The following is a 56,114-nucleotide window of genomic DNA, read 5'->3' as shown; positions in this document are numbered from 1 at the left end:
GGTTGACCCCCGAGGCCACCGCCGAGGTGGCCCGGCTGGTGCGGCTGACCGTCACCCACGCCCCCGAGGACGACGACGCCAACGGCGCCGTCCTGTGCGACGCCGACCTCGCGATCCTGGCCTCCGCGCCCGACGCCTACGCCGCCTACGCCGCGGCCGTGCGCGAGGAGTACTCCTTCGTCCCCTCCGACGCCTTCCGCGCGGGCCGCGCCGACGTCCTGCGCCAGCTGCTCGCCCTGCCGCGCCTCTTCCGCACGCCGTACGGGCGGTCGGAGTGGGAGGAGCAGGCCCGCGAGAACCTGTCGACGGAGTTGGGGCTGCTGACCCCGTAGGCCGTGGACGCAGACGGTCGGCGTGGTGGTCCTCTCACTTGCTGAGACGGTCCCCGACCCGGGAATGTAAGGGACGTGACAGCCGTTGACCACTGTCATGCCCGAATCCGCCTCCGCACCCCCGTCCCTACCCACGAGTACGCGCATGCCCCTGGCCGTCTACATCCTCGGCCTCTCCGTCTTCGCCCTCGGCACCAGCGAGTTCATGCTCTCCGGGCTGCTTCCGCCGATCGCCGAGGACATGCACGTCTCCATCCCGCAGGCGGGCCTGCTCAACTCCGCCTTCGCGATCGGCATGGTCGTCGGCGCGCCGCTGCTCGCCGTCGCCACCCTGCGGCTGCCCCGCAAGGCCACCCTCATCGCCCTGATCACCGTCTTCGGCCTCGGCCAGGTGGCCGGCGCGCTGGCCCCCACGTACTCCCTGCTCTTCGCCTCCCGGGTGATCAGCGCGCTCGCCTGCGCCGGGTTCTGGGCGCTCGGCGCGGCCGTCGCGATCTCCATGGTCAAGGTCAACCAGCGGGCCCGCGCGATGGCGGTGATGATCGGCGGCCTGTCCATCGCCAACGTCCTCGGCGTCCCCGCCGGAGCCTTCCTCGGCGAGCAGCTGGGCTGGCGCTCCGCCTTCTGGGCGGTCGGCGTGGCGGCGGCGGTCGCCCTGGTCGGCGTCCTCACCAAGATCCCGCACATCCCGCTCCCCGCCGAGCGGCCCGAACTCCGCCGCGAACTGCGGATCTACGGCGACCGCCAGGTCTGGCTCGCCGTGGTGATCACCGCCCTCGCGGCGGGCGGCGTGTTCTGCGCCTTCACCTACCTCTCCCCGCTCCTCACCGAGGTCTCCGGCCTCGACGCGGGCTGGGTGCCGTGGGTGCTCGCCCTGTTCGGCGTCGGCGCGCTGGTCGGTACGACGATCGGCGGCCGGGTCGCCGACGCGCACCTCTTCGGCGTGCTGCTCAGCGGCATCACGGGCTCGACGCTCTTCCTGGTCGCCCTCGCCCTGTTCGGCTCCAGCCCGGTGGCGGCGAGCGCGCTGGCGTTCCTGATGGGCGTCTCGGCCTTCTACACGGCCCCGGCGCTGAACGCCCGCATGTTCAACGTGGCCGGCGCGGCCCCGACCCTGGCCGGCGCCACCACCACGGCGGCCTTCAACCTGGGCAACACGGGAGGCCCCTGGCTGGGCGGCACCGTGGTGGACGCGGGCTTCTCGTACGAGTCCACCGCCTGGGCCGGAGCGGCGATGACGGTGGTGGCCCTGGGCGCCACGGCGGTGGCGCTGCGCGTCCACCGGTCGCGCTCCCGCGTGGTGACGGGCTCGGCGCACCTGGAGTCGCCGTCGTCCCTGGCCCCGGTGGAGTAGCGGAGCAGGCGGCCCGACACGCGAGGTGCCGGGGGGTGTGGGGGCGGAAGGCCTCTACACCCCCCGCTCTGCTTGGGGGGTGGGGGGCGGAGTCCCGTGGGGCCGGAGTCCCGTGGGGGGCGAAGTCCCGGGGAGCCGACGTCCCGGGGGGCGACGCACCGTGGGGGGGCCGAAGTCCCGGGGAGCCGACGCCCCGGGGGGGGCCGACGTCCCTACACTCCCCGTCGCTTGGGCCGCCGCAGGCCCGCCCCCGTCAGGCGCCGCAGCAGCTCCTTCGGGCCCACCTCCACGGCCCCCGCCGCCACCGCGTCCGCGTACCGCGCCTCCGGGACGTCGTAGTGGTCCCGCTCGAAGGCCCTCGGCGGGCAGCCGATCGTCGCGGCGAAGGCGTGCAGTTCCTCGTACGAGACGTCACTCACCAGGTGCGACCACATCCGCCCGTGCCCCGGCCACATCGGGGGGTCGATGTACACGGTCACGACCCGGACCCCGGGCCCGGCACCGTCTCCAGGCCCCCCACCGGCGCCACGACCACGCCGGCCTTCCCGCACACCCAGTGCGGGTCCGGGCCCAGCTCCGGTTCCACGTCCAGCGCGTGCGGGTCCCCGTCGCAGACCGGGCACAGCGGCCAGCGGCCGTACCGCTCCAGGAGCGCGTCCTGCACGTCCTGGGCGACCAGTCCGGCCACGTACTCCGCGCCCTGCGGCCACTGCTCGACCCACCAGCGGCGCCCGGTCACCGCGTCCTCGACGAGCGACACCACGTCCGCCCGCGCCACGTCCCGCGCCGCCAGGTCGGCGAGCACCAGGGCCCGCGCCGCGTGCAGGGCCTGCTCCAGGGGCTTCACGTCGTCCGTCGAGTCGTCGTCCATGCCGTCCATTGTCGCCCCGGACGCCGACACGCCTCCCGGGGACCACCAGGCCCCCGCGCCGGACACCACGGGACCTCGGCCCCGCCCGCCCCCGGGACCTCCGCCCCCTTGACGCCTCCGAGCGGCCGAAAATATCTTTCAGGCGTGACCAATGAAGTGAAGGAAATTTTCAGCGGCTCGGGCGCCGACGCCCCGCCCGCCCCCGCCGCCCTCGCGGCCAAGGTGCGCACGCTGGCACCCTCCATGACCCGCTCCATGCAGCGCGTCGCCGAAGCCGTCGCGGGCGACCCGGCCGGCTGCGCCGCCCTCACGGTCACCGGCCTGGCCGAGCTCACCGGCACCAGCGAGGCCACCGTGGTGCGCACCGCCCGGCTGCTCGGCTACCCCGGCTACCGCGACCTGCGCCTGGCGCTGGCCGGGCTCGCCGCCCAGCAGCAGTCCGGCCGCGCCCCCGCCGTCACCGCCGACATCGCGGTCGACGACCCGATCGCCGACGTGGTCGCCAAGCTCGCCTACGACGAGCAGCAGACCCTCGCCGACACCGCCGCGGGCCTCGACACCGTCCAGCTCGGCGCCGCCGTCGGCGCCCTCGCCGGGGCCCGCCGCGCCGACATCTACGGGGTGGGCGCCTCCGGCCTGGTCGCCCAGGACCTCGCCCAGAAGCTGCTGCGCATCGGCCTGGTCGCGCACGCCCACAGCGACCCGCACCTGGCCGTCACCAACGCCGTGCAGCTGCGCTCCGGCGACGTCGCCATCGCCATCACCCACTCCGGCTCCACCGGCGACGTCATAGAGCCGCTGCGGGTCGCCTTCGACCACGGCGCCACCACCGTGGCGATCACCGGCCGCCCCGACGGGCCGGTCAGCCAGTACGCCGACCACGTGCTGACCACCTCCACGGCCCGCGAGAGCGAGCTGCGCCCGGCCGCGATGTCCTCGCGCACCAGCCAACTGCTCGTCGTGGACTGCCTGTTCGTCGGTGTCGCGCAGCGCACGTACGAGACGGCCGCCCCCGCGCTGGCCGCCTCCTACGAGGCGCTCGCCCACCGCCACTCCCCCCGCACCCGCTGAACCCCGAAAGAGCCGCGCACCCATGACGACGTACTCCGACCTCCAGGCCCAGCTCGCCACCCTGACCACCGAGGCGTTCCGCCCCGAGCTCGCCGAGATCGACCGTCTCTCCACCCTCGACATCGCCCGCACCATGAACGGCGAGGACGCCACCGTGCCCGCGGCCGTGCGGGACCGGCTGCCGGCCATCGCCGCCGCGATCGACGCCACCGCCGAGCGGATGGCCCGCGGCGGCCGGCTCGTCTACGCGGGCGCGGGGACCGCCGGGCGGCTCGGCGTGCTGGACGCCAGCGAGTGCCCGCCCACCTTCAACACCGACCCCTCCCAGGTCGTCGGCCTGATCGCGGGCGGCCCGAGCGCCATGGTCACCGCGGTGGAGGGCGCCGAGGACTCCAAGGAGCTGGCCGCCGCCGACCTGGACGGCCTCGGACTGACGGCCGACGACACGGTCGTCGGGATCTCCGCCTCGGGCCGCACGCCGTACGCGATCGGGGCCGTCGAGCACGCCCGGCGCCTCGGCGCGCTCACCATCGGCCTGTCCTGCAACGCCGGTTCGGGCCTGGCGGCCGCGGCGGAGCACGGCATCGAGGTGGTCGTCGGACCCGAACTGCTCACCGGCTCCACCCGGTTGAAGGCCGGTACGGCGCAGAAGCTCGTCCTCAACATGATCTCGACGATCACCATGATCCGCCTGGGCAAGACGTACGGGAACCTGATGGTCGACGTGCGCGCCTCCAACGAGAAGCTCCAGGCCCGCTCGCGCCGCATCGTGGCCCTCGCCACCGGCGCCCCCGACCAGCGCATCGAGACGGCCCTCGCCGAGGCCGGCGGGGAGGTGAAGACGGCGATCCTGATGATCCTGGCCGGCGTGGACGCCCCGACGGCGAACGCCCGCCTCGGCCACGCGCGCGGCCACCTCCGCGCCGCCCTGTGACCGGCCCTCCTCCTCCGCACGCCCCTCTGCACAGCAAGGCCGCACCATGAGCACCGCAGAAGACAAGCACCGCGCCACGGCCGCCGCCCTCCTCCCCCTGGTGGGCGGCGCCGGGAACGTCACCTCCGTCGCCCACTGCATGACCCGCCTCCGCCTCGGCCTGCGCGACCGCTCGCTGGTGCGCGACGAGGAGCTGAAGGCCCTGCCCGCCGTCCTGGGCGTGGTCGAGGACGACACGTACCAGATCGTCCTGGGCCCGGGCACGGTCGCCCGGGTCACCCCCGCCTTCGAGGCGCTGGTGGCGGAGGAACGCCCGGCCGCCCCCGCGCACACCGCGGAGGAACTGGCGGCGCAGGGCGCGGCGTTGAGGGCCGCCCGCAAGGAGCGCAACGCCACCCCCGTCAAGCTCCTGCTGCGCAGGATCGCCAACATCTTCGTCCCGCTGATCCCGGCCCTGATCGGCTGCGGCATCATCGCCGGGCTCAACGGCCTGCTGGTGAACCTCGGCTGGCTGCCCGCCGTCACCCCGGCCCTCGCGGCGATCGCCAGCGGCTTCATGGCGCTGATCGCCGTCTTCGTCGGCTACAACACCGCCAAGGAGTTCGGCGGTACGGCGATCCTGGGCGGCGCGGTCGCCGCGATCATCGTCTTCCCTGGCGTCGCCAAGGTGGACGCCTTCGGCCAGACGCTCTCCCCCGGCCAGGGCGGCGTGCTCGGCGCGCTGGGCGCCGCGGTGCTCGCGGTGTACGTGGAGAAGTGGTGCCGCCGCTGGATGCCGGAGTCCCTGGACGTCCTGCTCACCCCGACCCTGACGGTGCTGGTCTCCGGCCTGGTCACGCTGTACGGCCTGATGTTCGTGGCGGGCGAGGTCTCCCGCGCCATCGGCGACTTCGCGAACTGGCTGCTGGCCAGCGGCGGCGCGGGCGCGGGCTTCGTACTCGGCGGCCTCTTCCTGCCGCTGGTGATGCTGGGCCTGCACCAGGCGCTCATCCCGATCCACACCACGCTGATCGAGCAGCAGGGCTTCACCGTGCTGCTGCCCATCCTGGCGATGGCGGGCGCCGGGCAGGTCGGCGCGGCCATGGCGGTCTACCTGCGGCTGCCGCGCAACGAGTCGGTCCGCCGCACCATCCGCTCGGCGCTCCCGGCCGGCTTCCTGGGCGTGGGCGAGCCGCTGATCTACGGCGTCTCGCTGCCGCTCGGCCGCCCGTTCGTCACCGCCTGCGTGGGCGGCGCGTTCGGCGGCGGGTTCGTGGGCCTGTTCAGCATGCTGGGCGACCAGGTGGGCTCGACCGCGATCGGCCCGTCCGGCTGGGCGCTCTTCCCGCTGCTCGACGGCAACGCGGGCCTGGGCACCACGATCGCGGTCTACGCGGGCGGGCTGCTCACGGGCTACCTGGTCGGGTTCGCGGCGACGTACTTCTTCGGCTTCAGCAAGCAGATGCTGGTCGACCTGAACGCCGTCCCCGCGCCCACCCCGGACCAGAACCGGACGAACCCGGCGCCCGAGCCGGTCGGCGCCTGACCCTCCCCGCAGCTCCCCACCACCCCCGGGGTTATCGTGCTGCCAGCGATCACGCGGGAACCAGCGACCACGCTGACGGAACCGCGCGGAGGATCGCCGCGGCAGCCCCGACCGGGCGCCGCCTCATGACCTGTGGGGGGTCCCTTGAAGCGCTCTGCGCGCCCGCTGCCGCACGCCCTGACGCGTGCGGCAGCGGTCTTCGTACTGTCCGCGGGTGCCGTCGCACCCGCCCTGGCCGTCGCACCCGCCGCGTACGCGGACGGGGTGACCGTCAGCCGTACCACCACCTCCGACGACGGACGCCTCGACATCGGCCTGCCGGCCGACGCCCTGTGGGTGAAGGTCAGCGTCCTCGCCTCCAAGGAGCCCGGTGCCGCCGTCCTGGCGTCCACCGACGAACTGACCTGGCGCGGCGGGGGCTGGACCACCGACGCGGCCCTGCGGCTGCCCGCGGGCACCGCCTACGGCGACTACCCGGTGGGCGTCGAGTACCGGATGCCGAACGGCACCGTCCAGCGCTGGACCGGCGGCAGCTACAGCCACAAGCTGCACACCGGGGTATCCGGTCTGGCCTTCGACCGCGCCAGCACCGACTACGACCACCGTGACGTGGTCCTGAGCGGCAAGGTCAACGCCTTCGACGCGGCCACCGGCACCCGGGAGCCCGCCCGGGCCGGCACCCGCGTGCAGATCGCGGTGCACCTGGCGAACCGGACCAGCACCTTCTACGCCCTCAGCGACGCGGACGGCTCCTTCGCCCTCCCGTTCACCCCGGGCGACGCGGTCCGCGGCGGCACCGCCACCGTGGTCACCCCGGCCGCCGACACCGACCCCGACGACCCGGCGCGGCTGCCGGACGTCGACCTGGAGCAGACGCAGTACCGGATCAGCGCCGAGACCGGCCGGTACCGGGTCCAGCAGGGCCAGCCCGTGACCGTCACCGGCCGGGCCGAGCGGCTGACCGACGACGGCTGGAAGCCGTTCACCGGGGCCGAGGTCGTCTCCTCCATGGAGCGGCCGAACGGCGCGTGGGCGGACGTGAAGGTGGGCAGCGGCACGGTCAAGGCCGACGGCACCTTCACGTACACCGGCAAGGCCCTGAGCACCGGCGACGTCAACACCTTCGTGAAGCCGTCCCCGTACTTCGAGTCGCAGCCCTTCGACCGCAGCGAGATCGCCGTCCCGAAGCCGTTCGTCTTCTCGAACGTCACGGTCGCGCTCGACGCCTACGGCACGCTCCGCGTCGGCGGGCGCGCCCTGCTCGGCGGTTCCTACTGCACGAACGAGCCGATCGTCCTGCAGTACTCCGTGGACGGCCGCACCTGGCGCAACCTCGACTCGGTGGACTCCGGCGACTCCGACTGCGGCTTCGCCTTCGAGGGCGGCGGCTTCATCGCCGCGTACTACCGCGTCTGGCACCCCGAGACGGACACCTACCGCGAGGCGGTCTCCAAGCCGGTCCACCAGACCCGCGTCCAGACCCGCTTCCTCGGCGCCGGCTACTCCACCACCAAGCCCAGGACGAACGCCGCGTTCACCGCGTCCGGCACGGTCCAGCGGTACGTGAACAAGAAGTGGCAGGCCTACCCCGGCGCCCGCGTCACCCTGGTCTTCAAGCCCAAGGGCGAGACCGACTGGTACTGGGTCACGAAGGGCAAGACCGCCTCCAACGGCAGGTACTCCCTCAAGGGCAAGGCCTACGGGGACGGCTCCTGGGCCGTGGTGACCGAGCCCGCCAACGGCTACTTCTACAGCGAGACGAAGGTGACCTACATCGATGCGCGCTGACCTGACCGGCCGGCCCGCCCGGCTCACCCTCGTCGCCGCGGTCGCGGCGCTCTCCCTGGCCGCCACCACCGCCCCGGCCCTCGCGGCCGACGAACCGGTCGCGGTCGGCATCGGCCGCGCCGTCACCGACCAGGCCGAGCGCGGCACCTTCGGCGTCACCGCCTGGACGGACGCGCCCGGCGCCACGCTCGTCTCGGTGTCGGCGAAGGTCCGGCGCGGCGACACGGTCGTCGCGGAGCTGCCCGCCCTGGCCGGGGCCCCGGGCGCCGAGGGCCGGTTCACCGTGCCCGCCGGCACCCCGCTGAAGCTGACCGAGGACGGCGGCGACATCCCCGCCCTCGGCGCGTACGCGATCGACGTCACCGCCACCGACAGCACCGGCGCCACCGTGACCCGGCGCGACGCGGGCACGCTGGACTTCACCCTGCGTCCCGTGCTCGTCCTGCCGGACCTGCCCAAGCCCACCTGGCAGGACCCCAACGCCCGCCCGCAGGGCACCCTGGTCGGCATCCAGCCCGGCTCGCGCGACGAGGTCCCGCTGGCCGGCCGCACGGTCTCCTTCGACCGGGTCCCGGCGGCGGGCGACACCAGGACCGCCGTGACCACGGACACCGGCGCCTTCGCGTCCGCGCCGTTCCCGCTGGCGACGCCCTCGGGCGAGTTCCGCGCCTCCTTCTCGGAGGACAGCGCGGAGGTCCACGGCAGCACCGCGGCCACCCGCTCGGTGTGGCAGTCCCAGCCCCGCCGCGTCACCGTGGCCGCGAGCGCCGACCGCACCCGGGTGCTGCCCGGCGAGGGCGTCACCGTCAGCGGCCGGGTCCTCGACGGCACGGACCCGCTCGCGGGCGTGGTCATCTCCGTCGGGCTGGGGCGCGACGGCCACCGCCAGGGCGCGGGCAGGAACGTCACCACGGACGCGGACGGGCGCTTCACGGCGACGCTGACGTCGGTGCCGGGCAACGGCCTGAACTCCTGGTCGGCCGTCCCGGTGGACGGCTGGCTCAGCGGCGACGCCTCCGGCCCCCTCGCCCTGCCCGCCGAGTCGAAGATGGTGGCGCACAGCGCGTCGCTGGGCGCCGACGGACGGGTCGTGGTGAGCGGCGCGTTCAGCCCGAAGCTCCAGAGCAACCGCGTCGACGGCCAGGACCAGCAGGTCCAGGTCGAGTACTCGGCCGACGGCCGCACCGGCTGGAAGGCGCTGGGCTCCGGCTGGTCCTCGGTGAGCACCCCGTACAACTCCTGGTACAACACGTTCCAGGTCGTCGGCACCGGCGGCGCCTCCGGCTCCTACCGGGTCCGCCACCTGACCAGCGACCAGTACGCGGAGAGCGTCAGCCAGGTCTTCTCCATGGGCCGCACCACCACCCGCCTGCCGGACGTGAACGCCACCCCGGAGCCGGTGAAGAAGGGCGCCGCCCTGGCCGTCACCGGCACGCTCCAGGAGTACGTGAACAAGTCCTGGCGGGCCATGCCCAAGCAGAAGGTCCAGCTGTGGTTCCGGGCCGCCAACAGCTCGTCGTTCAAGCTCCAGCTGTCGACGACGACGGACGCCAAGGGCAAGGCCGTCTTCCGTACCAAGGCGACGGTCGACGGCTCCTACCTGATCCGGTACTTCGGTGACGGCACGCACTTCAACTCGACGGCCACGGCCGACGCGGTCGACGTGCGCTGACGCCGGTCCCCGGCAACGACGAAGGGCGGCACCCCCCTGGGAGAGGGGGTGCCGCCCTTCGTCGTGTCAGGACGGGTGATCAGCCGGGGCCGATCAGAAGTCCATGTCACCGCCGGGCATGCCGCCCGGAGCGGCCGCGGCGGCCTTCTCCGGCTTGTCGGCGATGACGGCCTCGGTGGTGAGGAACAGCGCGGCGATCGACGCGGCGTTCTGCAGCGCGGAGCGCGTCACCTTGGCGGGGTCGATGATGCCCTCGGCGATCATGTCGACGTACTCACCGGTGGCGGCGTTCAGGCCGTGGCCGACGGGAAGGTTGCGCACCTTCTCGACGATAACGCCACCCTCCAGGCCACCGTTGACGGCGATCTGCTTGAGCGGGGCCTCCAGGGCGAGCTTCACGGCGTTGGCGCCGGTCGCCTCGTCACCCGACAGCTCCAGCTTCTCGAAGACCGAGGAGGCCTGCAGCAGGGCCACGCCACCGCCGGCGACGATGCCCTCCTCGACGGCCGCCTTCGCGTTGCGCACGGCGTCCTCGATGCGGTGCTTGCGCTCCTTGAGCTCGACCTCGGTGGCGGCACCGGCCTTGATGACGGCCACGCCGCCGGCCAGCTTCGCCAGGCGCTCCTGGAGCTTCTCGCGGTCGTAGTCCGAGTCCGAGTTCTCGATCTCGGCGCGGATCTGGTTCACGCGACCGGCGACCTGCTCGCTCTCGCCGGCACCGTCGACGATGGTGGTCTCGTCCTTGGTGATGACGACCTTGCGGGCGCGGCCCAGCAGGTCCAGGCCGGCGTTCTCGAGCTTGAGGCCGACCTCCTCGGAGATGACCGTGCCGCCGGTGAGGATGGCGATGTCGTTCAGCATGGCCTTGCGGCGGTCGCCGAAGCCCGGGGCCTTGACGGCGACGGACTTGAAGGTGCCGCGGATCTTGTTGACGATCAGCGTCGACAGGGCCTCGGCCTCGACGTCCTCGGCGATGATCAGCAGCGGCTTGCCCGACTGCATGACCTTCTCCAGGAGCGGGAGCAGGTCCTTGACCGAGGAGATCTTGGAGTTGACGACGAGGATGTACGGGTCGTCCAGGGACGCCTCCATACGCTCCATGTCGGTCGCGAAGTACGCCGAGATGTAGCCCTTGTCGAAGCGCATGCCCTCGGTGAGCTCGAGCTCCAGACCGAAGGTCTGCGACTCCTCGACGGTGATGACGCCTTCCTTGCCGACCTTGTCCATGGCCTCGGCGATGAGCTCGCCGATCTGGGTGTCGGCGGCGGAGATGGAGGCGGTGGAGGCGATCTGCTCCTTGGTCTCCACGTCCTTGGCCTGCTCCAGCAGGGCGCCGGAGACGGCCTCGACGGCCTTCTCGATGCCGCGCTTGAGGGCCATCGGGTTGGCACCGGCGGCCACGTTGCGCAGGCCCTCGCGGACGAGCGCCTGGGCGAGGACGGTGGCGGTGGTCGTACCGTCGCCGGCGACGTCGTCCGTCTTCTTGGCGACTTCCTTGACCAGCTCGGCGCCGATCTTCTCGTACGGGTCCTCCAGCTCGATCTCCTTGGCGATGGACACACCATCGTTGGTGATCGTGGGGGCGCCCCACTTCTTCTCAAGGACGACGTTGCGACCCTTGGGGCCAAGGGTGACCTTGACGGCGTCGGCGAGCTGGTTCATGCCGCGCTCCAGGCCGCGCCGGGCCTCCTCGTCGAACGCGATGATCTTGGCCATGTGAAGTGGTCCTCCCGGACGGGGTGGATTTCTCCGGATCGGCACCCGTGCCCGCGACGGACGGCCGGCTCGCCGTGTGGTTCCTTCCCACCCGGGTCGCCGACCTCACAGGACCGATCCAAGTTCTGTCACTCTCACTCGGAGAGTGCTAACGCCAATGATTAGCACTCGCCCTAGGAGAGTGCAAGCGACTTCGAGGAGCTGCCCTCTCGACGTGCGAGCGGACCCGGCCGGGGCACGGTCCGGACGCGGCCCGGACCCGGCCCGGACCCGGCCGCGACCCGGGGTCGGCGCCCCCGGGTCGCGCCCCGGGACGCGTCCCCCGGGCAAGCGGAAGGGCCCGCGTCCGGTGGACGCGGGCCCTTCTCACGTTGCTGCAGTCAGTCGGCGCTTCAGCCGGCTACGCGGACCATGTCCGCCTGCGGCCCCTTCTGGCCCTGCGAGATCTCGAATTCGACCCGCTGACCCTCTTCAAGGGTGCGGTACCCGTCCATCTGGATCGCGCTGTAGTGGACGAATACATCCGCACCACCGTCGACCGCGATGAAGCCGTACCCCTTCTCCGCGTTGAACCACTTGACGGTGCCCTGAGCCATGCCTAACTCCCCTATTACTGGCCCTTGCACAGGACCGCACTTCGCGGGCCCGGGTCAGACCTCGCCCGCCGACAGGTAGCGGACGTGCGCCGGAACGCGTCGACCGCCGCTGAATGTATCTGTCCAACTGCCGTCTGCAACAGGTCAATCGGACGAGAATTCTGGGCACGGCCCATCGGAAGAATGCGGTGAATTCCTTGAATTCCAGGGCAAGTCGGGCCCGGCAAAAACCACATAAGGGGCAACGTGCTCGAACACTTTGGCTGCTTCTTGTCGCGCGAGGGGCGCACTCGGATATGCGCGTGGCACGGGCAGCGGAAGGGGCTTCCCACACTCTATCGCGTTCAACCATGCAGAATTGCCCCCTCCGCTTCTCTCGCGGAGGGGGCAATACGGGTCACGCGGTGTGGTCAGCAGCCACCGGCGACGGCGGGGATGATCGAGACGCCCGCGCCGTCCGGGGTGGCGGTGTCGAGGCCCTGCTCGAAGCGGACGTCGTCGTCGTTCACGTACACGTTCACGAAGCGGCGCAGCTTGCCCTGGTCGTCCAGGACGCGGGCGGCGATGCCCGCGTGGTTCTTCTCCAGGTCGGCGATGACCTCGGCGAGGGTGGCGCCCTCGGCCGGGACCTCGGACTGGCCGCCGGTGTAGGTGCGCAGGATGGTGGGGATGCGGACGTTCACGCTCATGGTGCGGTACCTCTCGGGAAGCCTCGGGAAGGGTGCGTCGGGTGTCAGTGGGCCAGGCCCGCGGCGCGGAAGGCGTCCAGCGAGGGCTTGATGGTGGCCGTGGCCTGGGAGGTGTCGGCCACCGCGTCCAGGGTCTTCAGGCCGTCACCGGTGTTGAGGACCACCGTGGTCAGGGTCGGGTCGAGGAGCCCGGCCTCCACCAGCTTGCGGGTCACGCCGACGGTCACGCCGCCCGCCGTCTCGGCGAAGATGCCCTCGGTGCGGGCGAGCAGCTTGATGGCGTCGACGACCTGCTCGTCGTTCACGTCCTCCACCGCGCCGCCGGTGCGGCGGGCGATGTCCAGGACGTAGGGGCCGTCGGCCGGGTTGCCGATGGCGAGGGACTTGGCGATGGTGTTCGGCTTCTGCGGGCGCACCACGTCGTGCCCGGCCTTGAAGGCGGCGGACACCGGGGAGCAGCCCTCGGCCTGGGCGCCGAAGATCTTGTACGGCTTGTCCTCGACCAGGCCCAGCTTGATCAGCTCCTGGAGGCCCTTGTCGATCTTCGTGAGCTGGGAGCCGGAGGCGATCGGGATGACCAGCTGGTCGGGGATGACCCAGCCGAGCTGCTCGCAGATCTCGTACGCCAGGGTCTTGGAGCCCTCGCCGTAGTACGGCCGCAGGTTGACGTTCACGAAGCCCCAGCCCTCGCCCAGCGGGTCGCCGATGAGCTCCGAGCAGAAGCGGTTGACGTCGTCGTAGTTGCCCTCGATGCCGACGAGCTCGCCGCCGTACACCGCGGCCATGACGACCTTGCCCTGCTCCAGGTCGTGCGGGATGAACACGCAGGAGCGGAAGCCGGCCCGGGCGGCGGCGGCGCCGACGGCGCCGGCCAGGTTGCCGGTGGAGGAGCAGGACAGGGTGGTGAAGCCGAAGGCGCGGGCGGCCTCCAGGGCCTGCGCGACGACGCGGTCCTTGAAGGAGTGCGTCGGGTTGCCGGAGTCGTCCTTGACGAACAGCCTGCCCGGCTCGACGCCCAGCTCGCGGGCCAGGTTGTCGGCCTTGACCAGCTTGGTCCAGCCCGGGTTGAGGTTGGGCTTGTCGGCCACGTCGGAGGGGACGGGCAGCAGCGGCGCGTAGCGCCAGATGTTCTCGGGGCCGTCCTCGATGCGCTTGCGCAGTGCCTCGGGGCCCTCGGCGGGGAAGTCGTACGCCACCTCGAGGGGGCCGAAACACTCGGCGCAGGCGAAGATCGGTCCCAGCGGGAAGAGGGTGCCGCACTCGCGGCAGGAGAGCCCGGAGGCCGGTCCGAGGTCGACGGTGGCAGCGGCGCTGGCGGCGGGTGCGACGGTCTGTACAGCCATGATGGCGAGGCCCTTTCTCCTCATCTTCCTCATGGCGCACTTCGCCATGAGACGGATTTGGCACCTTCCCTAGCCGGGAGCCTCGCGGATGAGAACGAGACCGGCTGGAGGGTTGCCGGGGCTTCAACGGGCCGTTTCCCTCTGCCCCTCTGGATGAGCGGTATGCGGTTGTGTGTGCGGTTGTGAGTGGCGGACCGACCCCCGACATGCGACGGACATCCGCGTTGTTCAAGACTGTAACCGAAGGCCCGGACGGTTGAGATAGTCGTCCGAACCGCGAGATGGATCACACGCACCGATTTCAGACACCGGGGAGTAGTAGACCGTGCTCGAAGATGTGGAGCGCTGGCTGAAGGCCCGCTCCTGGTCAGCCGCCGACCGCACGCTCGGCCAGGTGCTGGCCGCCAAGCGCGGGACGACGGTGAGCGTCGTCCTCCCGGCGCTGAACGAGGAGGCGACCGTCGGGGACATCGTGACGGTGATCCGCCGCGAGCTGATGTCGCCCGCGGTCCCGCTGGTGGACGAGCTGGTGGTGATCGACTCGGGCTCCACCGACCGCACGGCCGAGGTGGCCGCGGCGGCCGGGGCCCGGGTGGTGGCGCGGGACGCGATCCTGCCCCGGATACCCGCGGTGCCGGGCAAGGGGGAGGTCCTGTGGCGGTCACTGATGGTGACCGGCGGGGACGTCGTCTGCTTCGTGGACGCGGACCTCAAGGAGTTCTCCGCGGACTTCGTCTCGGGGATCGTCGGCCCGCTGCTGACCGATCCCGACGTGGACTTCGTCAAGGCGATGTACGACCGCCCCTTCGGCGACACCCCTGGTCAGGGCGGCCGGGTGACCGAACTGGTGGCGCGCCCGCTGCTCAACCTGCACTGGCCGATGCTGGCCGGGTTCGTCCAGCCGCTGGGCGGCGAGTACGCGGCCCGGCGCTCGCTGCTCGAACGGCTGCCCTTCCCGGTCGGTTACGGAGTGGAGCTGGGCCTGCTGGTCGACGCGCTGCACACGGTGGGCCTGGACGCGCTGGCGCAGGTGGACGTCGGGGTGCGCAGGCACCGCCACCAGGACGGGCAGGCGCTGGGCCGGATGGCGGCGGCGATCTACCGCACGGCGCAGCTGCGGCTCTCGCGCGGACACCTGGTGCGCCCGGTGCTCACCCAGTTCGAGCGCGGCGAGGACGGCTTCGAGCCGCGGACGTACCCGGTGGACACCGAGGAGCGCCCGCCGATGGCGGAGATCGCGGAGTACGCGCGACGCCGGGTGGCGTAGTCGCGTGGTCCCGCCGGGAGCGCGGGAGCGGGGCGGGGCCGGACGGGGCGGCAAGGGTGGCCGGTGCCCGCCTCCCGGCGCAACCTCGGACGGCCCCCTCGCGTGGCGCGCGGGGTCGGCCGGGCGTACTGCCTAGATTTCCGTTTTATGTGGTTCAGACATGGAATGCGCTTCCTGCTTGGCGCGGCGACCGCCGCGACGGCGCTGGTGGCCACGGCGGCACCCGCGTCCTCCGTCGTCGTCGAGCCCTTCGCCAAGCGGTACGACGCCGCGGTCTACGGGGACTTCATCACCCTGGGCAACACAGTGCTCCAGTGCCCCGACACCCCCGCCGACGTCGCCGCCCGCTGCGAGGCCGCCCAGACCGGCACCAGCAGCGAGAACAACAACCAGTTCGCCATGCGGTACACCGACACCGCGGGCCTGGCCTCCCCGGTGCTCGACTCCAGCACCGCCACGATCACCGTGCCGCCGGGCGCCAGGGTCGCGTACGCCCGGCTGTTCTGGGGCGGCAACGACGGCACGTACAAGCTCGGCAACAACCAGGTCCAGTTCTGCGACACCGCCGGCCGGGCCACCTCGCCCGCCGGCGACCCGCTGACCTCGCGGCCGGTGCTGAAGGTCGGCCCGCGCCCCGAGGCCCCGGTCACCGTGGCCGACGCGGTGCGCACCCCGGCGGCCGTGGGCGGCCCGCACTACTACACCGCCGAGGCCGACGTGACCGCCGCCTTCGCCGGGGTCGCCACCGGCAGCCCGGTCCCGGTCGCCGTCGGCAACGTCTGGGCCCCCACCGGCAACGGCTGCGTCGGCGGCTGGTCGCTGACCGTGGTGTGGAAGTACGACGCCCCCAACGCCCAGTACGCGCCCGACCGCCACCACGTGTACGTCTACGGCGGGCACGTGGTGCAGCAGTCCAAGGACCCCGACACCACCATCACCGTGGACGGGTTCTACCGCTCCGGCTCCAAGGACCTGCGCGCCAGCGTCACCGCCTACGAGGGCGACGCCAACGTCACCGGCGACCAGTTCCTGGTCAACGCCCGGCGGATGACCGACCCGGAGAGCGGCGGCGGGGCCAACAACTTCTTCAACAGCCACGCCGAGGGCTGCACGGACCCCTGCGACGCCAACAACTTCTCCATCGACGCCAAGACCTTCGAGGTCCCCGGCGACACCATCCCCGAGGGCGCCGACTCCGCGGACCTGACCTTCCGCACCCGCGGCGACACCTACGTGCCGCAGGCCCTGGCCTTCTCGGTGCCGGTGCCCGACCTGGAGATCAAGAAGACGGCGTCCCCGACCCGGGTGAAGCCGGGCGACAAGCTCACGTACACGATCACCGCGAAGAACATCTCCTCGCTCGACTACCCGGGCGCCCGGCTGAGCGACGACCTGAGCGACCTGCTCGACGACGCGGTGTACGACGGCGACGCCAGGGCCACCCTCGGCACGGTCCGCTACGCCGCGCCGAAGCTCTCCTGGACCGGCACCGTGCCCACCGGCAGGACCGCGACGATCACCTACTCGGTGACCGTCAACGACCCGGTCAGCGGCGACGGCAAGCTGACCAACGACGTGGTCGCCGACACCCCGCGGACCAACTGCGAGGACGGCGCCACCGACCCGGCCTGCTCCCCGGTGTTCCCGCCGGTCCAGACCCCGCCGTCCCCCAAGCCTTCTCCGTCCCCCAAGCCCTCGCACAGCGACGGGCCCTCCCCGCGCCCGTCCCGCACCGACCAGGGCCGCCCCACCCCGCCGCAGGACGCCGCGGGCGGCACCGACGGCGGCCAGATGGCCGAGACCGGCGCGGGCGGCGAGCAGCTGTGGCTGCTCGGCGGCCTGGGCATCGCGCTGGCCGGGGTCGGCGCGGTGGCGGTCGCCGCGACCCGGGGGCGCCGCGGCCACCACTGACCGGCCGCCCCCGAGCCTCACCCGAGCCACTCCTGACCGGAAACGGCGCTCCCCACGGCCGGGCCCCGCACCGCGGGGCCCGGCCGCACGTTTGAGCGTTTGTGCGACGGGCTAGGTTCGTCCCCATGGCTTCCGCACAGGTTCTGGTGGCGTCCAACCGCGGTCCCGTGTCGTACGCGCGCGGCGCCGACGGCACCCTCGAAGCACGGCGCGGCGGGGGCGGCCTCGTCTCCGGCCTCTCCGCGATCGGCCCGGACACCGACTCGCTCTGGGTGTGCTCCGCGCTCGGCGACGGCGACCGCGAGGCGGTGCGGCGCGCGGGCGGCGGCGACCTGCCGGACGCGGACACCGGCGGCCGCCGGGTGCGGATGCTCGACATCGACCCGGACGTCCACTCCGACGCGTACAACGGCATCGCGAACTCGGTGCTGTGGTTCGTCCACCACCTGCTGTACCAGACCCCGCTGGAGCCCGTCTTCGACGCGGAGTTCCGCCGCCAGTGGGCGGCGTACGAGACCTACAACCGGCTCTTCGCCCGGGCCCTGGCCGACCAGGCGGGCCCCGGCGCGGCCGTCCTGGTCCAGGACTACCACCTGGCCCTGGTCCCCGGGATGCTCCGCGAGCTCCGCCCCGACCTGCGCATCGGCCACTTCTCGCACACCCCGTGGGCGCCGGTGGACTACTTCCGGATGCTGCCCGACGACATCGCCGAGCAGCTCCTGCGCGGCATGCTCGGCGCGGACCGGCTCGGCTTCCTGACCCGGCGCTGGGCGGACGCCTTCGCCGCCTGCTGCGAGGCCGTCGTCGGCGGCACCGGGGACACCGAGCTGGGCGTGCACGGCCTGGGCGCGGACGCCGACTTCCTGCGCGAGCGCTCCCGCCGCCCGGACGTGGCCGAGCGGATGGCGGCACTGCGCGAGCAGATCGGCCCCGGCCGCCGCACGGTCGTCCGGGTGGACCGCACCGAGCTGTCCAAGAACATCGTGCGCGGCCTGCACGCCTACCGGGCCCTGCTGGACGAGCACCCCGAGTGGCGCGAGCGCGTCGTCCACCTGGCCTTCGCCTACCCCTCGCGCCAGGACCTCGCGGTCTACCGCGCCTACACCGAGGAGGTCTCCCGCCTCGCGGCGGAGATCAACGAGGCGTACGGGACGCCCGGCTGGACCCCGGTCGTGCTGCACGTCGAGGACGACTTCGCCCGCTCCCTGGCCGCGTACCGGATCGCCGACGTGGCGCTGGTCAACCCGGTGCGCGACGGGATGAACCTGGTGGCCAAGGAGGTCCCGGTGGTCTCCGACCACGGCTGCGTCCTGGTGCTGTCCCGGGAGGCGGGGGCGTACGCGGAGCTGGGCGCGGACGCCCTGGTGGTCAACCCGTACGACGTGACGGGCACCGCGCGCGCCCTGCACGAGGCCCTGACCATGCCCGACGACGAGCGCGCCGAGCGCACCCGGCGGCTGTCCTCGGCGGCGACGGCGCTGCCCCCGGAGAAGTGGTTCCTGGACCAGCTGCACGCCCTGGACTAGGACCTGCCTCCCCCGCCCGGCCCGTCCGGGCGGGTCAGCCTGGCCGTCCGGGCGGGTCAGGGCCAGGGTCAGGGTCAGGCCAGCGCGGACCCGAGCGCGCCGAGCAGTCCCACCACGGCCGCCGGTCCGGGCACCCGCAGGTCGGCGCGCTCGGCCAGTTCGGGCACCTCGCCGGAGCCGCTGCACACCAGCACCCCGGCCACCCCGTCCGAGCGCAGCTTCTCCACCGCGCCGAACGCCGGCAGGTCGCCCAGGTCGTCCCCGGCGTACAGGACGGACTCGGCGCCCACCTCCCGCACGTACTCCGCGAGGGCCACGCCCTTGTCCATGCCGGGCGGCCGCAGTTCGAGCACCATCCGGCCCGGCTCCAGGACCAGGCCGTGGCGCGCGGCCAGCTCGCCCAGCGGGCCGCGCAGGGCCTCGAAGGCGCCCTGCGGGTCCTCGGCGCGCCGGGTGTGCACCGCCACCGCGCGCCCCTTCTCCTCGATCCAGGTCCCGCGCCAGGCCCCGAACCGGTCCAGGAAGCCCGGCAGTTCGGCCCGCACCGACGCCACCCCGGGGTGCGCGGCGGCGGCCCGCACGGTGCCGGTGACGGCGTCCCAGCGCTCGGCGCCGTAGTGCCCGAGGACCACCAGGTGCTCCAGGCCCGGCACCCCGGCGAAGCCGCCGTAGCGCACGGCGACCCCGGCCGGCCGGCCGGTCACCACCGCGACGGAGGCGACCCGGGGCGCAAGCGCGGCGAGCGCGGCCACCGCCCCGGGGTGGGCCCGGGCCCGCTCGGGGTCGGGGACGATCTCGGCGAGGGTGCCGTCGAAGTCGAGCGCGACGACGGCCCGCTCGGGGTGGGCGAGCAGCGCGGCGAGGCCGTCGCGCCCGGCGGTGGTCAGGGGCTGCGGCAAGGGGTCCGCGGACTCCGGTGAACTGCCCATGCCCGTGACCCTATCGGCGCGCGCGGGGCACCACCATGGCGTCCCGGGGCGTGGACGCCCGCGCGCCCGCCCGTCAGCGGCGCCGGGCCCGGTCCTCGCGCACCCGGCGCAGCCGGTTGACGGTCACCGGGTCGTGGGCGAGCGCCCGCTCGTCGTCGAGCAGCGCGTTGAGCAGCTGGTAGTAGCGCACCGGCGACATCCCCAGCCGCTCGCGTATCGCGCGCTCCTTGGCCCCGGGGCCGGGCCAGGAGCGGCGCTCCACGGCGAGGACGGCGCGCTCGCGCTCGCCGAGCCCGGCGGCGGGACCGGGGCCGGGCCCGTCCGCCGGGCTCGCGCGGTCACTCGTACGGTCGCTCATGGGGGAAACATAGCGACCGGCACTGACAGCCGCCCCGCGGGAAGCCCCTCGGGGCGGCCGCCCGCCTAGGACCTGTCCGGTCGATCACGCCTGGGCCGCGGCGCCTGGCACGCACGCTCGCGGCGTTGTCGAGCGGTCAACAACGCTCCGCGTTGCCTCCCTCCTCCGCCTTGCGATCGCACGCACCAGCCACCGCTCACCAGGACCACAAGGCACCCGGCACCCCGTTTCGGCATGATCGACCGGACAGGTCCTACTCCTCGGCCTCGGCGTCCCGCGCCTTGCCGGCGATCTTCGCGAGGACCGCGGCGGGGTTGCCGCCGGGCTGGACGGCCTTGCCGATCTCCTGCTTCACGGTCTCGCTGACCTTGGCCCAGGAGACCTGGGAGAACGGGTAGAGCTCGGAGTTGGGCAGCGCGTCCAGGAACGGCTTGAGGTCGGCGTGCTGGGAGTCGGTGCGCAGCTCGTCGCTGCCGGTCACGGTGACCGGCAGGATGTCGTACTCGCGGGAGAAGGCCAGGACGTTGGCGTCGTTGTAGACGTAGTCCAGGAACTTGCCGGTCTCCTTGCGGTGGCCGTTCTGCTTGAACGCCATCATCCAGTCGGCGACGCCCATGGTGGCGCGGGCCTTGCCGCTGGTGCCGGGCAGCGGCACCATCCCGTAGTCGATCCCGGCCTTCGCGGCCTTCTGCATCAGCGTGGGGTGGCCGTTGAGCATGCCGACGTCGCCCTTGGTGAAGGCGTCGAAGGCCTGGGCGCGGTCGAGCTTGCCGGGGACCACCGGACCGGTCAGGCCCTTGCCGACGAGGTCGTCCCTGAGCCAGGTGAACGTCTTCACGTTCTGCGCGGAGTCGATGCGGTAGCTGGTGCGGTTCTCGTCCTGGTAGCCGCCGCCCCCGCTGAGCATCCACATCATGGTCTCGGCCTGGGACTCCTCGGTGCCCAGCGGCAGCGCGAAGGGGTACTTCACCCCGTCGGCCTTGAGCTTGGCGGCGGCCCTGCGCAGCTCGTCCCAGGTGGTGGGCGGCTCGGCGCCGGCGTCCTTGAAGAGCTTCTTGTTGTAGAAGAGCAGCCGGGTGCTGGCGCCGAAGGGCATGCCGTACTGGGTGCCGCGCACCGTTCCCGCGTCGCGCAGCTGGGTGAGGAAGTTGGACTGCACGGGGACGCTGAGCAGGCTGTCCGCGGAGTAGAGCCGGTCTTCCTTGGCGTAGTCGGCGTAGGCGCCGATCTGGGCCATGTCGGGCGCCTGGCCGTTCTTGACCATGGTGGCGACCTCGCGGTCGACGTCCTTCCAGGCGTACACCTTGACGTCGATCCTGATGCCGGGGTTCTTCTTCTCGTAGGCCCGGGCCAGGTCGTCCCAGTACTTCTGCGAGCCGTCCTCGGAGCCGTGGCCGTAGTCGGCGGCGACCAGCTTGAGCGTGACGTCGCCGGAGCCCCCGCCGGTTCCGCAGCCCGACAACGTTGCCGTCATACCGAGTGCGGCGACCGCCGCGGTGAGTACCGATATGTGCCGCTGCACAGCCCTGTCCACCTTCGAACCCGTACGGAATGAGCTGCGATCTTCCCCCATCCGCAGGGATGAGGTCTACACCATACGGGTATCGCTTCCGCAACGCCGCGCAAAGCCCCGGCCGCGACACGCCCGGGCGGGGCGTAATTTGTATGGGGGCGCAACAATCCACAGCAGTGGACTAGACCTTTCGCGGGTGAACACGCGACACTGTCCTCCGTGAGACACGTCATCGCCCTGGATGTGGGCGGCACCGGGATGAAGGCCGCCCTGGTCGGAGCGGACGGCACGCTGCTGCACGAGGCGCGCAGGGCCACCGGCAGGGAGCGCGGCGCCGACGCCGTCGTCGAGACCATCCTCGACTTCGCCGCCGAGCTGCGCGCCTACGGACAGGAGCGGTACGGCGAGGGCGCGGCGGCCGCCGGCGTCGCCGTCCCCGGCATCGTCGACGCCGAGCACGGCATCGCCGTCTACGCCGCCAACCTGGGCTGGCGCGACGTCCCGATGCGCGCCCTGCTCGGCGAGCGCCTGGGCGGCATCCCCGTCGCCCTGGGCCACGACGTGCGCACCGGCGGCCTCGCCGAGGGCCGCATCGGCGCCGGCAAGGGCGCCGACCGCTTCCTCTTCGTCCCGCTGGGCACCGGCATCGCCGGCGCCATCGGCATCGCGGGCGCCATCGAGGCCGGCGCCCACGGGTACGCGGGCGAGATCGGCCACATCGTGGTGCGCCCGGACGGGCCCGAGTGCGGCTGCGGCCAGCGCGGCTGCCTGGAGACCCTGGCCTCCGCCTCCGCCGTCACCCGCGCCTGGGCCGCCGCCAGCGGCGACGAGGACGCCGACGCCGCCGACTGCGCCAAGGCCGTCGAGTCCGGCGACCCCAGGGCCGTACGCGTCTGGCAGGACGCCGTCGACGCGCTCGCCGCCGGCCTGGTCACCGCCCTCACCCTGCTGGACCCCCGCACCCTGATCATCGGTGGCGGACTGGCCGAGGCCGGGGAAACCTTGTTCACACCCCTCCGGGCGGCCGTCGAGGAGCGCGTGACGTTCCAGAAGCTGCCCGCCGTCGTGCCGGCGGCCCTCGGGGACACCGCCGGCTGCCTGGGCGCGGGACTCCTCGCCTGGGACCTGCTCACCACCACCGACAACGCCCCCACCGACTCGGAGGTTTCCGCCTGATGGCCGATCGCAAGGTTCTCACCGGCGCCCGCGTGGTGCTGCCGACCGGCGTCGTGGACGGCGGCCGGGTGATCGTCGAGGACGGCCGCATCGCGGGCAGCGCCCCCGCCGACACCCCGGCCCTGGACCTCTCCGGGCACTGGGTCGTCCCCGGCTTCGTGGACATGCACAACCACGGCGGCGGCGGCGCCTCCTTCACCTCCGGCACCGCCGAGGACGTCCTCACCGGCGTCCACACCCACCGGCTGCACGGCACCACCACGGTCGTCGCCTCCTTCGTGACCGGCGAGATGGACTTCCTCGCCCAGCGCGCCGGGCTGCTCTCCGAGATCGCCGAGCAGGGCGACATCGCGGGCATCCACTTCGAGGGCCCGTTCATCTCCCCGTGCCGCAAGGGCGCCCACGACGAGACGCTGCTGCGCGACCCCGACCCGGCCGAGGTCCGCAAGCTGATCGACGCCGCGCGCGGCACCGCCAAGATGGTCACCCTCGCCACCGAGCTGCCCGGCGGCATCGACTCCGTGCGGCTGCTCGCCGAGCAGGGCGTCATCGCCGCGATCGGCCACACCGACGCCACGTACGAGCAGACCGTCGAGGCCATCGACGCGGGCGCCACCGTCGCCACCCACCTGTTCAACGCGATGCCCCCGCTCGGCCACCGCGCCCCCGGCCCGATCGCCGCCCTCCTGGAGGACGACCGGATCACCGTCGAGCTGATCAACGACGGCACCCACCTGCACCCCGCCGCCCTGGAGCTCGCCTTCCACCACAAGGGCTCCTCGCGCACCGCCTTCATCACCGACGCGATGGACGCGGCCGGCTTCGGCGACGGCTCCTACCAGCTCGGCCCGATGGCCGTCGAGGTCAAGGACGGCGTCGCCCGGCTGGTCGAGGGCGGCTCCATCGCCGGCTCCACCCTCACCCTGGACACCGCCTTCAAGCGCGCGGTCACCGTCGACCGGCTGCCCGTCGAGGCGGCCGTCGAGGCCATCTCCGCCAACCCGGCCAGGCTGCTCGGCGTGTACGACAAGGTCGGCTCGCTGGAGCCCGGCAAGGACGCCGACCTGGTCGTCCTGGACGCGGACTTCACGCTCAGGGGAGTCATGCGCAAGGGCGAATGGATCGTCGAGCCCGACCTGGGCTGAGCCGCGCCGCGCGGCCGTGACGGACGGCGGGCGGGCCCGGGGGTCTGGGCCAACCGCCGTCCGTTTGGCATGATCAGTGGCCGACAAGGCGACAGGCGGTGACAGGCCGGGAAAGCGCGGGGGTGCGTCAGGTGTTCCTCACGGTCACGCTCAACACCGCGCTCGACCTGACCTACCGGGTCCCCGCCCTCGTCCCGCACGCCTCGCACCGCGTCACCGAGGTGGCCGAGCGGCCCGGCGGCAAGGGCCTCAACGTCGCCCGCGTGCTCGCCGCCCTCGGCCACGAGAGCGTGGTCACCGGGTTCGCCGGCGGCCCGACCGGTGAGGTCCTGCGGTCGCTGCTCGCCCCGCTCCCGGTGCGCGACGCGCTCGTGCCCACCGCGGGCGCCACCCGCCGCACCCTCGCGGTCGTCGACGCCACGACCGGCGACACCACCCAGCTCAACGAACCGGGCCCGGTGATCGGCCCGGCCGAGTGGACCGCCTTCACCGACCGCTACGCCGAGCTCCTGGGCTCCGCCGAGGCGGTCGCCCTGTGCGGCAGCCTGCCGCCCGGCGTCCACGTGGGCGCCTACGCCGACCTGGTGCGGCAGGCGCGCGCCGCGGGCGTACCGGTCCTCCTGGACACCAGCGGGGAGCCGCTGCGCCGGGGCATAGCGGCCCGCCCCGACCTGGTGAAGCCGAACACCGACGAACTGGCCCGGCTGACCGGCTCCCGCGAGCCGCTGCGCGCGGCCCGGGACGCCCGGCGGCGCGGCGCCCGCACCGTGGTCGCCTCACTGGGCCCGGACGGCATGCTGGCGGCCACCCCCGACGGGGTGTGGCGGGCGACCCCACCCTCGGGGCTGCGGGGCAACCCGACGGGCGCGGGCGACTCCGCGGTGGCGGCCCTGCTGTCCGGCGCGCACCTGGACTGGCCGGCGCGGCTGGCCCGGGCGGTGGCGCTGTCGGCGGCGACCGTACTGGCCCCGGCGGCGGGCGAGTTCGACGCGGCGGCCTACGAGGACATCCTCGGGCAGGTCACCGTCGAGGAGCACGCGAGCGCCGCGTAGGGGCGTGCCGGGCAGGTACTAGTTGCGGACGTGGCCCTGCTTGAGGAAGACCTGGTCGAGGTAGGCGTCGCACTGGTCGCCCTGCTCGCAGGAGATCTTCAGGTCGTTCTTGCCCTTCTTGAGGTCCAGGAAGGAGAACGTGCGGGTCCAGCCCTTCTCCCAGTCCCCCTCCTTCGCCCGGGCGAAGTTGGACATGTTTATGGTCCGCGGCTTCTGGTCGTTGATCGTCAGCGAGGTCTTGGCGTCCTTGCCGGGCACGCCGTACGTGATGAAGATCGTGTACGGGCCGTCCTCGGGCACGTCCACCGACCAGCTGGCCGAGCCGCCGACCCCGTTGAACGCCACGTAGGCACCGTCCGCGCCCTTGGCGCCCTTGATGTCCTTGGCGAGCGCCGCGGGCGGGCCGAGGCGCAGCGTGGCCGCGTCCTGCCGGGGCAGCTCCACCGGCTTGTCCCCGGAGTCGTCCGAGGCCTCGGGGCTCGGCGACTGCTCCTGGGACTGGCTCGGGGTGACGCCGCCGCCGGCCGCGTCGTCGTTCTTGTCGTTGCCGTTGGTGAGCACCGCGACGGTGATGCCGGCCACCACGACCAGGACGACCGCGATCGCGCCGATCAGCAGGCCCCGGGTGTTGGGGCCGCCGCGCTGCGAGGGCTCCTGCACGGGCACCGGGCGGGTGACGGAGCCGCCGGGGTAGGTCTCGGGCGCGGCGTACTGCGGGCTGGGCTGGTTGTACTGGCCCTGGTGCGGGACCTGCTGCCCGTACGGCGGCTGGCCGTACTGCTGCTGCCCGTACTGGCGCTCGCCCACCGTGCGGACCTGGTTGTAGGAGGTGCGGGGCACCCCGGGCTGGCTCTGGCCCATGGGACCGGGGTAGCCGTAGCCGCCCTGGCGCGGCGGACGTGCGCCCGACGCCTGGCCGTCCTCGTAGAGGTAGCCGAACGGGTCGTCGTCCTCGGGCGTGCTCGCGCCGTTGTCACCGGCAGCCATCCCTGGTCACTCCTCGCCTTGCTCGCCAGCCGTCATCGACCGGCCACCCTACCCCGTACGGGTCACCCGGCCCGCCGGTGCACCTTGGCCCGGGACCGCTTCTCCACGTACATCCGCTGGTCAGCGGAGGACAGCACCTCCTCGACGGACATCCCGCACTCCGCCCAGCCGATGCCGAAGCTGGCGCCCACCCGGACCGCGCGGCCGTCCACCCGGATGGGCGGGATGATCGCGTTGCGCAGCCGGACCGCGAGGTCCGCGGCGTCGGCCGCGCCGAGCCCGTCGGCGAGCACCACGAACTCGTCGCCGCCGAGCCGGGCCACCGTGTCCCCGTCGCGCACCCCGGTGGTGAGCCGGCGCGCGACCTCGATCAGCACCTCGTCACCCGTGTGGTGGCCGAACCGGTCGTTGATCGACTTGAAGCCGTCCAGGTCGCAGAAGAGCACCGCGAGGCCCTTGGTGCCGTCGTCCGCGGCGCCGTCCGGCGCGACCGTGTGCACGTGGTGGTCGAAGGGGCCGCCGCCCGCGGCGTCGAAGTCGAAGCCGTCGGCGCGGAAGCCGTGCTCCGGCTCCTGGCCGTACTCCCCCGCCCCGTACCCGCCCGCCGGGCCGCGCACCGCGTGCGGGCGCTCGCAGAGCCGGGAGCTGAGCCGGGCGCGCAGCTCGGCGCTGTTGGGCAGGCCGGTGAGCGCGTCGTGCGAGGCGCGGTGGGCCAGCTGCAGCTCGTGCCGCTTGCGGTCCTCTATGTCCTCGACGTGGGTGAGCAGGAAGCGGGGCCCGTCGGCGGTGTCGGCGACCACGGAGTTGCGCAGGTTGACCCAGACGTACGAACCGTCCCTGCGGCCGAGCCGCAGCTCGGCCCGCCCGCCCTCGGCGGAGGTGCGCAGCAGGGTGCCGATGTCCTCGGGGTGCACCAGGTCGGCGAAGGAGTAGCGGCGCATCACGGAGGCGGGGCGCCCGAGCAGCCGGCAGAGCGCGTCGTTGGCCCGCAGCAGCCGCCCGTGCTGGTCGCCGCCCATCTCGGCGATGGCCATGCCGGAGGGCGCGTACTCGAAGGCCTGGCGGAAGGACTCCTCGCTGGCCCGCAGCGCCTGCTGCTCGCGCTCCAGGCGGACCAGGGCGCGCTGCATGTTGGCGCGCAGCCGGGCGTTGCTGATGGCGATGGCCGACTGCGACGCGTACATCTGCAGGGCCTCCTGGCCCCAGGGGCCGGGGTGGCGGCCGTTGCGCGGGCGGTCGACGGATATCACGCCCAGCAGCTCGCGGCCGCTCCCGGAGCCGTACATGGGCGCGTAGAGCCGGTCCTGGGGGTGCCACTCGTCCTCGAAGCGCGGCTCGGGGCCCTCGGTGTACCACTGGGGCACGTCGTCCTCGATGAGCACCCAGCCCTCGGTGTGCGGTATGAACCGCAGGTCGCCCCAGGCCTCGCCCATGCCCAGGCGGCGCTCCCAGGAGGCGCGGGAGCCGACCCGGCCGGTGATCAGGGCTTCCGCGGCGGGGCTTCCGGCGAAGGCGGCGACGACCAGGTCACCGTCGGGGCGCACCAGGTTGACGCAGGCCAGCTCGTAGCCGAGCCCCGCGACGATGCCGTCGGCGACGGTCTGCAGCGTGTCGGCAAGGCTGCGGGCGGTGTTGAGGTCCGCGACGACCTTGTGCAGCTGCCGCAGGGTCGCAAGACGGACGTACGGCTCCGACTCGGTCTCCATTGCTCGCTCTCCCCGAGACCTCGACAGCAACTCCAGGATTCTCATCGGCTCTCTTGATGCACTGTCCCCGCCACTGAATCACAGTGAGCTGTTCGGCCGGTACACAGGGTCAACAATTCCCGGCCTCTGTGACTCAAGTCACATGAGATGACCATGGGAGGAACGCGTCCTCGCGGGAATGCTCCAGGACTGGTCCCGCCCCGGTTCCCGGCTTCGCGGGCCGCGGATCCCACCGCCTCCCGGGGCCCGGGTCCTAGGACCCGCCTGGTCCCGGGGGCCGATGCGGACGGGAACGGGCCGGGGCTAGCGTGCCGTACGTGTCCAAGACCACCCGCACCGTTCCGGCCCCCTCCGTCCCGGCCCCCCGCCCCGGGCTCGCGCATGCTGAAGGGGTGAGCAACGACGAGTTCCGCGCCGCCCTGGCCCGGCTGGCCGCCGGAGTGGTCCTGGTGACCGCGCACGACCCGGACGAGGGGCCGCGCGGCGAGGACGTCGGCATGACCGCCACCGCCTTCGTCTCGGTGTCCCTGGACCCGCCGCTGGTGATGGTCAGCCTGCGCGAGGGCTCCCGGATGGACGACCTGCTCGCCGAACAGCCGCTGTGGGGCGTCTCGCTGCTCGCCGAGGACCAGCGCACGATCGCCGGGCGGTTCGCCATGAAGGGCCGCATCAGCGACCGGCTGCTGTTCGCCGACACCGCGTTCACGCGCGGCGCGGTGAGCGGGGCGCCACTGATGGGCGGCGCGCTGGCCACCCTGGAGTGCCGCACGGAGCAGCGGGTGGCGGCCGGCGACCACACGCTGGTGATCGGCCGGGTCCTGACGGTGGACGCGCCCACGGGCGAGGGGGACCCGCTGCTGTACTTCAAGGGCAGGTACGGGCGGCTGGGCTGAGCGGCCCCGCGACTGCCCGGGTCTCCGGGCGACCCGGGAGCAAAAGAGGGTGACGCGGGCGCCGGGCCCGGGGACCATGGGTGACATGTCCGGTCCCCATGTCATCCGAGGCTCCGTCCTCCTGCCCGAGGCCGAGCTCCAGTGGCGCTTCTCGCGCTCGTCGGGGCCCGGCGGGCAGCACGTGAACACCAGCGACTCCCAGGTGGAGCTGCGCTTCGACCTCGCGCGCACGGAGGCGCTGCCACCGGTCTGGAAGGCCCGCGCCCTGGAGCGCCTGGCGTCCAGGCTGGTCGGCGGCGTGATCACCGTACGCGCGTCGGAGCACCGCTCCCAGTGGCGCAACCGCGAGACGGCGGCGGTGCGCCTGGCGTCGCTGCTGGCCGAGGCGACGGCGCCGCCGCCCAAGCCCCGCCGCGCGACCCGCATCCCGCGCGGGATCAACGAGCGGCGGCTGCGGGAGAAGAAGGCCCGCTCCGACACCAAGCGCGGGCGCTCGGGGCGCGACTGGGGGTAGGGCGCGGCGCGGAAGTCCCGCCGCCCCGCCCCGCTTTCCCGGCTCTTTCCCTTCCCTTTGCCTCCCCTGGAACCGGCACGACCCACTCCGCGTTATGACGGATGACGACGGATGACGACTCCGTCGACAACCGATGAAGGGGACATCCCATGGCTGTAAGCCTGTCCAAGGGCGGCAACGTCTCGCTGACCAAGGAGGCGCCGGGCCTCACCGCCGTCACGGTCGGCCTCGGCTGGGACGTCCGCACCACCACGGGCACCGACTTCGACCTGGACGCCTCCGCCATCGGCGTGGACGCGGCCGGCAAGGTCGCCTCCGACCAGCACTTCGTCTTCTTCAACAACAAGGCCACGCCGGACCAGACCATCGTGCACACCGGCGACAACCGCACCGGTGACGGCGCGGGCGACGACGAGCAGATCAACGTGAACCTCGCGGGCCTCCCGGCCGACGTCGACAAGATCGTCTTCCCGGTCTCCATCTACGACGCGGTCAACCGCTCGCAGAACTTCGGCCAGGTGCGCAACGCGTACATCCGCATCGTCAACCAGGCCGGCGGCGCCGAGATCGCCCGCTACGACCTGAGCGAGGACGCCGCCACCGAGACCGCCATGGTCTTCGGCGAGCTGTACCGCAACGGCGCGGAGTGGAAGTTCCGCGCGGTCGGCCAGGGCTACGCCTCCGGCCTCGAGGGCATCGCCCGCGACTTCGGCGTCAACATCTGACCCGACCGGTCCCGGCCGGGGCCCCGCCCGACTCCCAGGAGCCGGGCGGGGCCCCCGCGCTTTTCACGGCCCCGCACCCGGGCGCACCCGGCCCCCGCCGCGCCTACCGTGGCCGCATGATCGTCGAACCCCTCGTCGTGCCCGCCGGCGGTGACATCCCCGCCCCCGTACTGACCGAGCTCACCGGCCTGTACGCGTCCAACCACGCCTTCCACGCCCTCAGCGGGGACTTCCCCGACCCGGACAACGTCCGCCCCGAGCAGGTGGCCGCCGCGCTCGCCGACGACCTGGCGCACCCCGGCGCCGAGGTGCTCCTGGCCCGCTCGCGGGGCCGTCTGGTCGCGGTCGCCGTCACCCTGGCCCACCACCCGGACCCGGCCGACCCCGACCCCTGGCTCGGGCTGCTCCTGGTGGACGCGCGCCTGCACGGCCAGGGCCACGGGCGCCGCCTGGCCCGGTACGTGGAGGAGGGCTTCCTGGCCGCCGGGCGCGCCGCGCTGCGGCTGGCCGTCCTGGAGGACAACGCGCCGGGCCTCGCCTTCTGGGGCGCCCTGGGCTACCGGGAGACCGGCCGCCGCCCGGACCTCCAGCGGGGCCGCCCCTGCGTGGTGATGCGCAAGCCGCTGCGGCCGGAGGCGTGAGGGGGACCCGGGCTGCGGGCTCAGGCGTCCGGGCTCTTGGGACGGCCCTCGCCGTACAGCCAGACGTCCCAGACCTCCGACAGGTCCTCGTCCGCGGTCTCCTCCACGTACGCGGTGAAGTCCGCGGTGGAGGCGTTGCCGTGCCGGAAGGCCGCGGGCCAGCCCTTGAGGACCTCGAAGAACACGTCGTCCCCGACGGCCTCCCTGACCTTGTGCAGGACCATCGCCCCGCGCCCGTACACCGGCGGCTCCGAGACGTCCGCCGCCGTCGGCGGCTTCGCCGGGGAGAACGCCCAGTTCGCGTCGGAGTCGTACTCCTCCTGGAAGGCGTCCTCGACCGGCACGTCGTCGAAGTCCTCGTCGTACATCCACTCGGCGTACGTCGCGAAGGACTCGTTCAGCCACATGTCCCGCCAGTCGCGGGGCGAGACGGAGTTCCCGAACCACTGGTGCGCGATCTCGTGCACCAGCGTCAGCTCGTCGAAGGCGCCCACCGGGAAGACCGGCTTGGTCTGCGTCTCCAGGGCGTACTCCAGGACCTCCCCCGGCTCGACGACCGCGCCCGCGCCGGAGAAGGGGTAGGGGCCGAAGTTCTCCACGGCCCAGTCGACAACCCCGGGCAGGTCGGCCCGTACGGACTCGACGTCGGCGTCCTTCGCCACGGCCGGGTCCACGGCCGTGTAGTACGGCACCCCGCCGGGCGAGCGGCCGGTGCGCACGTCGTACTTCCCGATCGCCATCAGCGCCAGGTAGCTCGCCATCGGCTCGGGGCTGTGCCAGGAGAAGGTGGTGCGCCCGGCGCGCGTCGTGGTGCTCTTCAGGGTCCCGTTGGAGACGGCCGTCAGGCCCTCGGGGACGGTGACCTCGACGTCGTACGCCGCCTTGTCCGACGGGTGGTGGTTGCCGGGGAACCAGGCCGCCGACCCCGTCGGCTCGCCCACCCCCAGCGCCCCGTCCGGGGTCGGCAGCCAGCCCTCGTGGGAGCCGTCCGCGTCGGTGATCCGCTCGGGGACGCCCGCGTAGTCGACGACGGCCCGGAAGGTGCTGCCGCTCTTCAGCTCGCCGCGCGGGCGCAGCGTCAGCTCCCGGCCCGAGCGCCGCACGGTCGCCCGCTCGCCGTCCACGGTGGCCCCGCGCACGCTCATCCCGGCGAGGTCCAGGTTGAACGCGCTCAGGTCCTGGGTGGCCTCGGCGGTGATCTCGGCGCGGCCGGTGAGCCGGCGGGTGGCCGGGTCGTAGTCGAGGGTCAGGCCGTAGTGCCGGACGTCGTAGCCGCCGTTGCCGAGCCGGGGGAAGTACGGGTCGCGGGCCCCGGCCGCGCCGGGGGTGCCGTCGACGCCCGTGCAGCCGGCGGCCCCGGCGAGGAGGAGCGCGACGGCGGCGCGTACGTACGTGCGAAGGTCCGGGGCCACGTGCACGATCCTATGCACGGGCCACGGACCTCCGCTCACGCGTTCAGGTGCCGCGCCGGGGGCGTCAGCGGCCCAGGGACGCGACGCCCGCCTGGGCGAACTTCTCGTCGAGGTCGCCGGAGGGCGCGCCCGCGACACCGACGGCGGCGATCGGGGCGTTGTTCGCGGTCACCGGGGCGCCACCGGCGAGGAACAGGGTGTTCGGGATGTCCTTCAGGGTCGGCGCATTGGTCAGGCGCTTGGCCAGCTCCGAGGTCGGGGCGTTCCAGGACACGGCGGTGTACGCCTTGCGGACGGCCGACTCCGGGGACTGCGGGCCGGCACCGTCGCCGCGCAGGGTGACGATGGTGTTGCCGTTGCGGTCCACGACGGCGACGGAGACGCGCTGGTTCTCCTTCTTCGCGGCGTTCAGGGCGGCCTGCGCGGCCTTCGTCGCGGCCTCCACCGTCAGGTGGGTGGACGTCGTGGTGTTGCCCCGCGCGGCGGTGGCCGCGGCCGGCGCGGCCTCGGGGGCGGCGGCGTTGGCGGAGACGGCACCGAAGGTGCCGGCGGCCAGGGCGGCGGCGGTGGTGGCGCCGAGCAGGATCTTCTTGGTGCGGTTCATGCCGGGGCTCCTGAAGGAAGAGTGAGGAGTTCTGGGTGGCCCGGCGGGTTCGGGGGGATCCCGCCGGGCTCTGACATCCACTCTCGGGCCGGATCCGGGCCCGTACGGTCGGCCCAGCGGCTGCCCTCGGCGCGCGGTACGGACGACGCCCGGGTCAACCGATCGGCTGATGCCGCCGTGGTCCTCTCGGGTCACCATGGAGAAGAAGGACCAGGTCAGAAGCGAAGGTGAGGCGGAGAGGTGGGGCGAGGGTGAGGGACGAGCGACAGCACGAGCACGACCCGGACGCCCGCTGGCTGGCCCGGGTCATGCACGCGGTCTTCTACCTGCTGCTGGCCGCGTCGCTGACCCGCTACCTGCTGCGCCACCCCTGGGAGGGCCGCTCCCCCTGGATCCTGGTCCTGTGCGCGGTGCTGACCGTGCTGTACGCGGTCGGTGCGGTGTCCGGCCCCCGGGTCGCCCCGCGGCGGCTGGCCTGGCTGGGCGGGGTCGTCGTCGTCTGGATGGTCCTGGTGATCCTGGCCCCCAGCTTCGCGTGGTGCGCGGTGCCGCTGTTCTACACCGGGCTGCGCACCCTGCCCGAGCGGGCGGCCATCCCCCTGGTGGCCCTGCTCACCGCCTTCGTCGTCGGCGCCCAGCTGCGCCTGTCCCACCGCGACTTCGACCCGGACCTGGTGGTCGGCCCGCCCGCGGTGGCGGCCATCGCCACCGCGGTCTTCGTACACGCCCAGCGCCTGGCCGCCCGCCAGCGCGCCCTGATCGACGACCTGATCCGCACCCGGCGCGAACTGGCCGCCACCGAGCGCCGCGAGGGCACCCTCGCCGAGCGCCAGCGGCTGTCCATGGAGATCCACGACACCCTGGCCCAGGGCCTGTCCAGCCAGCGGATGCTCCTCCAGGCCGCCGAGCGCACCTGGGACGGGGACCCGCCCGCGGCCCGCACCCACGTGCGCACCGCCGCCTCCATCGCCGAGCACAACCTCGCCGAGGCCCGCCGCTTCGTCCACGACCTGGCCCCCGCCGACCTCGCCGAGGGCGGCAGCCTGGAGGCCGCCCTGAGCCGCCTGGCCGCGCGCGAGTCGGCCGGCTTCCGGGCCGACGGCACCCCGCTGGCCCTCCCCGACCGCGTCCAGTCGGCCCTGGTCCGCATCGCGCAGGGCGCCCTGGCGAACGTACGGGAGCACGCGGGGGCGAGCACGGCCGCGCTGACCCTGTCGTACCTGGACGACCAGGTGCTCCTGGACGTGGCGGACGACGGCCGCGGCTTCACCCCGTCGGCGACGGCGCCCCCGGGCGCCCGGGGCCACGGCCTGCCCGCGATCGAGGCGCGGGTGCGCCAGCTGGGCGGCACCCTGACGATCGAGTCGGCCCCGGGCGAGGGCACGGTCCTCTCGGTCGCCATCCCCCTGACCACACCTCTCCGGGAGCACCGATGACGGTACGCATCCTCCTCTGCGACGACCACGTGGTGGTCCGCGCGGGCCTGCTGGCACTCCTGGGCAGCGAGGACGGCTTCGAGGTCGTCGGCGAGGCGGGCAGCGGCGAGGAGGCGGTCGCCATGGCGGCGAAGCTGGCGCCGGACGTGGTGCTGATGGACCTCCAGCTGGGCCCGGGCATGGACGGCGTGGAGGCCACCCGCACGATCGCCTCGCCGACCGTGCGCGTCCTGGTCCTCACCACGTACGACACGGACGCGGACATCACCCGCGCGATCGCGGCCGGGGCGACGGGCTACCTGCTGAAGGCGGAGCGCCCGGAGGAACTGTTCGCGGCGATCCGCGCGGCCTCGGAGGGCCGCACCGCCCTGTCGGCCCCGGTGGCGAGCCGGGTGATGGACCGGATGCGGGGCGCGGCGGGCCCGACCCTGACCGACCGCGAGTCGGAGATCCTGGCCCAGCTGGCACAGGGCCTGGGCAACCGGGAGATCGCGCGGGCGCTGTTCATCAGCGAGGCGACGGTGAAGACGCACCTGGGCCGCATCTACGCGAAGCTGGGCGTGGACACGAGGGCGGGGGCGGTCTCGGTGGCGAAGGAACAACGCCTGCTGCCATAGGGCGCGGGCGCCGGGGTCCTCCCCGGCTCTCCGGCCCGCGCGCCACGGGCCCCCCACCCATGACACCATCACTGACGTGCTCGACATCGGCTACAGCCTCTCCCGCCGCTTCCCCGACCCCCCGCAGACGGACTACCGCACCGCGGACGTCCACGCCCTGCGCCACGACCTGTTCTGCGGGGACGTGTACCTGGCCGACACCAAGGCGGACCGCGAGGTGTCCACGGCCTGGGGATGGGTGCCGGTGCTCGACTTCGCCTGGGCGCTGTGCGACATCGTGGAGCGCCTGGACGGCGACCCGCGCGGCAGCCGCGCCTCGCGGCCGCAGTACGCGGAGCTGGACTTCACGGAGTCCACGGACCGGATGCTCTTCGAGCGCCGCTTCGGCTGGGTGGACGTGGAGTCGGACTGGATGGCGTCCGACGAGCCCCCGCTGACCTTCTCCCACACCGAACTCCGCCGCGAGGCCCGCGACTTCCTGCACGACCTGCTGGCGGACCTGACGGACATGCACGAGCCCCTCGCGGACAACCCGGCGATCTGGGACCTCCAGGCGAGGTTCCCGAGGGTGTCGTAGGGGGTGCGCGGCCGGCGCTGGCAGGTCACCCCGGGCCATCGACAGAGCCCGGCCGTCGGTTGGGTCCCGGACAGGATCTCCGGGCCGCCCCCGGACAGACCGGGGATGCAACCATTCCCTACAGAGCTGGAACCCCCGGAAGCCAACCGCGCACCCCGCCCCCGACCCTAGACGCGCCCACTGACAACGGGGCCGTGGGCCTGGGCCACCCCGGCTTCACTGCGCGGGAAGCTGGTAGCTGAGGACGAAGGCGTCGGCGGCCATGAGGGTGTCGCAGACCTCCACGGCGCGCCCCTCGGTGTCGTACGCGGTCCGGACGAGATGGAACACGGGCACGCCGGAGGCGAGTTGAAGGGTCCGGGCTTCCCGCGGGGTGGGCATCCGGGACCGGATCTCCTCGTCGAAACGATCCAGACGGTGCCCGCTCTCCTCCAGCCGGGCGTAGATGCCGCCGGGCCCGGGGTTGGGCTCGGTGATCGCGGTCCCGCGCACGATGTCGAGGGGAAGGTAGGAGGCCGCGAACTCGACCGGCCGCCCGTCGACGAGATACCGCCGACGCCGGACGAGGACCTTGCGAGACGACCCGAGCCGGGCGGCGACGTCGGCGGAGGGCTTCTCCTCCCCGACCTCCAGACTGTCGACCTCGGAACGCACCCCGGCGGCTTCGGCCTCCACGGTGAAGGCGGACTTGCCCTGCTCGCGGTGGCGTCGGGCGAACCGGTCGGAGGCGAGACGCCGCAGCGGGGGCCGGAGCCGTACGAAGACGCCCTTGCCGTGCTCGGACACGACGAGCCCCTCGCCCTGCAGAACGGACAACGAGTTGCGCACGGTCATCCGGGAAACGCCGTAGTGCTCGACGAGCTCGCTCTCGGACGGCAACTTCTCGCCCTCGCCCAACCGTCCCTTGGCGATGGCTTCGCGCAGCTGGTCGGCGATCTGACGGAAGACGGCGCGATCGCTGGCGGGGTCGAGGGGACCGAGCAGACCAGAGGGAAGAGCCATGCCGTACTCCTTGGGGCTTGGTTGGGGCTCGGGAGCCGAGATATCCAGATATCTAGACAAGTAGAGAAGCAGAATCGCTAAAGTACAGAAACCCGACCCCCCTGGACCGGCAGGACGGAGGAACGTGAGCACCGGCACGAACACCGGCACGGCCACTGACCGCCCGCACTCCGTCAGCGTCGCGGGCGTGATCGTCGACGACGCGGACCGCGCGCTCCTGATCAAACGGCGGGACAACGGTAAGTGGGAGCCGCCCGGCGGCGTGGTCGAACGCGACGAAACCCTCCCCGACGCCCTGCAACGCGAAGTCCTGGAGGAGACCGGCATCAAGATCGCCCTCCCGGCGACCCTGACCGGCGTCTACAAGAACATGACCGGCCTGATCGTCTCCCTGGTCTTCCGCTGCGAGGCCATCGACGGAGCTCCGACGACCGGTGACGAGACCCGCGCACTGCGTTGGGTCACCCGCGAGGAAGTGGTCGAGCTGGCCGACGAGGCGTACGCGATCCGCGTCCTGGACGCACTGGACCGCACGACCCCGCCGGCAGTCCGCGCACACGACGGCGTTCGACTCATCTAGCACGAGCCCCGTGAAAACCCGGTCCACGGACCGCCTACCTGCACGGAGTAACTTGTATGGACGAGTATATGAGTGAGGGATCGAGGGCCTGGAGAGTCTGGGGCCTGATCTGCCCCGGCGCCCCGGAAGAAGTGGCCCGGGCCCGCCGCTGGACGCGCGACGTCCTACGAGAACACCCGAGGGTGGATGACGCGGTCCTGGTGGTGAGCGAACTGGGGACGAACGCGCTGAAGCACACGGCGAGTACGTCCTTCCGCGTCACGCTCGCGCTGGGCGAGACCGGACTACGGGTCGCCGTGACGGACGGCGGCGGCTGCCTGTCGGGGCCAGAGGTCTTGAAGGCCCCGCAGGAGTCGGACCACGGCCGGGGGCTGAGCATCGTGTCCTTGCTCGCGAGCGTCGCAGGCGGGGGCCTGGAGATCACCGGCGACGCGACGGCCGGCCGGACAGTGACGGCGGAGTTCCCGTGCTGAGGCCGCCGCGGTTCCTGTGCGAGTTCGAGGCGACGCGCAACGGTGCGGTGGTGGCCGAGGCGTCGATCGGGGTGCAGTCGGCGGACGAGGCGGTGCGCTGGCTGCGGATCTGCGTGGAGACGGCGCTGCACGCGCTGGAGGGCAAGGCGTTGTCGAGGGCGACGGACTTCCTGGCGACGCTGCACGAGTCCGAACGAGCCCTGGAGGCAGGCAAGTCGGTAAACCTGTCGATGGCCCAGGAGGGCTTGTCGATGGGGTGGACGGCGAGTCCGATAACAGCGGAAAAACGAACAGGACGTCCAACCTGGACATGACCCTACGGGCGGCCGACCGAACAGCGGCACCTTCGCTGCGAGAAGTCGCTCGGGCAACAACCTGGCCGCAGGAGCACGGCCACGCGGTTCAGCGAGAACAGTGCGGGAATAGGAGACGCCAAGCAAGGCGCGAGAGTACCCTGAGCACGTGACAGAGAGCCTCGAAGTTGCACTCCAAAAGCGCGTTGACCTTGACCAATACGAATCCAACAAGAGGCTACTATTCGCACTGCAACTCACATTCGATATCGAGGATATCAACACTGCGGCCGCCACGGCATTGACAGACGCAGGGAACGATAAAGCCTGCGACCTCCTCTACATTGACCGCGATGGCGGGCGTGTAGTACTCGCTCAAGGCTACGAGGCCCAGAACACTCAAAAGCTTCAGGCACCTGCAGGCAAAGCAGCAACTCTCCACCAGGCAGTTAATTGGTTGTTCAGCAAGAAACTGCCGGTCGGGGTACCCGAAACTCTACTCGGAGCCTGGCGGGAACTTCACGACGCCCTCGACGCTGACGCCATCGGCGAGGTAGAAATCTGGTATGTTCACAACCTCCCGGAATCTCAACAGGTAACTCAGGAGATCAACGTAGCTAGCGAGGCGGCATTCCAAATGCTACGCCAGAGCTATCCTGACGGAGAATTCAACGTATCTGGGACAGAGCTGGGTCGTCACCTACTGTCTCGCAGGTACGAAAACTCTCAGGCCCCAATTCTCGTGTCAGATACCTTCAGGATCGATGTCCCCGGGGCTTTTGAGGAAAGTGGCACTAATTGGACAGCCCTGTGTACCAGCGTACCAATCAGCTGGCTTCATGAGAGGTACAAGGAACACGAGGCCGGTCTTTTCTCTCCCAACGTTCGCGACTACCTGGGAAGCAGTCGATCTAAAGGGAATATCAATAACGGGATCCAGGAGACCGTTCGTAGCGAGCCGGCAAATCTTTGGGCATACAACAACGGCATTACAGCACTAGTCCACGACTTCCAAGTGATTGACACGAATACCCTTGAGATCACTGGGTTGGGCATTGTCAACGGAGCTCAGACCACAGGCGCGATCGGCTCTGTACCAGCTGGCGAGCTTGGCAAGGAAAGTCACGTACTCGCCCGCTTCATCCGCTGCGACGATCCGGAAACCGTAAGGAGCATCGTCCGCTTCAACAACCGGCAAAACCCCACGCGTGCCTCAGACTTCCGTAGCAACGACGGCATCCAACGGCGCCTCGTTGAGGAGTTCGTCAGACTGGGCGTCGTTGGCTATAACGGGGGGCGGCGCGGAGGTGCGGAAGATGTAATCCGTCGACCGGGCGAAAATCAACTCACCGCAGAGGCAGCCGCCCAGGCACTCGCAGCTTTTCATGGCGCGTCTCACACCGCGTATCACGAGAAGAGCAAGATCTGGGAGCAAGACGACATCTACAGCCGCGTCTTCCCTGAGCGTGTGACAGCTGAGCACATCGTGTTCGTCACGAGCCTGATGCGCGCGATTGAGACGGAGAAAACCAAACTCACCCGCATCGAGGCCTCTGACAGACTTCAAGACGAAACGGATCTGTTCGAGTGGCTGAGCCTTCGCGGATCAATCGTATTGGCTGTTGAGGCGATCGGTGCCGTACACGAGACTCTGATTGGCACGGCTGTCGCAAATCCTCATTCTCTCCGTTTCAAGAAAAATCTGAACATGTCTAAAGCCGCCCAAGCATGGGAGCCTGTGGTCGAATCGCTGCTTGCCTTCGCCCCGGATCAGCTGCGCAGCCCGTTGGTGACATCTACCGCGCTACGAAACCGGGCAGCAGTCGACCTGGCCGTGAAGAGCTTTCGAGCCCAAGTGAACTCAGCTCGGAAGCACAGTAAAGGCACATTCGAGGCCTTCGCACAGCATGTTCTGTACTAGATCCTGTACCCGAGCTGACCGGAGGGCGGCTGCGTGCGTATCGACCGGCAACACGAGCCGCTCTCCGACGAGGAGTTGGAGCCGTTCCTCCAGTACCTCCACCGTTTCGCCCGGCACGGCCTCGACATCTTTTCGCTGTTGAAGGTGGGTGGCCCCGAGTACTCCTGTTACGTCACCCTGTCGCGAACTCCGGAGGCGGGAGTCGACTCCGACGCCTACCGATGGCCGTAGCCGGCCCCAGACACACGAGGACCCCGGCGCGACTTCGGTCGCGCCGGGGTCCTCGCGCGTACGGGGCCGGGCGCGGTCGTCAGGGCTCCCCGCCCCCCCCCTTGACCTCAACCCCGCTTGAGGTCACACGCTGTTCCCCGTCAGCGTCAGCGCACCCCTCCGGTGCGCGTCGTGTCGCGTACGTACACGTACACGTACGTACGCAGCCGTACACACAGGGGAGCCCCACATGCACGCCATCCGTCTCCACTCCTTCGGTCCCGCCGGGAACCTCGTGTTCGACGAGGTGCCCGATCCCGTGCCCGGGCCCGGGCAGGTGCGGGTCGTCGTGGCCGCCGCCGGGGTGCACCTGCTCGACACCGCGCTGCGCGAGGGCATGACCGGGCCCTTCCCCGCCCCCGTCGAGCTGCCCACCGTCCCCGGGCGCGAGGTCGCCGGGACCGTGGACGCCCTCGGTGAGGGCACCGACCCCGGCTGGCTCGGCAAGCGCGTGGTCGTCCACCTCGGGATGGCCCCCGGCGGGTACGCCGAGCTCGCCGTCGCCGACGCGGACCGGCTCCACGAGCTCCCCGACGGGCTGGGCGCGGCCGAGGCCGTCGCCATGATCGGGACCGGTCGCACCACCCTGGGCATCCTCCAGTTCACCCCGCTCGGTCCCGATTCGGTGGCCGTCGTCCCCGCCGCCGCGGGCGGCATCGGCACCCTCCTGGTGCAGTACGCCAAGAACGCCGGCGCCACCGTCGTCGGCCTCGCGGGCGGCCCCGCCAAGGTGGAGCTGGTCCGTGCGAACGGCGCCGACCTCGCCGTCGACTACACGCTCCCCGACTGGCCCGAGCGCGTCCGGGAGTTCCTGGGCGACCGCCGCGCCACCGTGGTCTACGACTCCGTGGGCGGCGACACCGGGCGCGCCGCCGTCGACCTGCTGGGCGAGGGCGGGCAGCACGTGGTGTTCGGCTGGTCCGGCGGGGGCCTGCACGACGGCGGGCCTCTGACCTTCACCGACGAGGAGCTCGCCGAGCGCGGCATCACCTCGCGGGGCGTGCTCGGCCCCGTGATGATCCAGAAGGCCGGCGGGGACGTACGCGCCCTGGAGCTGCGCTCCCTCGCCGAGGCCGCCGCCGGACGGCTGCGCCCCGCCGTCCAGGAGTTCCCGCTGTCCCGGGCCGCCGACGCCCACCGCGCCCTGGAGGGCCGGGGCACGGTGGGGAAGGTGGTCCTGGTGCCCTGAAAGGGGGTCCTGGGGGGGCGGCTACGAGCCCAGGCGCGTCAGTGCCTCGTCCGTCAGCCGGTACACCGTCCACTCGTCCTGCGGCCGCGCACCCAGCGACTTGTAGAAGTTGATCGACGGGGTGTTCCAGTTCAGTACGGACCACTCCAGGCGCTCGTACCCCCGCGCCACGCAGATCCGCGCCAGCTCGGTCAGCAGCGCCTTGCCGTGCCCGCCGCCGCGCAGCTCGGGACGGACGTACAGGTCCTCCAGGTAGATCCCGTGCACCCCGCGCCAGGTCGAGAAGTTGAGGAACCACAGGGCGAAGCCCGCGACCTCGCCGTCGTCCGTCTCGGCGACGTGCGCGAAGGCCGCGGGCCGCTCGCCGAACAGCGCCTCGCGCAGTTGCTCCTCGCTGGCGCGGACCTCGTGCAGGGCGCGCTCGTACTCGGCCAGCTCGCGGACCATCCGGTGGATGGCGGGGACGTCTTCGACGGTGGCTTCACGAATCATGGCCGCAGGGTAAGCCGACCGCGCGCACCGGCGCCGTACCGTCTCACGCCCAACTCCCGCCTTTCCCACGCCCACCTCACCCCCGCCCCAGCAGCACCTCCGCGATCAGCAACTGCTCCTCCTGGAGCCCCTCCTCGCCGTCCTCCACGTCCCACAGGCTGTTCTGCAGCACCCGCCCCAGCGTCCAGGCCCGCGCCCGCTCGCGGTCCAGGCCCAGCTCCCCGGTCAGCGCGTCGAAGCGCCAGCGCACGTCGGCCGGGTCGAAGCGGTTGTCGAGGGCGGGCATCAGGTCGAAGCCCGGGTCGCCGGCGAGCGGCTTGGGGTCGATGGCGAGCCAGGGCTCCCGGTCGGCGGCCAGGACGTTGTCGAAGTGCAGGTCCCAGTGGAGCAGCCGGTCGCCCGGCTCCGCGACCACCTCGCGCACCGCCGCCGCGCAGTCCCGCAGCACCCGCCGCTCCCGCTCGTCGCCCAGCGCCCGCAGCGCCCCCGGCACGTCCGCGAGCATCCGCTCGGCGATCGGGCCCAGGCGGCGCCGCATCCCGTCCGGGGCGCGCACCGCGACCAGCCGGGCGAGCAGCCCGGCGAGCACCAGCACGGCCTCGTGGACGTCCTCCAGGTCCGACAAGTGCCGCCGCTCGTCGAGTCGTTCGAGCAGCAGCGCGCCGGAGTCCGGGTCGTCGTCGAGCAGCCGGACGATCCCGTCGCCGTCCCACAGGCGCAGCCCCGGCCCCTCGGTCTCGCTCTCCTCGTCGGGCAGCTGGAGCTTGAGGGCGGCGCGGGTGCCGTCGGCGGCGGCGACCGGCAGGACGAGGGAGGCCATCCCGTGCATCGACGGCCCGGTGACCTCCAAGCCCCAGCGGGCCAGGTGGTGGGCCGCCAGCTCCGGCAGCGCCTCGACGAAGGCGCGGCCGCGCTCGCCGTTGTACTTGATCTGGGTACGGACCAGCTCTTCCGGAATGTCGATCACCCCCGGATCGTAGATACGTGGGTGAATCTCCGCATGGACTCGTGGGTCAACCGCCGCACGCGCACCCTCCGGCACCGCGCGCGCCGCTGGATCACCGGCGCCCCCGGCACGTACCTCTGGCTGGCCGCGCTCTTCGTGACGGCCGTGGCGGTGCACCACATGTCCCCCGAGTTCGAGGACGAGTTCCTGCGCCAGCGCTCCACGAACATCCACGAGCTGACGTCGAAGCCGGTGCGGGTGCTGATCTCCAGCGCGTTCTGGCTCGACGGCGGCGGCTGGCTGCCGTACGCCGCGCTGTACACGCTCTTCCACGCCCCGGCCGAGCACTGGCTGGGCACCCGGCGCTGGCTGGGCGTGGTGGCGGCCGCGCACGTGCTCGCGACGCTGATCAGCCAGAGCGTGCTGGCGTGGGCGATCCGGCACGGCCACGCCCCGGCGGGTGCGGCCAACACCCTTGACGTGGGCGTGAGTTACGCGCTGGCCGGGGTGGTGGGGGTGCTGGTGTACCGGCTTGCCCCGCCGTGGCGCTGGCTGTACCTCGCGGTCGTGCTCGTCGTGTACGCCACCCCGCTGCTGAGCAGCGTCACCTTCACCGACATCGGGCACTTCACCGCGCTGCTGATCGGCCTGGGCTGCTACCCGCTGACCCGCGGGCGGCCGGGCGGCCCCTGGGACCCGGCCGCCTGGCTGCGCACGAAGTCCGGCGGCCGGCTCACTTCACGCCCGCGGCCGTGAGCGCCTTGCCGAAGGCCGCCGCGTCGTAGAGGGCGTTCTGGTCGGCGGGCTTCTTGCCGTCGATCAGCACGGTCGGGGTGGAGTCGTGCCCGGAGCCCTCGAAGGCCTTCTCGGCCTGGGCGACCCAGTCCTTGTACGCGGAGGTGCGCACGGCCTTGTCGAAGGCGGCGCCGCGCAGCCCCTCCACCTGGTCCGCGATCTTCAGCAGGAAGTCGGGCGTGTACGCGTCCGTGGCCTCGTCCTCCGGCTGGGCGGCGAACAGGGCGGCGTGGAACCGGGCGAAGTTCCCGGTGCCGGAGTCGGCGGCGGCCCGCAGCGCGTTGGCGGCGTTCACCGAGCCGCTGCCGCCGAGGTTGCGGTCCAGGAAGGAGGCGATGACGTACTCGACCTTCACCTTGCCCGCGGCGGCGGCCTGGGCGAGCGCGGTGGCGCCGCCCTTCTCGAACCGGGCGCAGAACGGGCAGCGCGCGTCCTCGTGGACGGTGACCGTGTGCGGCGCCTTCGGGTCGCCGACGACGATCTTGGCACCGTCGGCCTTCGAGGGCAGCTTGGCCAGCAGCGCGGTGTCACCGGCCGGCTTCACCGGGAGGTCGGCGGCGGTCTTCTCCGTACCACCGCCACCGGAGCCCCCGGAGGAGCAGGCCGCCACGGAGACTCCGAGGGCGACGGCGACGACGAGTGCCGCGGCGGCGCGACGGGGGCGGCGGAGGACCATGGGGGGGTTCCCTTCGGGGCGGCGGAGCGTGGACGACGAGGCGTGGACGACGGAGTACGTACGACCGGACGGCCGAATGCCACCCTATGCACCGTTTGCCCTCCGCCCCAGGAACCGAAGGCCCGCGCCCCCGGGACCAAGGTCGTGCCGGTCAGCGGCCCGTCCAGTACTCTCCCGGCCCATGAGCACCGTCAACGGCGGCATATCGTTCTGGTACGCCCAGGAGGGCGCCCCCGCCCCTCGCGAACCCCTGTCCGGCGACACGACGGCAGACGTCTGCATCGTGGGCGGCGGATACACGGGCCTGTGGACCGCGTACTACCTGAAGAAGGCGGTCCCCTTCCTCAACATCACCGTCCTGGAGGCCAGGTCCTGCGGCTACGGGGCGTCCGGCCGCAACGGCGGCTGGCTCTACAACGGCATCGCGGGCCGGGGCCGTTACGCGAAGCTGCACGGCCAGGAGGCCGCGGCCCGGCTGCAGTCGGCGATGAACGCCTCGGTGGACGAGGTCGTCGACGTGTGCGCGGCCGAGGGCATCGACGCGGACATCCACAAGGGCGGCGTGCTCGAAGTGGCTTACACCCCGGCGCAGTTGGCCCGGCTCAAGGACTTCCACGCGACGGAGACCGCCTTCGGCGAGAAGGACCGCGCGCTGTACGGGGCGCGGGAGACGGCCGAGCGGATCAGGATCGCGGGCGCGGTCGGCTCCACCTGGACCCCGCACGGCGCCCGGCTGCACCCGGTCAAGCTGGTGCGGGGGCTGGCGGCGCGGGCCGAGGAACTGGGGGTGACGATCCACGAGTCGACCCCGGTGACGGAGATCCGCGCCAAGCACGCGGTGACCCCGTACGGAACGGTCCGGGCGCCGTACGTGCTGCGCTGCACCGAGGGCTTCACCGCCTCCCTCAAGGGCGAGCGCCGCACCTGGCTCCCGATGAACTCCTCGATGATCGTCACCGAGCCGCTCAGCGCGGCCCAGTGGGACGAGGTCGGCTGGGAGGGCGCCGAGACGCTCGGCGACATGGCCCACGCGTACATGTACGCGCAGCGCACCGCGGACGGCCGCATCGCGCTGGGCGGGCGGGGCGTCCCGTACCGCTACGGCTCGAAGACGGACAACGACGGCCGCACCCAGCCGGCCACCGTCGAGGCGCTGCGCGAGATCCTGACCCGCTTCTTCCCCGCGCTCACCGGCATCGGCGTCGCCCACGCCTGGTCGGGTGTCCTCGGCGTCCCGCGCGACTGGTGCGCCACGGTCACCCTGGACCGCTCCACGGGCCTGGGCTGGGCGGGCGGCTACGTCGGCTCGGGCGTCACCACCACCAACCTGGCGGCCCGCACCCTGCGCGACCTGATCCTCCAGGACTCGGGCCAGTCGGGGCCGACGGACCTGACGACGCTGCCCTGGGTCGGCCACAAGGTCCGCAAGTGGGAGCCGGAGCCGCTGCGCTGGCTGGGCGTCCGGACGCTGTACGCGGCGTACCGCCGGGCGGACCACGCGGAACTCACCACCCACACCCCGACCTCCCACCCCCTGGCCACCTGGGCGGACCGGATCTCGGGACGGCACTGAAACGGGCAGCGGGAGCGCACAAGGACCCCGCCGCGACCGAAGTCGCGCCGGGGTCCTCGCGCACCGAGCCCCCTGTCGGGTTCGAACCGACGACCCCCGCTTTACAAGAGCGGTGCTCTGGCCAACTGAGCTAAGGAGGCAGCCGGGCCAGTGTAACCGGGCCGTGCGGGCGGGCGGCCGGAAATTTGGTGGGTCTGCGGCTACTGACAGAACGGACACCGGCGGGTAGCGTCGGCTCCGGTTCACCCAGGTGGACTAGACCTCAGTCCTTCCTTTACTCGGATCGTCCGGCACGTTCCTGCCGGTGAAGGGACCCATCACCATGGCCACTGTCACGTTCGACAAGGCGACCCGGATCTACCCGGGCTCCGACAAGCCCGCCGTCGACCAGCTGGAGATCGAGATCGAGGACGGCGAGTTCCTCGTCCTCGTCGGCCCCTCCGGCTGCGGCAAGTCCACCTCCCTGCGCATGCTCGCGGGCCTGGAGGACGTCAACGGCGGCGCGATCCGCATCGGCGACCGCGACGTCACGCACCTGCCGCCCAAGGACCGGGACATCGCCATGGTGTTCCAGAACTACGCGCTGTACCCGCACATGACCGTCGCCGACAACATGGGCTTCGCGCTCAAGATCGCCGGCGTCAACAAGAGCGAGATCCGCGCGAAGGTCGAGGAGGCGGCGAAGATCCTCGACCTCACCGAGTACCTCGACCGCAAGCCGAAGGCGCTCTCCGGCGGTCAGCGCCAGCGCGTGGCGATGGGCCGCGCCATCGTGCGCGAGCCGCAGGTCTTCCTCATGGACGAGCCGCTGTCGAACCTGGACGCCAAGCTCCGCGTGTCGACCCGTACGCAGATCGCGAGCCTCCAGCGCCGCCTCGGCATCACCACCGTGTACGTCACGCACGACCAGGTCGAGGCCATGACCATGGGCGACCGCGTGGCGGTCCTCAAGGACGGTCTGCTCCAGCAGGTCGACTCGCCGCGCAACATGTACGACCGCCCGGCCAACCTGTTCGTCGCCGGCTTCATCGGCTCCCCCGCCATGAACCTGGTCGAGGTCCCGATCACCGACGGCGGCGTGAAGTTCGGCAACAGCGTCGTCCCCGTCTCGCGCGAGGCCCTGAGCGCCGCCGCCGACCGGGGCGACCGCACCGTGACCGTGGGCGTCCGCCCCGAGCACTTCGACGTCGTCGAGCACGGCGGCGACGCCGCGCGGACGCTGTCCAAGGACACCGCCGACGCCCCGGCCGGCCTCGCGGTCTCGGTCAACGTCGTGGAGGAACTCGGCGCCGACGGCTACGTGTACGGCTCGGCCGAGGTCGGCAGCGAGTCCAAGGAGCTCGTGGTCCGCGTCGGCGGACGCCAGGTCCCCGAGAAGGGCACCGAGCTGCACGTCGTGCCGCGCCCGGGCGAGATCCACGTGTTCTCGACCTCCACCGGCGAGCGCCTGAGCGGCTGACGAGCGGCCGGCAGTACGGTCAACTGGCCCGCGGGGCCCCGCACTTCGGTGCGGGGCCCCGCGGCCGTCCCCGGAGGATGTCGACAAATACCCCGGCACACCGGCCAATTCGGACCCGGTTCGTCAACACCCGATTCGAAAAGGGGCATCGAACCATCGCCCGCAAGAGTGACTAAATGTCGCCATATCATCACTGGCCGCTACGCTCACGTGCGTGACCCATACAGCCCGCCGCATCGGCCGCACTCTCGCCTTCGTCCTGCCCGTCGTCCTCGTCCTGTCCGGAACGCTCGCGGTCACCGCCGTTCCGTGGGCCGGAACGCAGTCCACCGGCTCGCAGGTGCTCACCGCTTCCTCGAAGGACGTCTCCGTACGGGCCAAGTCCCGTACCCCGCAGGATATTCTCCGCGACCGGCTCCTCGCCGAGCTTCAGGAGAAGGACCCCGGCGTCGCGTTGACGCACCTCCAGCGCGAGGTCGAGGCACGCCCCTCGCTCGCGCAGCACTGCATGTCGATCGCCCGCGCCCTCGGCCGCGCCGCGGTCCAGCACTACGGTCCCACCCGCGCCCAGTCCTACTCGCGCCCCGTCTGCGACACCTCGTTCGCCTACGGCGTCGCGCACGAAAGCTGATCCATGCGCGGTGCGCATATCGTTCCGGTATGCATAACTCTCCGACGCAGGCCGTGGTCCTGGCGGGCGGCCAGGGCTCGCGCCTGCGCCCGTACACCGACGACCGCCCCAAGCCGATGGTCGAGATCCCCGGGACGGGGACCCCGATCATCGGCCATCAGCTTTCCTGGCTGGCCGCCGAGGGCGTCACGGACGTCGTGATCTCCTGCGGGCACCTCGCCGAGGTCCTCCAGGACTGGCTGGCCTCCGCCGACCTCCCGCTGCGCGTGACGACCGTCGTCGAGACGGAGCCGCTCGGCCGGGGCGGCGGCCTCAAGTACGCCGCCGCGCACCTGCCGCACCCCGACCAGCCGTGGTACGCGACCAACGGCGACATCTGGACCCGCTTCTCGCTGCGCGAGATGGCCGCCTTCCACGACGAGCGCGACGCCACCGCCACCCTGGCCCTGGCCCGTCCGCGCATTCCGTGGGGCGCCGTGGAGACCGACGCGTTCGGCCACATCACCGACTTCATCGAGTCGCCGCCGTCGCCGTACCTCATCAACGCCGGCGTGTACGTCTTCTCCGCCGCCTTCACCGGCCTGCTGCCGGACGTGGGCGACCACGAGCGCACCACCTTCCCGCGCCTGGCGCGCGAGCGCAGCCTCGCGGGCTTCCCGCTGCCCCAGGGGGCCTACTGGCGGGCCATCGACACCGCCAAGGACCTCACGGAGGCCGCCAAGGAGCTGGCCGCCACCCAGGGCTGAGGCCGGCCGCCGTACGAGCCCGTACGAGCCGTACGAAGAGGGCCCCACCGGAGACGTCCGGTGGGGCCCTCTTCGTACGCGCGACAGCCGGGGCGGTCAGCCCAGCAGGCCGCCGATCGGGTTGTGGTTGTTGTTGCCGCCACCGCCCGAGGAGCCCCCGTCGTCCCCGCCGCCGGTGCTGCCGTCGTCGGCGCCGCCCGAGCCGCCGCTGGAGGTCGGTCCCGCGCTGGAGGACGGCGGCGGGGCCGGGCGCTCGTGCTGCGGCGGGCGCTGGCCGGTGCCCTGGGTGGCCGAGGGACGGGCGTCCTCGACGCGGCCCGTCTCGCGCACCGCGCCGGCCGGGGAGGACGACTTGGCGCCCTTGGGCTTCCGGCCCTCCGCCGAGGCGGACGGCTTGGGCTTCCCGGTGGCCTCGCGGGTCGCCCTGCGGGCGCCCGGCTCCTGCGGCAGCGGCTGGCCGGGCAGCTGGTTGGTCGGGTCCACGTTCGGCCCGGGGACCGTGACCATCTCCTTGTTGCGCACCGCCCCGCCCAGCATCGAGCCGATCAGCAGGGTCAGGCCCACCACGATCGCGGCGGCCAGCGCCCCGCGGCGCAGCACCCGGCGGCGCAGCTGCCACAGCTCGGAGCGCGGCCCGAGGGTGCGCCAGGCCTCGCCGGACAGGCGCGCGTCGATCGAGTAGACCGGCGCGCCCGCGATGATCAGCGGCGACCAGGCGGCCAGGTAGATGATGTCCGGCGCGTCGTACGCCGGGACGGTCTTCCAGCTGACGGTGAGGATCAGGGCCGCCGACAGCAGCGTGCCGAAGACCGCGGCGACCCGCTGCCACAGCCCGAGGACGGTCAGCACGCCGACGACGACCTGGGCGAAGGCGACGGTGAGTCCGGCGCCCACCGGGTGCGACAGGGCGAAGTCGCGCAGCGGCTCGGCCAGCGCCCAGGGGTGCAGCGAGGTCAGCCACTTGACCATGGAGCCGCGCTCGCCGCCGTCGAAGTAGACGGGGTCGCAGAGCTTGCCCATGCCCGCGTAGATGGAGATGAAGCCGAGGAAGACCCGCAGCGGCAGCAGCACCACGCCCAGGTTCATCCGCCGGTCGGGGTAGAAGGCCGCCGCGCGGTCGGCGTCGGCGCGCCGGTCGTCCCGCGCGGCCTCCGGCTCGTCCTCCTGCTCCTGGTACGCGGCCTGCCGGGCGTACGCGTACTCCTCGTCGACGCTCTCGGCGCGCCGCATCGGCGGCAGCAGCGGGGGCGGCTCGGAGCTGCGGGGCCCGACGACCACGGGCGTGGGCATGGTGTCGTCGCCGTAGTCCGGGTAGTCGGCGTAGCCGGTGTCGAGGTCGATGCGCGGGATGACCTGGGTGGCTCCCGCGTCGAGCGTCCCGGTGGCGGTCGAGGTGCGCACGGCCTGGAGCAGGCCGCTCGCGCCGGAGTCCCCCGGCGCGCTGCGGCCGCTCCACACGACGGGCGCGCGCCGCCGCACCGGGCCGCCCACCACGGGCGGGCGGGTGCGGCGCGGCGCGGCACTGGGCGCGAGCTGCACCCGGAAGCTGGCGTGGTTCACGATGACCTGCGCGGGATCGCAGTCCACCTTGACCATGCTCAGCGCAGGCTGGTCGTCGAACCCGGTCCCGGGCGTTCTGGTGTCCACACTCATCTAACCGAGTGACGCGGGTTTAGGACACTGCCTTGACGGCCTCCAAATGTCGGAGGCCCGTCAAGATCACGCCTCGCGGGCGGCGGGCTCAGGCCCGGCGGCGGGCCGCCTCGTAGAGCACCACACCGGCCGCGACACCGGCGTTCAGCGACTCGGCGCCGCCCGGCATCGGGATGCGCACGAGGAAGTCGCAGGTCTCGCCGACCAGCCGGGACAGGCCCTTGCCCTCGGAGCCGACCACGATCACGACCGGGCCCTCCAGGGCCTCCAGCTCGTGCACCTCGACGTCGCCGTCGGCGGCCAGGCCGACCACGGTCAGGCCCGCCTTCTGGTACGCCTCCAGGGCGCGGGTGAGGTTGGTGGCGCGGGCGACCGGGGTGCGGGCCGCCGTACCGGCCGAGGTCTTCCAGGCACCGGCGGTCATGCCGGCCGCGCGGCGCTCGGGCACGACCACGCCGTGACCGCCGAAGGCCGCCACGGAGCGGACGACGGCGCCCAGGTTGCGCGGGTCGGTGACCCCGTCCAGGGCGACCAGCAGCGGGTCCTCGCCGTCGTCGAAGGCGGCCGCGACCAGGTCCTCGGGGTGCGCGTACTCGTACGGCGGGACCTGCAGGACCAGGCCCTGGTGGTTGAGGCCGTTGGTCATGCGGTCCAGCTCGGGGCGCGGCGCCTCCATGATGTGGATGTTGCCGCGGCCGGTGGCGAGGTTCAGGGCCTCGCGCACGCGCTCGTCGTTGTCGATGAACTGCTGGACGTAGAGCGTGGTGGCGGGCACGCCGTCGCGCAGCGCCTCGAAGACCGGGTTGCGGCCGACGACCATCTCCGACTGGCCCTTGCCGCCGCGCCGGACCACCGGGCGGCGGGCCGCCTGCTTGGCCTTGGCGTTGGCGACGCGGTTCTTCGCGTGTCCCTTGCGGGCGGAGGCGGGCGGGGTCGGACCCTTGCCCTCGAGGCCGCGGCGCCGCTTGCCACCGCTGCCGACCTGCGCGCCCTTCTTGTTGGACGTGCGGCGGTTCCTGCGCTGGCTGTTCCCGGCCATGACCTACCTGTTTCCTCAATCAAGCCTGTGTACGTACGTCAATAAGAAGTGTGCCGCCCGGCGCACCGGGCGGCACATTCGGTGGGCCCTAGCGGGGCCCCAGGGTCCAGCGGGGGCCGTCGGGCGAGTCCTCGATGACCAGTCCCGACTGGTTGAGCTGGTCGCGGATGGCGTCGGCGGTGCCCCAGTCCTTGCGGCCGCGGGCCGCCTCGCGCTGCTGGAGCACGAGGCGCACGAGCGTGTCGACGACCCCGTGCAGGTCCTCGCCGCGGTCCGCCTCCCCCGCCCACTGCGGGTCGAGCGGGTCGAGCCCGAGGACGCCCAGCATGGCGCGGACCTCGGCGAGGCGGGCGACGGCCGCCTCCTTGTCGTCGGCGGACAGGGCGCTGTTGCCCTGGCGGACCGTGGTGTGCACGACGGCGAGCGCCTGGGGCACGCCCATGTCGTCGTCCATGGCCTCGGCGAACGCCGGGGGCACCTCGGCGGCGGGCGCGACCACGCCCCCCGCCTTCTCCACCACGCGCTGGGCGAAGCCCTCGATGCGGGCGAACGCCGACTCGGCCTCGCGCAGCGCCGCCGGGCTGTACTCGATCATCGAGCGGTAGTGCGGGGTGCCCAGGTAGTAGCGCAGCACGATGGGGCGCCAGGTCTTGACCATCTCGGAGACGAGCACCGAGTTGCCGAGCGACTTGGACATCTTCTCGCCCGCCATCGTCACCCAGGCGTTGTGCACCCAGTAGGCGGCGAAGGCGTCGCCGAAGGCCTTGGCCTGGGCGATCTCGTTCTCGTGGTGCGGGAAGATCAGGTCGAGCCCGCCGCCGTGCACGTCGAAGGCGCTGCCCAGGTACTTGTGCGCCATGGCGGAGCACTCCAGGTGCCAGCCGGGGCGGCCGGGACCGAACGGGGTGTTCCAGTACGGCTCGCCGGGCTTGGCGGCCTTCCACATGGCGAAGTCGCGCGGGTCGCGCTTGCCGCTGATGCCGTCCTCGGCGGGCTGGATCATCTTGTCCAGGTCCTGCCGCGACAGCGCCAGGTACTGCGGGTACGAGCGGACGTCGAAGTAGACGCTGCCGTCGGCCTCGTACGCGTGACCGCGCTCGATCAGGCCCTGCATCATCTCGACCATCTCGGTCACGTGCCCGGTGGCGCGCGGCTCGTAGGTCGGCGGCAGGCAGCCGAGGGCGGTGTAGCCGTCGTTGAAGGCGCGCTCGTTCTGATATCCGATGGACCACCACGGGCGGTCCTGCTCGGCGGACTTCGTGATGATCTTGTCGTCGATGTCGGTGACGTTGCGGATGAACGTGACGTCGTAGCCGCGGTACTCGAACCAGCGGCGCATGATGTCGAAGTTCAGCCCGGACCTGATGTGCCCGATGTGCGGGGCGGCCTGCACGGTCGCGCCACAGAGGTAGATCGAGACACAGCCCGGCACGAGCGGGGTGAAGTCGCGGATCTGCCGGGCGCTGGTGTCGTACAGGCGAATAGTCACCCCTCCAGGGTAGTGGCCCCGGGGCACTGCCCCGCGACTGTCGGGGTCGCGGGGGGCACTTCGTTACCGACGGGTGCCGTCAGACGCCGCCGACGACCTTGCGCGGGGTGATCCGTACGACCACGCGGGCGTCGTCGTCCACCGAGGACGGGTTGAACTCCGCGTACTTCTTGCCGGTGTACTTCACCGAAAGCTCGTCGATGAGCTCCTGGCCGCCCTCGGTGGTCAGCTCGGCCGTGCCCCGGATCTCGGCGTACGAGTAGGGGGCGTCGAAGGGCTGGAGCAGCACCGTCACGCGCGGGTCGCGGCGCAGGTTCTTCTCCTTGCGGCGGCCGACCGTGGTGGAGATCAGGACGTCGTCTCCGTCGCGCTTGACCCACACCGGCGAGACCTGGGGGCTGCCGTCGGGCTGGATGGTGGCCACGTTCACGAAGCTCGGGCCGTCCAGGAGTTCCTTGAGCTTCGGGCTCAGAGTGGCGGACACGGTGGGGTGCCTCCCTCGGTGCGGGGGTGGATGGGGCGGAACGGGTGGTCCTGCCGACCATCCCTACCCCACCGTGCGCCGTTCATCGGTTCAGGACGCGCGGTAGACCAGGGCCGTGGCGATCGCGGCCAGCCCTTCGGCCCTGCCGGTCAGGCCCAGGCCGTCGCTGGTGGTGCCGGAGACCGACACGGGCGCGCCGACGGCCTCGCCGAGCGCCTTCTGCGCCTCCTCGCGCCGCTTGCCGACCTTGGGCCGTACGCCGACGACCTGGACGGCCACGTTGCCGATCTCGAAGCCCTCGGCGCGCACGATCCGGGCGGCCTCGGCCAGCAGGGTCACGCCGGAGGCGCCGGACCACTCGGGCCGGTCGGTGCCGAAGTGGGCGCCGAGGTCGCCGACGCCGGCCGCCGAGAAGAGCGCGTCGCAGGCGGCGTGGGCGGCGACGTCGCCGTCGGAGTGCCCGGCCAGGCCGTACGCGGAGTCCTCCCAGAGCAGGCCCGCGCACCACAGCGCGCGGCCCTCCTCGAAGGCGTGCACGTCGGTGCCGATGCCGACGAGCGGGATCAGGGGTCGGTCAGAAGCCATCGTTGGCCCTCCGTCGTGCGAGTACCGCCTCGGCCAGCACCAGGTCCAGCGGCCGGGTCACCTTGAACGCCTCCTCGTGGCCGGGCACGACCACGACCGTGCCGCCGAGCCGCTCGACCATGCTCGCGTCGTCGGTCACCTCGCCGGTGACCGTCGTGTGGGCGCGCAGCAGGGTGGCGTGGTCGAAGCCCTGCGGGGTCTGCACCGCGCGCAGCCGGGCCCGCTGCGGCGTGGCCACCACCGGCTCGGGCGCGCCGGGGGCGCCCGGCTCGACCTCCTTGACGGTGTCCGCGAGCGGCAGCGCGGGGACGACCGCGACGGCCCCGTCCCGTACCGCCTCGATGACCGCGTCGACGGTGTCGACCGGCACCAGCGGGCGGGCCGCGTCGTGGACCAGGACGGTGGTGATGCCCTCGGGCAGCGCCTCCAGGCCCAGCCGGACGGACTCCTGGCGGGTGTCGCCGCCGGGCACGACCAGGTAGTCGGTGCGCTCGGGCAGGGCGTGCTCGTCGAGCAGGTGCTTGACCTCGGGGGCGCCGTCGGGCGGGGCGACCACGACGACGAGGGAGACGGCGCGCGAGGCGGCCATGGCCCGGACGGCGTGGATGAGCATGGGGGTGCCGTTCAGCGCGCGCAGGGCCTTGGGGGCTCCGGGGCCGAGGCGGACGCCGCGTCCGGCCGCCGGGATGACGGCGGCGGTGCGGGACGGGCGCTCAGGGTCTGACATCGGTTGCACTCCGGCAGGTTTGTTTCCTCGGCCGACATGGGTATGGCCTGGAAGAGTGCCGGGCGCGGCCCTTGACCAGCCCCTTCCGTGACGAGCTGGTCGAGACGAGCTGCGCCGGCCGTCCGGGCCCGGCACTCCAGGGGTGTACGAGGGTACGAACATGCCGCAGCGCCCGGCGACAGGGCTGCGTCACACAACAACACAGCATGTCAGCGGGCACCGCGGCATGATCACGAGCTGATGCCTCGTGCCCCGCCCGACGGCATCCTTCAGGGGGATGTCGTACGGAACGGGGTCGGCGGCTCAGGTCAGGAGGCGAGGACCTCGTCGAGCAGCGCCTCGGCCTTGTCCTCGTTGGTGTTCTCGGCGAGCGCCAGCTCGCTCACCAGGATCTGGCGCGCCTTCGCCAGCATGCGCTTCTCACCTGCGGAGAGACCGCGCTCGCGCTCGCGGCGCCACAGGTCGCGCACCACTTCGGCGACCTTGATGACGTCGCCGGAGGCGAGCTTCTCCAGGTTCGCCTTGTAGCGGCGGGACCAGTTCGTGGGCTCCTCCGCGTAGGGTGCACGAAGAACCTCGAACACCCGGTCGAGCCCGTCCTGCCCGACCACGTCGCGCACTCCGACGAACTCCGCATTGTCCGCTGGCACACGAACAGTCAAGTCGCCCTGGGCGACCTTGAGCACCAAGTAGGTCTTGTCCACGCCTTTGATCTGGCGAGTTTCGATGGCCTCGATCAGCGCGGCCCCGTGATGGGGATAGACCACGGTGTCGCCAACCTTGAACGTCATGTGACAGGTACCCCTTCCGTGGCTATCCAGGGTAACACGGATACGGCTTCTTCTGAATGGCGTTTTCGCAGGTCAGGGCATATCTCGGGGCTTGACAACAGCAACAGGAACGTGCTGCGGAGGACTCCCGGAACACAAGGGGAAGCCGGTATTCGCAGGTCGGAGCGGCTGCGCGGGCGCGACGAAACGGGCACGCTACAACCACCCGGACGGGGCCCCAAGTGGCCGAACGTCCCGATTTGCCGGGTTCCGATCGCGTCACTTCCCGTACTCCGTTCGGATGTCGATCATCCGCGCGGACCCCCGGCGCCGAATCCGGAATTGATCAACGGGAAGCCCGCCGGGACGTTTTCCGTAAGGAATGCGGGGCGCGCGTTGAATTGATCAAGGCGGTTATGTGAACGCGGGGCGCGACGCCGAGATCCGGACGGACACGTTCGAGCCACCGCACCGACCTGCCGCGCCGTAGGGGCGGGTCGGGTGCGGAGGCGTGGGGACGGCTCGGTAACCTAAGGCCGCTGACACACCCTTAGCTGACCTTTAGCCGCTTCGTACGGCCCTGTCGGCTCCGTGCAGCCCGCCCAGCCGTCCGTAGTCCGTACGTCCAAGGAGATGCCGCCGCCGTGAGCCGCAGCCTTCGACGCGGCGCCCTCGCCGCCACCGCCCTCGTCTTCTCGCTCGCCTCGCTCTCCGCCTGCGCCGCGGGCAACGACGCGCAGACGCTGGGGGTCAGGCCGGACAACGCCGCCACCTCGGTCGGCGACGTCAAGATCCAGAACGCGGTGGTGATCACCCAGCCCAAGGCCGACGCCGAGGGCCCCGCGGTCGTCTCCGCCCGCCTGTTCAACAACAGCGCCCAGAAGCAGACCCTGGACGGGATCACCCTCCCCGGCTCCAGCGCCACCGTGAAGCTCACCCCCGCCAAGGGCGAGAAGGCCGTCGAGGTCCCGGCGCACGGCTCCGTCCTGATCGGCGGCGAGGGCAACGCCTCCGCCGTCATCGACAACGGCCGCGAGGCCGCCAAGAACGGCAACGCCCAGGAAGTCGTCTTCCAGCTGAGCGAGACCGGCGAGGTCAAGCTCCGCGCCTTCGTGGTCCCGGCCACCAGCTACTTCGAGGGCTTCGGGCCCAGCCAGCTGCCCGCCGCCCCCGAGCAGAAGCCCTCCGGGAAGCCGTCCGACGGCGCCTCCGAGGGCCCCTCGGGCAAGCCGTCCGACGGCGCCTCGAACAAGCCGTCCCAGGGCACGTCCCAGGAGCCCGGCGACGCCGCGTCGTCCTCCACGGGCACCGGTCGCTGACCGCACGCGCCCCGTACGCGCGTGAAGGGGCCCGGGCCGCGGCCGCGCGAAGCGCCGGGGGCCGATAGGATCACCCCCGGGGCGAGCAGTCGGGGTAGGGGGGGGTGGGGGGCAATTGTTTG

56 protein-coding genes, 1 tRNA gene and 1 riboswitch (1 of these 58 running past the window's edge) are annotated in these 56,114 nt (G+C 72.3%); of the genes, 32 read left to right on the top strand and 25 right to left on the bottom strand.

Going from position 1 to position 56,114, the window contains the following annotated elements; all coding sequences use genetic code 11:
- Positions 1–332, top strand: partial view of an HD domain-containing protein gene (locus ABT160_RS14890; protein WP_351647505.1) — the 3' portion only. It extends 310 nt beyond the left edge of the window; only the last 332 of its 642 coding nucleotides appear in the window; its start codon lies beyond the left edge, outside the window; the stop codon is at positions 330–332.
- A 145-nt stretch (positions 333–477) separates the two neighbouring features.
- Entirely contained in the window at positions 478–1,686 is a 1,209-nt protein-coding gene (locus ABT160_RS14885; protein ID WP_351647503.1) for a Cmx/CmrA family chloramphenicol efflux MFS transporter, read from the top strand.
- A 212-nt stretch (positions 1,687–1,898) separates the two neighbouring features.
- Here the strand turns inward: ABT160_RS14885 and ABT160_RS14880 are convergent, their stop codons facing one another.
- Positions 1,899–2,165: a DUF4031 domain-containing protein gene (locus ABT160_RS14880; protein WP_351647501.1), complete on the bottom strand. Its 267-nt coding sequence runs from the start codon at positions 2,163–2,165 to the stop codon at positions 1,899–1,901.
- Positions 2,162–2,557, bottom strand: a complete 396-nt coding sequence (locus tag ABT160_RS14875) for a DUF8819 family protein (protein ID WP_351647500.1) — start codon at positions 2,555–2,557, stop codon at positions 2,162–2,164. The genes ABT160_RS14880 and ABT160_RS14875 overlap by 4 nt, the downstream gene beginning before the upstream one ends.
- A gap of 144 nt (positions 2,558–2,701) precedes the next feature.
- Between ABT160_RS14875 and ABT160_RS14870 the strand changes: the two genes are divergently transcribed.
- The 5 genes from ABT160_RS14870 (at position 2,702) to ABT160_RS14850 (ending at position 9,547) form a co-directional block, all read left to right on the top strand.
- Positions 2,702–3,628, top strand: coding sequence for a MurR/RpiR family transcriptional regulator (locus ABT160_RS14870; protein ID WP_351647498.1), 927 nt, complete (start codon positions 2,702–2,704; stop codon positions 3,626–3,628).
- Between the two features lie 22 nt (positions 3,629–3,650).
- Positions 3,651–4,562, top strand: coding sequence for an N-acetylmuramic acid 6-phosphate etherase (gene murQ, locus ABT160_RS14865; protein ID WP_351647496.1), 912 nt, complete (start codon positions 3,651–3,653; stop codon positions 4,560–4,562).
- 46 nt (positions 4,563–4,608) lie between these two features.
- Positions 4,609–6,087 carry a PTS transporter subunit EIIC gene (locus ABT160_RS14860; protein ID WP_351647494.1) on the top strand — a complete coding sequence of 493 codons (1,479 nt, stop codon included), beginning with the start codon at positions 4,609–4,611 and terminating at the stop codon, positions 6,085–6,087.
- 144 nt (positions 6,088–6,231) lie between these two features.
- Positions 6,232–7,875 carry a hypothetical protein gene (locus ABT160_RS14855; RefSeq protein WP_351647491.1) on the top strand — a complete coding sequence of 548 codons (1,644 nt, stop codon included), beginning with the start codon at positions 6,232–6,234 and terminating at the stop codon, positions 7,873–7,875.
- Entirely contained in the window at positions 7,865–9,547 is a 1,683-nt protein-coding gene (locus tag ABT160_RS14850; RefSeq protein WP_351647489.1) for a hypothetical protein, read from the top strand. Before ABT160_RS14855 ends, ABT160_RS14850 begins: the two co-directional genes overlap by 11 nt.
- Before the next feature lie 93 nt (positions 9,548–9,640).
- Here ABT160_RS14850 and groL read toward each other — a convergent pair whose 3' ends face one another.
- The 4 genes from groL to thrC form a co-directional block, all read right to left on the bottom strand.
- Positions 9,641–11,263 carry a chaperonin GroEL gene (gene groL / locus ABT160_RS14845; RefSeq protein WP_351647488.1) on the bottom strand — a complete coding sequence of 541 codons (1,623 nt, stop codon included), beginning with the start codon at positions 11,261–11,263 and terminating at the stop codon, positions 9,641–9,643.
- Between the two features lie 392 nt (positions 11,264–11,655).
- A complete protein-coding gene (locus ABT160_RS14840; protein ID WP_003986833.1) occupies positions 11,656–11,859 on the bottom strand; it encodes a cold-shock protein in 204 nt (67 codons plus the stop codon).
- Between the two features lie 410 nt (positions 11,860–12,269).
- Positions 12,270–12,548: a MoaD/ThiS family protein gene (locus ABT160_RS14835; RefSeq protein WP_351647486.1), complete on the bottom strand. Its 279-nt coding sequence runs from the start codon at positions 12,546–12,548 to the stop codon at positions 12,270–12,272.
- A gap of 44 nt (positions 12,549–12,592) precedes the next feature.
- Positions 12,593–13,915, bottom strand: coding sequence for a threonine synthase (thrC, locus tag ABT160_RS14830; protein WP_351647586.1), 1,323 nt, complete (start codon positions 13,913–13,915; stop codon positions 12,593–12,595).
- Positions 13,909–14,051, bottom strand: a riboswitch (SAM riboswitch). (Overlaps the previous gene by 7 nt.)
- 165 nt (positions 14,052–14,216) lie before the next feature.
- Between thrC and ABT160_RS14825 the strand changes: the two genes are divergently transcribed.
- The 3 genes from ABT160_RS14825 to ABT160_RS14815 all read left to right on the top strand — a co-directional run bounded on the left by ABT160_RS14825 (position 14,217) and on the right by ABT160_RS14815 (position 18,595).
- A complete protein-coding gene (locus ABT160_RS14825; RefSeq protein ID WP_351647484.1) occupies positions 14,217–15,158 on the top strand; it encodes a glucosyl-3-phosphoglycerate synthase in 942 nt (313 codons plus the stop codon).
- A gap of 165 nt (positions 15,159–15,323) precedes the next feature.
- Complete coding sequence (locus ABT160_RS14820; RefSeq protein ID WP_351647482.1) at positions 15,324–17,069, top strand: DUF7927 domain-containing protein; 1,746 nt, start codon at positions 15,324–15,326, stop codon at positions 17,067–17,069.
- A gap of 125 nt (positions 17,070–17,194) precedes the next feature.
- Complete coding sequence (locus ABT160_RS14815) at positions 17,195–18,595, top strand: alpha,alpha-trehalose-phosphate synthase (UDP-forming) (protein ID WP_351647480.1); 1,401 nt, start codon at positions 17,195–17,197, stop codon at positions 18,593–18,595.
- Positions 18,596–18,669: 74 nt separating this feature from the next.
- On the opposite strand, the gene otsB is transcribed toward ABT160_RS14815, so the two are convergent.
- The 3 genes from otsB to ABT160_RS14800 all read right to left on the bottom strand — a co-directional run bounded on the left by otsB (position 18,670) and on the right by ABT160_RS14800 (position 21,416).
- Positions 18,670–19,524 carry a trehalose-phosphatase gene (gene otsB / locus ABT160_RS14810; protein WP_351647478.1) on the bottom strand — a complete coding sequence of 285 codons (855 nt, stop codon included), beginning with the start codon at positions 19,522–19,524 and terminating at the stop codon, positions 18,670–18,672.
- A gap of 73 nt (positions 19,525–19,597) precedes the next feature.
- The gene (locus ABT160_RS14805; protein ID WP_351647477.1) at positions 19,598–19,882 is read right to left on the bottom strand and encodes a DUF3263 domain-containing protein; all 285 of its coding nucleotides are present in this window, start codon (positions 19,880–19,882) and stop codon (positions 19,598–19,600) included.
- Between the two features lie 253 nt (positions 19,883–20,135).
- Positions 20,136–21,416: an ABC transporter substrate-binding protein gene (locus tag ABT160_RS14800; protein ID WP_351647475.1), complete on the bottom strand. Its 1,281-nt coding sequence runs from the start codon at positions 21,414–21,416 to the stop codon at positions 20,136–20,138.
- A 198-nt stretch (positions 21,417–21,614) separates the two neighbouring features.
- Between ABT160_RS14800 and ABT160_RS14795 the strand changes: the two genes are divergently transcribed.
- The 3 genes from ABT160_RS14795 to ABT160_RS14785 all read left to right on the top strand — a co-directional run bounded on the left by ABT160_RS14795 (position 21,615) and on the right by ABT160_RS14785 (position 24,768).
- On the top strand, positions 21,615–22,571 hold the full coding sequence (locus tag ABT160_RS14795; RefSeq protein ID WP_351647473.1) for an ROK family protein: 957 nt from the start codon (positions 21,615–21,617) through the stop codon (positions 22,569–22,571).
- Positions 22,571–23,716: an N-acetylglucosamine-6-phosphate deacetylase gene (gene nagA / locus ABT160_RS14790; RefSeq protein WP_351647470.1), complete on the top strand. Its 1,146-nt coding sequence runs from the start codon at positions 22,571–22,573 to the stop codon at positions 23,714–23,716. The genes ABT160_RS14795 and nagA overlap by 1 nt, the downstream gene beginning before the upstream one ends.
- 131 nt (positions 23,717–23,847) lie before the next feature.
- Positions 23,848–24,768, top strand: a complete 921-nt coding sequence (locus ABT160_RS14785; protein WP_351647469.1) for a 1-phosphofructokinase family hexose kinase — start codon at positions 23,848–23,850, stop codon at positions 24,766–24,768.
- An 18-nt stretch (positions 24,769–24,786) separates the two neighbouring features.
- Here the strand turns inward: ABT160_RS14785 and ABT160_RS14780 are convergent, their stop codons facing one another.
- Positions 24,787–25,755 carry a carbohydrate-binding protein gene (locus ABT160_RS14780; protein WP_351647467.1) on the bottom strand — a complete coding sequence of 323 codons (969 nt, stop codon included), beginning with the start codon at positions 25,753–25,755 and terminating at the stop codon, positions 24,787–24,789.
- Between the two features lie 62 nt (positions 25,756–25,817).
- Positions 25,818–27,461 (bottom strand): diguanylate cyclase CdgB, encoded by a 1,644-nt coding sequence (gene cdgB, locus ABT160_RS14775; RefSeq protein ID WP_351647465.1) that lies wholly within the window; start codon positions 27,459–27,461, stop codon positions 25,818–25,820.
- Between the two features lie 317 nt (positions 27,462–27,778).
- Between cdgB and ABT160_RS14770 the strand changes: the two genes are divergently transcribed.
- The 4 genes from ABT160_RS14770 to ABT160_RS14755 all read left to right on the top strand — a co-directional run bounded on the left by ABT160_RS14770 (position 27,779) and on the right by ABT160_RS14755 (position 30,234).
- Positions 27,779–28,354, top strand: a complete 576-nt coding sequence (locus ABT160_RS14770) for a flavin reductase family protein (protein WP_502984228.1) — start codon at positions 27,779–27,781, stop codon at positions 28,352–28,354.
- Positions 28,355–28,439: 85 nt separating this feature from the next.
- The gene (gene arfB / locus ABT160_RS14765; protein WP_351647462.1) at positions 28,440–28,868 is read left to right on the top strand and encodes an alternative ribosome rescue aminoacyl-tRNA hydrolase ArfB; all 429 of its coding nucleotides are present in this window, start codon (positions 28,440–28,442) and stop codon (positions 28,866–28,868) included.
- A 149-nt stretch (positions 28,869–29,017) separates the two neighbouring features.
- On the top strand, positions 29,018–29,593 hold the full coding sequence (locus ABT160_RS14760; RefSeq protein ID WP_351647460.1) for a TerD family protein: 576 nt from the start codon (positions 29,018–29,020) through the stop codon (positions 29,591–29,593).
- A gap of 116 nt (positions 29,594–29,709) precedes the next feature.
- Positions 29,710–30,234 (top strand): GNAT family N-acetyltransferase, encoded by a 525-nt coding sequence (locus tag ABT160_RS14755; protein WP_351647458.1) that lies wholly within the window; start codon positions 29,710–29,712, stop codon positions 30,232–30,234.
- Between the two features lie 20 nt (positions 30,235–30,254).
- On the opposite strand, the gene ABT160_RS14750 is transcribed toward ABT160_RS14755, so the two are convergent.
- Positions 30,255–31,655: a M1 family metallopeptidase gene (locus ABT160_RS14750; RefSeq protein WP_502984230.1), complete on the bottom strand. Its 1,401-nt coding sequence runs from the start codon at positions 31,653–31,655 to the stop codon at positions 30,255–30,257.
- 55 nt (positions 31,656–31,710) lie between these two features.
- Positions 31,711–32,250, bottom strand: coding sequence for a GlcG/HbpS family heme-binding protein (locus ABT160_RS14745; protein ID WP_351647454.1), 540 nt, complete (start codon positions 32,248–32,250; stop codon positions 31,711–31,713).
- A 308-nt stretch (positions 32,251–32,558) separates the two neighbouring features.
- Between ABT160_RS14745 and ABT160_RS14740 the strand changes: the two genes are divergently transcribed.
- The 3 genes from ABT160_RS14740 (at position 32,559) to ABT160_RS14730 (ending at position 34,880) form a co-directional block, all read left to right on the top strand.
- Entirely contained in the window at positions 32,559–33,686 is a 1,128-nt protein-coding gene (locus tag ABT160_RS14740) for a sensor histidine kinase (protein ID WP_351647584.1), read from the top strand.
- Entirely contained in the window at positions 33,683–34,303 is a 621-nt protein-coding gene (locus ABT160_RS14735; protein WP_351647453.1) for a response regulator, read from the top strand. Before ABT160_RS14740 ends, ABT160_RS14735 begins: the two co-directional genes overlap by 4 nt.
- Positions 34,304–34,379: 76 nt before the next feature.
- Positions 34,380–34,880, top strand: a complete 501-nt coding sequence (locus ABT160_RS14730) for a hypothetical protein (RefSeq protein ID WP_351647451.1) — start codon at positions 34,380–34,382, stop codon at positions 34,878–34,880.
- Between the two features lie 216 nt (positions 34,881–35,096).
- Here ABT160_RS14730 and ABT160_RS14725 read toward each other — a convergent pair whose 3' ends face one another.
- Positions 35,097–35,882, bottom strand: coding sequence for a GntR family transcriptional regulator (locus ABT160_RS14725; RefSeq protein WP_351647449.1), 786 nt, complete (start codon positions 35,880–35,882; stop codon positions 35,097–35,099).
- A 124-nt stretch (positions 35,883–36,006) separates the two neighbouring features.
- On the opposite strand from ABT160_RS14725, the gene ABT160_RS14720 reads away from it, so the two are divergent.
- The 6 genes from ABT160_RS14720 (at position 36,007) to ABT160_RS14695 (ending at position 40,608) form a co-directional block, all read left to right on the top strand.
- Positions 36,007–36,462: an NUDIX hydrolase gene (locus tag ABT160_RS14720; RefSeq protein WP_351647447.1), complete on the top strand. Its 456-nt coding sequence runs from the start codon at positions 36,007–36,009 to the stop codon at positions 36,460–36,462.
- 68 nt (positions 36,463–36,530) lie between these two features.
- A complete protein-coding gene (locus ABT160_RS14715; RefSeq protein ID WP_351647445.1) occupies positions 36,531–36,935 on the top strand; it encodes an ATP-binding protein in 405 nt (134 codons plus the stop codon).
- Positions 36,929–37,249, top strand: coding sequence for a hypothetical protein (locus tag ABT160_RS14710; RefSeq protein ID WP_351647443.1), 321 nt, complete (start codon positions 36,929–36,931; stop codon positions 37,247–37,249). Before ABT160_RS14715 ends, ABT160_RS14710 begins: the two co-directional genes overlap by 7 nt.
- 148 nt (positions 37,250–37,397) lie before the next feature.
- Complete coding sequence (locus ABT160_RS14705) at positions 37,398–39,149, top strand: AIPR family protein (protein WP_351647441.1); 1,752 nt, start codon at positions 37,398–37,400, stop codon at positions 39,147–39,149.
- Positions 39,150–39,182: 33 nt separating this feature from the next.
- On the top strand, positions 39,183–39,380 hold the full coding sequence (locus ABT160_RS14700; RefSeq protein ID WP_351647440.1) for a hypothetical protein: 198 nt from the start codon (positions 39,183–39,185) through the stop codon (positions 39,378–39,380).
- A 229-nt stretch (positions 39,381–39,609) separates the two neighbouring features.
- Positions 39,610–40,608, top strand: coding sequence for a zinc-binding dehydrogenase (locus ABT160_RS14695; protein WP_351647438.1), 999 nt, complete (start codon positions 39,610–39,612; stop codon positions 40,606–40,608).
- A gap of 21 nt (positions 40,609–40,629) precedes the next feature.
- Here ABT160_RS14695 and ABT160_RS14690 read toward each other — a convergent pair whose 3' ends face one another.
- Entirely contained in the window at positions 40,630–41,100 is a 471-nt protein-coding gene (locus ABT160_RS14690; protein ID WP_502984227.1) for a GNAT family N-acetyltransferase, read from the bottom strand.
- 76 nt (positions 41,101–41,176) lie between these two features.
- Positions 41,177–42,067, bottom strand: a complete 891-nt coding sequence (locus tag ABT160_RS14685; RefSeq protein WP_351647435.1) for an aminoglycoside phosphotransferase family protein — start codon at positions 42,065–42,067, stop codon at positions 41,177–41,179.
- A gap of 33 nt (positions 42,068–42,100) precedes the next feature.
- On the opposite strand from ABT160_RS14685, the gene ABT160_RS14680 reads away from it, so the two are divergent.
- Positions 42,101–42,802 (top strand): rhomboid-like protein, encoded by a 702-nt coding sequence (locus ABT160_RS14680; RefSeq protein ID WP_351647433.1) that lies wholly within the window; start codon positions 42,101–42,103, stop codon positions 42,800–42,802.
- Here the strand turns inward: ABT160_RS14680 and ABT160_RS14675 are convergent.
- Positions 42,780–43,517, bottom strand: a complete 738-nt coding sequence (locus tag ABT160_RS14675; RefSeq protein ID WP_351647432.1) for a DsbA family protein — start codon at positions 43,515–43,517, stop codon at positions 42,780–42,782. The two genes, ABT160_RS14680 and ABT160_RS14675, sit on opposite strands and share 23 nt — an antisense overlap.
- Before the next feature lie 181 nt (positions 43,518–43,698).
- Between ABT160_RS14675 and ABT160_RS14670 the strand changes: the two genes are divergently transcribed.
- Entirely contained in the window at positions 43,699–45,090 is a 1,392-nt protein-coding gene (locus ABT160_RS14670) for an NAD(P)/FAD-dependent oxidoreductase (RefSeq protein WP_351647431.1), read from the top strand.
- A 66-nt stretch (positions 45,091–45,156) separates the two neighbouring features.
- Here the strand turns inward: ABT160_RS14670 and ABT160_RS14665 are convergent.
- Positions 45,157–45,230: transfer RNA gene (locus ABT160_RS14665), tRNA-Thr, on the bottom strand.
- Between the two features lie 182 nt (positions 45,231–45,412).
- Here ABT160_RS14665 and ABT160_RS14660 point away from each other — a divergent pair.
- The 3 genes from ABT160_RS14660 to ABT160_RS14650 all read left to right on the top strand — a co-directional run bounded on the left by ABT160_RS14660 (position 45,413) and on the right by ABT160_RS14650 (position 47,926).
- Entirely contained in the window at positions 45,413–46,549 is a 1,137-nt protein-coding gene (locus ABT160_RS14660; protein WP_351647429.1) for an ABC transporter ATP-binding protein, read from the top strand.
- Positions 46,550–46,763: 214 nt separating this feature from the next.
- The gene (locus tag ABT160_RS14655) at positions 46,764–47,180 is read left to right on the top strand and encodes a hypothetical protein (protein WP_351647428.1); all 417 of its coding nucleotides are present in this window, start codon (positions 46,764–46,766) and stop codon (positions 47,178–47,180) included.
- Positions 47,181–47,209: 29 nt separating this feature from the next.
- The gene (locus ABT160_RS14650; protein WP_351647426.1) at positions 47,210–47,926 is read left to right on the top strand and encodes a nucleotidyltransferase family protein; all 717 of its coding nucleotides are present in this window, start codon (positions 47,210–47,212) and stop codon (positions 47,924–47,926) included.
- Between the two features lie 96 nt (positions 47,927–48,022).
- Here the strand turns inward: ABT160_RS14650 and ABT160_RS14645 are convergent, their stop codons facing one another.
- From ABT160_RS14645 to ABT160_RS14615, 7 genes are all read right to left on the bottom strand, one after another.
- Positions 48,023–49,579 carry a DoxX family membrane protein gene (locus ABT160_RS14645; RefSeq protein ID WP_351647425.1) on the bottom strand — a complete coding sequence of 519 codons (1,557 nt, stop codon included), beginning with the start codon at positions 49,577–49,579 and terminating at the stop codon, positions 48,023–48,025.
- Between the two features lie 88 nt (positions 49,580–49,667).
- Positions 49,668–50,618: a 23S rRNA (guanosine(2251)-2'-O)-methyltransferase RlmB gene (rlmB, locus tag ABT160_RS14640; RefSeq protein ID WP_351647423.1), complete on the bottom strand. Its 951-nt coding sequence runs from the start codon at positions 50,616–50,618 to the stop codon at positions 49,668–49,670.
- Positions 50,619–50,706: 88 nt separating this feature from the next.
- Positions 50,707–52,107, bottom strand: a complete 1,401-nt coding sequence (cysS, locus tag ABT160_RS14635) for a cysteine--tRNA ligase (protein ID WP_351647422.1) — start codon at positions 52,105–52,107, stop codon at positions 50,707–50,709.
- 79 nt (positions 52,108–52,186) lie between these two features.
- Positions 52,187–52,591, bottom strand: coding sequence for a PPOX class F420-dependent oxidoreductase (locus ABT160_RS14630; protein ID WP_351647420.1), 405 nt, complete (start codon positions 52,589–52,591; stop codon positions 52,187–52,189).
- Between the two features lie 90 nt (positions 52,592–52,681).
- Entirely contained in the window at positions 52,682–53,176 is a 495-nt protein-coding gene (ispF, locus tag ABT160_RS14625) for a 2-C-methyl-D-erythritol 2,4-cyclodiphosphate synthase (protein WP_351647419.1), read from the bottom strand.
- Positions 53,166–53,903 carry a 2-C-methyl-D-erythritol 4-phosphate cytidylyltransferase gene (ispD, locus tag ABT160_RS14620; RefSeq protein ID WP_351647418.1) on the bottom strand — a complete coding sequence of 246 codons (738 nt, stop codon included), beginning with the start codon at positions 53,901–53,903 and terminating at the stop codon, positions 53,166–53,168. Before ispD ends, ispF begins: the two co-directional genes overlap by 11 nt.
- 308 nt (positions 53,904–54,211) lie before the next feature.
- Positions 54,212–54,694, bottom strand: coding sequence for a CarD family transcriptional regulator (locus ABT160_RS14615; protein WP_003953493.1), 483 nt, complete (start codon positions 54,692–54,694; stop codon positions 54,212–54,214).
- A 623-nt stretch (positions 54,695–55,317) separates the two neighbouring features.
- Between ABT160_RS14615 and ABT160_RS14610 the strand changes: the two genes are divergently transcribed.
- Positions 55,318–55,992, top strand: a complete 675-nt coding sequence (locus tag ABT160_RS14610) for a prolipoprotein diacylglyceryl transferase (RefSeq protein WP_351647416.1) — start codon at positions 55,318–55,320, stop codon at positions 55,990–55,992.
- Positions 55,993–56,114: the final 122 nt, after the last annotated feature.

Origin of the sequence: Streptomyces sp. NPDC001941 (assembly GCF_040296945.1) — a bacterium.
GTDB lineage: Bacteria > Actinomycetota > Actinomycetes > Streptomycetales > Streptomycetaceae > Streptomyces.
Note: the sequence above shows the minus strand (reverse complement) of the source record. Positions and strands in the feature narration are given on the sequence as shown.

Coding starts and splice junctions, on each gene's coding strand:
- ABT160_RS14885 (WP_351647503.1), top strand. CDS start 478: ATGCCCCTGGCCGTCTACATCCTCGGCCTCTCCGTCTTCGCCCTCGGC.
- ABT160_RS14875 (WP_351647500.1), bottom strand. CDS start 2,557: ATGGACGACGACTCGACGGACGACGTGAAGCCCCTGGAGCAGGCCCTG.
- murQ (WP_351647496.1), top strand. CDS start 3,651: ATGACGACGTACTCCGACCTCCAGGCCCAGCTCGCCACCCTGACCACC.
- ABT160_RS14860 (WP_351647494.1), top strand. CDS start 4,609: ATGAGCACCGCAGAAGACAAGCACCGCGCCACGGCCGCCGCCCTCCTC.
- ABT160_RS14850 (WP_351647489.1), top strand. CDS start 7,865: ATGCGCGCTGACCTGACCGGCCGGCCCGCCCGGCTCACCCTCGTCGCC.
- groL (WP_351647488.1), bottom strand. CDS start 11,263: ATGGCCAAGATCATCGCGTTCGACGAGGAGGCCCGGCGCGGCCTGGAG.
- ABT160_RS14840 (WP_003986833.1), bottom strand. CDS start 11,859: ATGGCTCAGGGCACCGTCAAGTGGTTCAACGCGGAGAAGGGGTACGGC.
- ABT160_RS14835 (WP_351647486.1), bottom strand. CDS start 12,548: ATGAGCGTGAACGTCCGCATCCCCACCATCCTGCGCACCTACACCGGC.
- thrC (WP_351647586.1), bottom strand. CDS start 13,915: ATGAGGAGAAAGGGCCTCGCCATCATGGCTGTACAGACCGTCGCACCC.
- ABT160_RS14820 (WP_351647482.1), top strand. CDS start 15,324: ATGCGCTTCCTGCTTGGCGCGGCGACCGCCGCGACGGCGCTGGTGGCC.
- ABT160_RS14815 (WP_351647480.1), top strand. CDS start 17,195: ATGGCTTCCGCACAGGTTCTGGTGGCGTCCAACCGCGGTCCCGTGTCG.
- otsB (WP_351647478.1), bottom strand. CDS start 19,524: ATGGGCAGTTCACCGGAGTCCGCGGACCCCTTGCCGCAGCCCCTGACC.
- ABT160_RS14805 (WP_351647477.1), bottom strand. CDS start 19,882: ATGAGCGACCGTACGAGTGACCGCGCGAGCCCGGCGGACGGGCCCGGC.
- nagA (WP_351647470.1), top strand. CDS start 22,571: ATGGCCGATCGCAAGGTTCTCACCGGCGCCCGCGTGGTGCTGCCGACC.
- ABT160_RS14780 (WP_351647467.1), bottom strand. CDS start 25,755: ATGGCTGCCGGTGACAACGGCGCGAGCACGCCCGAGGACGACGACCCG.
- cdgB (WP_351647465.1), bottom strand. CDS start 27,461: ATGGAGACCGAGTCGGAGCCGTACGTCCGTCTTGCGACCCTGCGGCAG.
- arfB (WP_351647462.1), top strand. CDS start 28,440: ATGTCCGGTCCCCATGTCATCCGAGGCTCCGTCCTCCTGCCCGAGGCC.
- ABT160_RS14760 (WP_351647460.1), top strand. CDS start 29,018: ATGGCTGTAAGCCTGTCCAAGGGCGGCAACGTCTCGCTGACCAAGGAG.
- ABT160_RS14755 (WP_351647458.1), top strand. CDS start 29,710: ATGATCGTCGAACCCCTCGTCGTGCCCGCCGGCGGTGACATCCCCGCC.
- ABT160_RS14745 (WP_351647454.1), bottom strand. CDS start 32,250: ATGAACCGCACCAAGAAGATCCTGCTCGGCGCCACCACCGCCGCCGCC.
- ABT160_RS14740 (WP_351647584.1), top strand. CDS start 32,559: ATGCACGCGGTCTTCTACCTGCTGCTGGCCGCGTCGCTGACCCGCTAC.
- ABT160_RS14735 (WP_351647453.1), top strand. CDS start 33,683: ATGACGGTACGCATCCTCCTCTGCGACGACCACGTGGTGGTCCGCGCG.
- ABT160_RS14725 (WP_351647449.1), bottom strand. CDS start 35,882: ATGGCTCTTCCCTCTGGTCTGCTCGGTCCCCTCGACCCCGCCAGCGAT.
- ABT160_RS14715 (WP_351647445.1), top strand. CDS start 36,531: ATGAGTGAGGGATCGAGGGCCTGGAGAGTCTGGGGCCTGATCTGCCCC.
- ABT160_RS14695 (WP_351647438.1), top strand. CDS start 39,610: ATGCACGCCATCCGTCTCCACTCCTTCGGTCCCGCCGGGAACCTCGTG.
- ABT160_RS14690 (WP_502984227.1), bottom strand. CDS start 41,100: ATGATTCGTGAAGCCACCGTCGAAGACGTCCCCGCCATCCACCGGATG.
- ABT160_RS14680 (WP_351647433.1), top strand. CDS start 42,101: ATGGACTCGTGGGTCAACCGCCGCACGCGCACCCTCCGGCACCGCGCG.
- ABT160_RS14675 (WP_351647432.1), bottom strand. CDS start 43,517: ATGGTCCTCCGCCGCCCCCGTCGCGCCGCCGCGGCACTCGTCGTCGCC.
- ABT160_RS14670 (WP_351647431.1), top strand. CDS start 43,699: ATGAGCACCGTCAACGGCGGCATATCGTTCTGGTACGCCCAGGAGGGC.
- ABT160_RS14660 (WP_351647429.1), top strand. CDS start 45,413: ATGGCCACTGTCACGTTCGACAAGGCGACCCGGATCTACCCGGGCTCC.
- ABT160_RS14650 (WP_351647426.1), top strand. CDS start 47,210: ATGCATAACTCTCCGACGCAGGCCGTGGTCCTGGCGGGCGGCCAGGGC.
- ABT160_RS14645 (WP_351647425.1), bottom strand. CDS start 49,579: ATGAGTGTGGACACCAGAACGCCCGGGACCGGGTTCGACGACCAGCCT.
- rlmB (WP_351647423.1), bottom strand. CDS start 50,618: ATGGCCGGGAACAGCCAGCGCAGGAACCGCCGCACGTCCAACAAGAAG.
- ispF (WP_351647419.1), bottom strand. CDS start 53,176: ATGGCTTCTGACCGACCCCTGATCCCGCTCGTCGGCATCGGCACCGAC.
- ispD (WP_351647418.1), bottom strand. CDS start 53,903: ATGTCAGACCCTGAGCGCCCGTCCCGCACCGCCGCCGTCATCCCGGCG.
- ABT160_RS14615 (WP_003953493.1), bottom strand. CDS start 54,694: ATGACGTTCAAGGTTGGCGACACCGTGGTCTATCCCCATCACGGGGCC.